Here is a 53,238-nt window from a genome sequence, read left to right as displayed (position 1 = left end):
CCAGAGCGTTCCACAGAGACGAAGGACTACGAAGTAGCCATGGCGGGACAGAAGATCCGCATCCGGCTCAAGGCCTACGACCACGAGGTCATCGACTCCTCGGCGAAGAAGATCGTCGAGACGGTGACCCGCACTGGTGCGTCGGTCGCGGGCCCGGTGCCGCTGCCCACTGAGAAGAACGTGTACTGCGTCATCAAGTCGCCGCACAAGTACAAGGACTCGCGCGAGCACTTCGAGATGCGCACGCACAAGCGCCTGATCGACATCCTCGACCCGACGCCCAAGACCGTTGACTCGCTGATGCGCCTGGACCTTCCGGCCGGCGTTGACATCGAGATCAAGCTCTGAGAGGCGCGGAGAAGATGGCTAAGCAGATCAAGGGCGTCCTGGGCGAGAAGCTCGGCATGACCCAGGTCTGGGACGAGAACAACCGTGTCGTCCCGGTGACCGTCGTCAAGGCCGGGCCCTGTGTCGTCACCCAGGTCCGCACCAACGACATCGACGGCTACGAGTCGGTCCAGATCGCCTTCGGCGAGATCGACCCGCGCAAGGTGAACAAGCCCCTCAAGGGCCACTTCGCCAAGGCCGACGTGACCCCGCGCCGCCACCTGGTGGAGCTCCGTACCTCCGACGCCAGCGAGTACACGCTCGGCCAGGAGATCACGGCCGAGGTGTTCGAGTCCGGCGTCAAGGTTGACGTCACGGGCACGAGCAAGGGCAAGGGCTTCGCCGGTGCCATGAAGCGCCACAACTTCCGTGGTGGCAAGGCGTCGCACGGTGCCCACCGTGTCCACCGCAAGCCGGGTTCGATCGGTGGCTGCGCCACCCCGGGCCGCGTCTTCAAGGGTATGAAGATGGCCGGCCGCATGGGTAACGACCGGGTCACCACCCAGAACCTGACCGTTCACGCCGTTGACGCGGAGAAGGGCCTGCTGCTCATCAAGGGCGCGGTTCCTGGTCCGAACGGCGGCCTCGTCCTGGTCCGCACCGCGGCCAAGGGGGCCTGAGGACTATGAGCACCATTGACATTCTGTCGCCCTCCGGCGACAAGACCGGGACCGTCGAGCTCCCGGCCGAGATCTTCGACGCCAAGGTCAGCGTTCCGCTGATCCACCAGGTCGTCGTCGCGCAGCTGGCCGCCGCCCGTCAGGGTACGCACAAGGTCAAGACGCGTGGCGAGGTCCGTGGTGGTGGCAAGAAGCCCTACCGCCAGAAGGGCACCGGCCGCGCCCGTCAGGGTTCGACCCGTGCGCCGCAGTTCGCCGGCGGTGGCGTCGTGCACGGCCCCGTGCCGCGTGACTACTCGCAGCGGACCCCGAAGAAGATGAAGGCCGCCGCCCTGCGTGGCGCCCTCACCGACCGGGCCCGTCACTCCCGCATCCACGTCGTCTCCGGCGTGGTCGAGGGTGCCGCCTCCACCAAGGCCGCCAAGACGCTGTTCGCCAAGATCTCGGAGCGCAAGAACCTGCTCCTGGTCGTCGAGCGCGCCGACGAGGCCGCGTGGCTGTCCGCCCGCAACCTGCCCCAGGTGCACATCCTGGAGCCGGGCCAGCTGAACACGTACGACGTGCTCGTCTCGGACGACGTGGTCTTCACCCAGGCCGCTCTCGAGTCCTTCGTGTCTGGCCCCAAGGCCGCTGAGACCGAAGGGAACGAGGCCTGATGTCTGAGGCAACGATCACCAGCAAGACCTTCACGGACCCGCGCGACATCCTTGTTCGCCCGGTCGTCTCCGAGAAGAGCTACGCGCTGCTGGACGAGAACAAGTACACGTTCATCGTCGACCCCCGCGCCAACAAGACCCAGATCAAGCAGGCCGTCGAGGCGGTCTTCTCGGTCAAGGTCACCGGGGTGAACACGATCAACCGCCAGGGCAAGCGCAAGCGCACCCGCACCGGTTTCGGTAAGCGCGCCAACACCAAGCGCGCCATCGTCACCCTTGCCGAGGGCGCCCGTATCGACATCTTCGGCGGCCCGGTCTCCTAACGGAGTCCGAGTCGTCCGGAATCGGACGAGGACTGAGAAATGGGTATCCGCAAGTACAAGCCGACGACCCCGGGCCGTCGTGGCTCCAGCGTCGCCGACTTTGTCGAGATCACGCGGTCCACGCCGGAGAAGTCGCTGGTCCGCCCGCTGCACAGCAAGGGCGGCCGTAACAACGCCGGTCGTGTGACCGTTCGCCACCAGGGCGGTGGCCACAAGCGCGCCTACCGCGTGATCGACTTCCGTCGTCACGACAAGGACGGCGTGCCGGCCAAGGTCGCTCACATCGAGTACGACCCGAACCGCACCGCGCGCATCGCTCTCCTGCACTACGCGGACGGCGAGAAGCGCTACATCATCGCTCCGCGCGGCCTGAACCAGGGCGACCGGATCGAGAACGGCCCCGCGGCCGACATCAAGCCCGGTAACAACCTGGCGCTCCGCAACATCCCGGTCGGTACCACGATCCACGCGATCGAGCTCCGTCCCGGTGGCGGTGCCAAGTTCGCCCGTTCCGCGGGTGCCTCCGTGCAGCTGCTGGCGAAGGAAGGTGCCATGGCGCACCTCCGTATGCCGTCCGGTGAGATCCGCCTGGTCGACGTGCGCTGCCGCGCCACGATCGGCGAGGTCGGCAACGCCGAGCAGTCGAACATCAACTGGGGCAAGGCCGGCCGCATGCGCTGGAAGGGCGTCCGCCCGACCGTCCGCGGTGTCGCGATGAACCCGGTTGACCACCCGCACGGTGGTGGTGAGGGCAAGACCTCCGGTGGTCGCCACCCGGTCTCCCCGTGGGGTCAGAAGGAGGGTCGTACTCGTTCGCCGAAGAAGGCTTCGAACAAGTACATCGTCCGCCGCCGCAAGACGAACAAGAAGCGCTAGGAGCGGGTTTAGATGCCGCGCAGTCTCAAGAAGGGGCCCTTCGTCGACGACCACCTCGTAAAGAAGGTGGACGCCCAGAACGAAGCCGGCACCAAGAACGTCATCAAGACCTGGTCCCGTCGCTCGATGATCATCCCCAGCATGCTGGGTCACACGATCGCGGTGCACAACGGCAAGACCCATGTCCCGGTGTTCGTCACCGAGTCCATGGTCGGCCACAAGCTCGGCGAGTTCTCGCCGACTCGCACCTTCCGCGGCCACGTCAAGGACGACCGGAAGTCGAAGCGCCGCTAATCGCGGGGTGGGAACGACTATGACTTACACCGAAGGGACAACCATGGAAGCCAGGGCTCAGGCGCGGTACATCCGTGTCACGCCCATGAAGGCCCGCCGTGTGGTGGACCTCATCCGTGGCATGGACGCCACGGAGGCCCAGGCGGTCCTGCGTTTCGCTCCGCAGGCCGCGTCTGTGCCGGTGGGCAAGGTGCTTGACAGCGCCATCGCCAACGCCGCGCACAACTACAACCACACGGACGCCTCCTCGCTGTTCATCAGCGAGGCGTTTGTTGACGAGGGTCCGACCCTGAAGCGGTTCCGTCCGCGTGCCCAGGGCCGTGCCTACCGGATCCGCAAGCGGACCTCCCACATCACCGTGGTCGTCAGCAGCAAGGAAGGAACCCGGTAATGGGCCAGAAGGTAAACCCGCACGGGTTCCGGCTCGGCATCACCACCGACTTCAAGTCGCGCTGGTACGCCGACAAGCTGTACAAGGACTACGTCAAGGAAGACGTCGCCATCCGTCGGATGATGACGTCCGGCATGGAGCGCGCCGGCATCTCGAAGGTTGAGATCGAGCGCACCCGTGACCGTGTCCGCGTGGACATCCACACCGCCCGTCCGGGCATCGTCATCGGCCGCCGTGGCGCCGAGGCCGACCGCATCCGCGGCGACCTCGAGAAGCTCACCGGCAAGCAGGTCCAGCTGAACATCCTCGAGGTCAAGAACCCCGAGGTCGACGCTCAGCTCGTGGCCCAGGCCGTTGCCGAGCAGCTGTCCTCCCGCGTCTCCTTCCGTCGGGCCATGCGCAAGAGCATGCAGTCCGCCATGAAGGCCGGCGCCAAGGGCATCAAGATCCAGTGTGGCGGCCGTCTCGGCGGCGCCGAGATGTCCCGCTCGGAGTTCTACCGCGAGGGTCGTGTGCCGCTGCACACGCTGCGCGCGAACGTCGAGTACGGCTTCTTCGAGGCCAAGACCACCTTCGGCCGCATCGGCGTGAAGGTCTGGATCTACAAGGGCGACGTCAAGAACATCGCCGAGGTTCGCGCCGAGAACGCTGCGGCCCGCGCGGGCAACCGCCCGGCCCGTGGTGGCGCTGACCGCCCCGCCGGCCGTGGTGGCCGTGGCGGCGAGCGTGGCGGCCGCGGCCGCAAGCCGCAGCAGGCTGCTGCGACCGAGGCCCCCAAGGCCGAGGCCGCTGCCGCCGCTCCGGCTGAGAGCACCGGAACGGAGGCCTGACCGACATGCTGATCCCTCGTAGGGTCAAGCACCGCAAGCAGCACCACCCGAAGCGGGGCGGTGTCTCCAAGGGCGGTACCGAGGTCGCATTCGGCGAGTACGGCATCCAGGCGCTGACCCCGGCCTACGTGACGAACCGCCAGATCGAGGCGGCTCGTATCGCGATGACCCGCCACATCAAGCGTGGCGGCAAGGTCTGGATCAACATCTACCCGGACCGTCCGCTCACGAAGAAGCCCGCCGAGACCCGCATGGGTTCCGGTAAGGGTTCCCCCGAGTGGTGGATCGCGAACGTGCACCCGGGCCGGGTCATGTTCGAGCTGTCCTACCCGAACGAGAAGATTGCGCGTGAGGCTCTGACTCGTGCGGCCCACAAGCTGCCGATGAAGTGCCGGATCGTCAAGCGCGAGGCAGGTGAGTCGTGATGGCGGCCGGTACCAAGGCGTCGGAGCTGCGCGAGCTGGGCAACGAGGAGCTCGTTGCCAAGCTGCGCGAGGCCAAGGAGGAGCTGTTCAAGCTCCGTTTCCAGGCGGCCACGGGTCAGCTGGAGAACAACGGCCGGCTCAAGTCCGTCCGTAAGGACATCGCTCGCATCTACACCCTGATGCACGAGCGTGAGCTCGGTATCGAGACGGTGGAGAACGCCTGATGAGCGAGAACAACGTGACTGAGAAGACCGAGCGCGGCTTCCGGAAGACCCGCGAGGGTCTGGTCGTCAGCGACAAGATGGACAAGACCGTCGTCGTCGCCGTTGAGGACCGCGTCAAGCACGCGCTGTACGGCAAGGTCATCCGCCGTACCAACAAGCTCAAGGCGCACGACGAGGCCAACGCCGCGGGCGTCGGCGACCGCGTCCTCCTCATGGAGACCCGGCCGCTGTCCGCGACGAAGCGCTGGCGCGTCGTCGAGATCCTCGAGAAGGCCAAGTAAGGAACTTCCCGCAAGGGAAGTCCAAAGACACAGCCTGAGGGGTTTCCCTCAGGTCGGTTCCGCCAGGCTCGGCAGGGGCTGAGAGATCAGCCCCTGCCGGGAACCGGCAGACAAACAGGAGATAGACGTGATCCAGCAGGAGTCGCGGCTTCGTGTCGCCGACAACACTGGTGCCAAGGAGATCCTTTGCATCCGTGTTCTCGGTGGCTCCGGCCGCCGCTACGCGGGCATCGGTGACGTCATCGTCGCCACCGTCAAGGACGCGATCCCCGGTGGCAACGTGAAGAAGGGTGACGTCGTCAAGGCGGTCATCGTTCGCACCGTCAAGGAGCGCCGCCGCCAGGACGGCTCGTACATCCGCTTCGACGAGAACGCCGCTGTCATTCTGAAGAACGACGGCGACCCTCGCGGCACCCGCATCTTCGGCCCGGTCGGCCGTGAGCTGCGCGAGAAGAAGTTCATGAAGATCATCTCGCTCGCGCCGGAGGTGCTGTAAGCATGAAGATCAAGAAGGGCGACCTGGTCCAGGTCATCACCGGCAAGGACAAGGGCAAGCAGGGCAAGGTCATCCAGGCCATGCCCGCTGAGAACCGCGTTCTGGTCGAGGGTGTCAACCGGGTCAAGAAGCACACCAAGGCTGGTCCGAACCAGGCCGGCGGCATCGTGATCACCGAGGCCCCCGTCCACGTTTCGAACGTCCAGCTGGTCGTGGAGAAGGACGGCAAGAAGGTCGTCACCCGCGTCGGTTTCCGCTTCGACGACGAGGGCAACAAGATCCGCGTTGCCAAGCGCACGGGTGAGGACATCTGATGGCTACCACTCCGCGTCTGAAGACGAAGTACCGCGAGGAGATCGCGGGCAAGCTGCGTGACGAGTTCAAGTACGAGAACGTCATGCAGATCCCCGGCCTCGTGAAGATCGTGGTCAACATGGGTGTGGGCGACGCCGCCCGCGACTCCAAGCTGATCGAGGGCGCCATCAAGGACCTCACCACGATCACCGGCCAGAAGCCGGCCGTCACCAAGGCCCGCAAGTCCATCGCGCAGTTCAAGCTGCGCGAGGGCCAGCCGATCGGTGCCCACGTCACCCTCCGTGGCGACCGCATGTGGGAGTTCCTGGACCGCACCCTGTCGCTCGCGCTCCCGCGCATCCGCGACTTCCGTGGTCTGTCCCCGAAGCAGTTCGACGGCCGGGGCAACTACACCTTCGGTCTCACGGAGCAGGTCATGTTCCACGAGATCGACCAGGACAAGATCGACCGCGTCCGGGGTATGGACATCACCGTGGTGACCACGGCGACCAACGACGACGAGGGCCGTGCCCTTCTGCGTCACCTCGGCTTCCCGTTCAAGGAGGCGTAAGCGAGATGGCGAAGAAGGCTCTCATCGCGAAGGCTGCCCGCAAGCCCAAGTTCGGCGTGCGCGCGTACACCCGCTGCCAGCGCTGCGGTCGTCCGCACTCCGTCTACCGCAAGTTCGGCCTGTGCCGCGTGTGCCTTCGTGAGATGGCTCACCGTGGCGAGCTGCCGGGCGTGACCAAGAGCTCCTGGTAAATCCCCTTCACCCTTTGGGTGTTGAGGTTTTCCAGACGCTCTCGGTAAGCATCAGGTCGGCGGACCGCCCGTCCCGCATGCCGTAGGCTTGTGGGGTTGGGCGTCCGCCGCCCTACCGACTTACTACGCCGTAGGTCCCCGCGCCGCACCCGTCCCGCCTCTGTGTGGGGAGAGGGATGGCGCATACAGGAAACCCCGGCGAGAGAGGCCGAAGGCCGATTCATGACCATGACTGACCCGATCGCAGACATGCTGACTCGTCTGCGTAACGCAAACTCGGCGTACCACGACCAGGTCGTGATGCCGCACAGCAAGATCAAGTCGCACATCGCGGAAATCCTCAAGCAGGAGGGTTTCATCACCGGCTGGAAGGTCGAGGACGCCGAGGTCGGTAAGAACCTCGTCCTCGAGCTGAAGTTCGGTCCGAACCGCGAGCGCTCGATCGCCGGCATCAAGCGCATCTCGAAGCCGGGTCTGCGCGTGTACGCGAAGTCCACCAACCTGCCGAAGGTCCTCGGCGGCCTGGGCGTGGCGATCATCTCCACGTCCCACGGTCTCCTGACCGGCCAGCAGGCGCAGAAGAAGGGCGTGGGTGGGGAAGTCCTCGCCTACGTCTGGTAGTCGGGAACGGAGGAAAAGCTATGTCTCGTATCGGCAAGCTCCCCATCCCGGTTCCCGCCGGCGTGGACGTCACCATCGAGGGCCGTACGGTCACCGTCAAGGGTTCCAAGGGCACCCTGACGCACACCGTCGCCGCTCCGATCGAGATCGTTAAGGGCGAGGACGGCGTTCTGAACGTCACCCGTCCGAACGACGAGCGTCAGAACAAGGCCCTCCACGGCCTGTCCCGCACGCTGGTGGCCAACATGATCACCGGTGTGACCACGGGATACACCAAGGCGCTCGAGATCAGCGGTGTCGGTTACCGCGTTGCCGCGAAGGGCTCCGACCTGGAGTTCCAGCTCGGCTACAGCCACCCGATCCTGGTGGAGGCGCCCGAGGGCATCTCCTTCAAGGTCGAGTCGCCGACCAAGTTCTCGGTCGAGGGCATCGACAAGCAGAAGGTCGGCGAGGTCGCCGCCAACATCCGCAAGCTGCGGAAGCCCGACCCGTACAAGGCCAAGGGCGTCAAGTACGCGGGCGAGGTCATCCGCCGCAAGGTCGGAAAGGCTGGTAAGTAAAGCCATGGCATACGGTGTGAAGATCGCCAAGGGCGACGCTTACAAGCGGGCTGCCAAGGCCCGCCGCCACATCCGCATCCGCAAGACCATCTCCGGTACGGCCGAGCGTCCGCGCCTGGTCGTCAACCGGAGCAACCGCGGCATCACCGCCCAGGTGATCGACGACATCAAGGGTCACACCCTGGCGTCGGCGTCCCACCTGGACGCGTCGATCCGCGGTGGCGAGGGTGACAAGTCCGCGCAGGCCAAGCAGGTCGGTGCCCTGGTCGCTGAGCGCGCCAAGGCCGCCGGCGTCGAGGCCGTCGTGTTCGACCGTGGTGGCAACAGGTACGCCGGGCGCATTGCCGCTCTGGCTGACGCCGCCCGCGAAGCCGGGCTGAAGTTCTAAGCCCCGGTTCCGGGACTAACGGACGTAACAGAGAGAGGTAATCCAATGGCTGGACCCCAGCGCCGCGGCAGCGGTGCCGGTGGCGGCGAGCGGCGGGACCGGAAGGGTCGCGACGGTGGCGCTGCTGCCGCCGAGAAGACCGCGTACGTTGAGCGCGTAGTCGCGATCAACCGCGTCGCCAAGGTTGTCAAGGGTGGTCGTCGTTTCTCCTTCACCGCGCTGGTCGTGGTGGGTGACGGTGACGGCACCGTGGGTGTCGGTTACGGCAAGGCCAAGGAGGTGCCGGCCGCCATCGCCAAGGGTGTTGAGGAGGCCAAGAAGCACTTCTTCAAGGTCCCGCGTATCCAGGGCACCATCCCCCACCCGATCCAGGGTGAGAAGGCTGCGGGCGTCGTCCTGCTGAAGCCTGCTTCCCCCGGTACCGGTGTTATCGCCGGTGGCCCGGTGCGCGCCGTCCTGGAGTGCGCCGGCGTTCACGACATCCTGTCGAAGTCGCTCGGCTCCGACAACGCGATCAACATCGTGCACGCGACCGTGGAGGCCCTGAAGGGCCTGCAGCGTCCCGAGGAGATCGCGGCTCGCCGTGGTCTGCCGCTCGAGGACGTCGCCCCCGCGGCTCTGCTTCGTGCGCGTGCGGGAGCGGGTGCGTAATGGCTCGCCTCAAGATCACGCAGACGAAGTCGTACATCGGCAGCAAGCAGAACCACCGCGACACCCTGCGTTCGCTCGGGCTCAAGCGCCTGAACGACGTGGTCGTCAAGGAGGACCGCCCCGAGTTCCGCGGCATGGTGCACACCGTCCGCCACCTCGTGACGGTTGAGGAGGTCGACTGATCATGGCGGAGAACAACCCGCTCAAGATCCACAACCTCCGTCCCGCCCCGGGCGCCAAGACCGCCAAGACCCGTGTGGGTCGTGGTGAGGCGTCGAAGGGTAAGACGGCCGGTCGTGGTACCAAGGGCACGAAGGCCCGCTACCAGGTTCCGGAGCGCTTCGAGGGTGGCCAGATGCCGCTCCACATGCGCCTCCCGAAGCTGAAGGGCTTCAAGAACCCGTTCCGCACCGAGTACCAGGTCGTGAACCTGGACAAGCTGGCCGAGCTCTACCCGCAGGGTGGCGAGGTCACGGTGGCCGACCTGGTCGCCAAGGGCGCGGTGCGCAAGAACAGCCTCGTCAAGGTCCTGGGCCAGGGCGAGATCTCCGTGGCGCTGCAGGTGACGGTTGACGCCGTCTCCGGCTCCGCCAAGGAGAAGATTGCCGCCGCCGGCGGCACCGTCACCGAGCTCGTCTGAGCTCTGAGCTGACAGCGAGAGCCCGGTCGGCCCCCTCAGGGGGTGCCGACCGGGCTCTCTCGCGTTCGCGCGCCACCGAGCGGAAACCCGCCATGGGTCCGCCCGGCGTCGCCCGTTGGGGGAACAGATCCGGACGAATGTCCGGGAGGGCGCCGATGACCGGCCGCAAACGGCCTGGACGTGCACCGGCGACGTTTCCGCTCGTGGTGACGGCCGGGTATGGTAAGCGCTGTTAGCTTCCCCGGCAGTCTGCGCTCATCCGCTAGGCTGCCGTGTTCTGTAATCGCTCACTTACAAGCCGTCACCCTCACGCGAAACGCGGGGGTCGCAGGAGGCACCGTGCTCACCGCGTTCGCCCGGGCGTTCAAGACGCCCGACCTGCGCAAGAAGCTGCTCTTCACGCTCGGCATCATCGTGCTGTTCCGGCTTGGGTCACACGTACCCGTACCCGGCGTGGACTACTCAGCTGTCCAGTTCTGTGTGAACCAGGCGGGCAGCAGCAACAGCCTGTTCGGCCTGGTCAACATGTTCAGCGGCGGCGCCCTGCTGCAGATCACGATCTTCGCGCTCGGCATCATGCCGTACATCACGGCGAGCATCATCCTGCAGCTGCTGACCGTGGTCATTCCCCGTCTGGAGAACCTCAAGAAGGAAGGACAGGCGGGCACCGCGAAGATCACCCAGTACACGCGGTACCTGACGGTCGCCCTCGCGATCCTCCAGGGCACGGGCCTCGTGGCCACCGCCCGCAGCGGCGCCCTGTTCTCGGGCTGCGCGCAGGCCAACCAGATCGTTCCTGACCAGTCGATCTTCACCACCGCCGTCATGGTGATCACCATGACGGCCGGCACCTGTGTCGTCATGTGGCTCGGTGAGCTGATCACCGACCGCGGCATCGGCAACGGCATGTCGATCCTGATGTTCATCTCGATCGCCGCCGGCTTCGTCGGCGCCCTCTGGACCATCAAGCTCCAGGGCAAGATCGCGGACGGCTGGGTCGAGTTCGGCGTCGTGATCCTCGTCGGCCTCGCGATGGTGGCCCTCGTGGTCTTCGTCGAGCAGGCCCAGCGCCGCATCCCGGTGCAGTACGCGAAGCGCATGATCGGCCGCCGTGCCTACGGCGGTACGTCGACCTACATCCCGCTCAAGGTGAACCAGGCGGGTGTGATTCCCGTCATCTTCGCCTCGTCGCTGCTCTACATCCCGGCGCTGATCGTTCAGTTCAGCGGATCCCAGGCGGGCTGGGCCACCTGGATCCAGAAGTACTTCGTCAAGGGCGACCACCCGTACTACATCGCCGCCTACTTCCTCCTGATCGTCTTCTTCGCGTTCTTCTACGTGGCGATTTCGTTCAACCCCGAGGAAGTCGCCGACAACATGAAGAAGTATGGTGGCTTCATCCCGGGCATCCGGGCCGGCCGACCTACTGCCGAGTACCTGAGCTACGTGCTCAACCGGATCACCTGGCCGGGGTCGCTGTACCTGGGTCTCATCGCTCTTGTGCCGACGATGGCGTTGGCGGGCTTCGGCGCGAACCAGAACTTCCCGTTCGGCGGGACGAGCATCCTGATCATCGTGGGTGTGGGTCTGGAGACCGTGAAGCAGATCGAGAGCCAGCTCCAGCAGCGTAATTACGAAGGGTTCCTCCGCTGATGCGTATCGTCCTCGTCGGGCCGCCCGGTGCGGGCAAGGGAACGCAGGCCGCGTTCCTTGCCAAGAACCTGTCGATCCCGCACATCTCCACGGGCGACCTCTTCCGGGCCAACATCAGCCAGGGCACCGAGCTCGGCAAGCAGGCGAAGGCGTACATGGACGCCGGCGACCTGGTGCCGGACGAGGTCACCATCGGCATGGCCAAGGCCCGCATGGAGCAGCCGGACGCCGAGCGCGGTTTCCTGCTCGACGGCTTCCCGCGCAACGTCTCCCAGGCCGAGGCCCTCGACGAGATGCTCCAGGCCGAGGGCATGAAGCTCGACGCCGTGCTCGACCTCGAGGTCCCCGAGGACGAGGTCGTCAAGCGCATCGCCGGCCGCCGGATCTGCCGTAACGACTCGGCGCACGTCTTCCACGTGACGTACACCCCGCCGAAGGCCGAGGGCGTCTGCGACGTCTGCGGCGGCGAGCTGTACCAGCGCCCCGACGACACCGAGGCCACGGTCCGCAACCGGCTGGACGTGTACCACACCCAGACCGAGCCGATCATCGACTACTACAAGGCCCAGGGCCTGGTCGTCACGATCTCCGCGCTCGGCGAGGTCCAGGACGTCACGCGACGCGCGATGGACGCCCTGAAGAAGACCGACGAGGTCTGACCCACCCCGCAGTACCCCCGTACGGCCGCGGTGTCCCCTGGACGCCGCGGCCGTACTGTTGAGCAGAGACACCCGAGAACCCGTACACCCGGAAGGCAAGAGGGCATGGTCCAGATCAAGACCCCGGAGCAGATCGCGAAGATGCGCGAGGCGGGGCTGGTCGTCGCCGCCATCCACGCGGCGACCCGTGAGGCGGCCGTGCCCGGCGCCACCACCAAGGATCTGGACGAGGTCGCCCGCAAGGTGATCGCCGACCACGGCGCGAAGTCGAACTTCCTCGGGTACGGCGGCTTCCCCGCCACCATCTGCACCTCGGTCAACGAGGTCGTCGTCCACGGCATCCCGGACGAGAAGACGGTGCTCAAGGACGGCGACATCATCTCCGTCGACGCCGGCGCCATCATCGACGGCTGGCACGGCGACGCGGCCTTCACGTGCTTCGTGGGCACCGGTCACGCGCCGGAGCTGCTGGAGCTCTCCCGGGTGACCGAGGAGTCGATGTGGGCCGGCATCGCCGCGATGAAGCTGGGCAACCGGCTGGTGGACATCTCGAAGGCGATCGAGTCCTACATCAAGCGGCAGCCGCGGCCGGCCGCCGGCGACCACAGCCTCGGCCGGTACGGGATCATCGAGGACTACGGCGGCCACGGCATCGGTTCCGAAATGCACATGGACCCGCACCTGCTGAACTACGTCTCCCGCAAGCGCGGCAAGGGGATCAAGCTGGTCCCGGGCGTCTGCCTCGCGATCGAGCCGATGGTCTCGCTGGGCACGGCCCAGACCGAGGTGCTGGCGGACGACTGGACGGTCATCACCACCGACGGCACCTGGTCCTCCCACTGGGAGCACTCGGTCGCCCTCACGGAGCAGGGCCCGATCGTCCTGACCGCCCCGGACTGCGGCAAGGCCAAGCTGGCCGAGTACGGCATCACGACGGCCCCGGACCCGCTCGGTTAATGATCTACGCTGTAGGGCAGACTTTCCGGATTCGTCTTTCTGGGTGCCCTGACGTAGACTGACTCGTCGGCTCCTTTGCACCCGCATGTCTTCATGCGCGCGAGGAGCTGATCAAGGTAGCCGATTCGAAAGGCGAAGCGTGGCCAAGAAGCAAGGTGCCATCGAAATCGAGGGCACCGTGATCGAGTCCCTCCCGAACGCCATGTTCAAGGTGGAGCTCCAGAACGGTCACAAGGTCCTCGCGCACATCTCCGGCAAGATGCGGATGCACTACATCCGTATCCTCCCGGACGACCGGGTCGTGGTGGAGCTCTCTCCCTACGACCTGACGCGTGGCCGGATCGTCTACCGGTACAAGTAGATCTTGTCGCAGTCCCGCGCGAGCGTCCGCTCCCGCGGGGTGGTGGCACTGACCCGGAGAACCTCACATCCCATGAAGGTCAAGCCGAGCGTCAAGAAGATCTGCGACAAGTGCAAGGTGATCCGCCGTCACGGCCGGGTCATGGTCATCTGCGACAACCTGCGCCACAAGCAGCGCCAGGGCTGACGCACGCCGACCGACCTGCAACTTCGCAGTTCTTCGCGCGACGCAAGCAATACGTACATACGCAGAGCCCGTCCGGCCGTGTTCACGGCTGACGGCACCTCCGGCGGGGGCCGGGGACCCGATTCGTACCTCGTACGGCGGTCGGGATCGGCTCTGCTGAAGACCCCCGAACACACAGGAGCCATTAGTGGCACGCGTTTCCGGTGTTGACATCCCGCGCGAAAAGCGTGTGGAGATCGCACTCACCTACGTCTTCGGTATCGGGCGCACCCGGTCCAAGGAGATCCTCGCCTCCACCGGCGTGAACCCGAACACCCGCGTTCGTGACCTGGCCGAAGAGGACCTCGTCAAGATCCGCGAGTACGTGGACGCCAACCTCCGCACCGAGGGTGACCTCCGCCGCGAGATCCAGGGCGACATCCGCCGCAAGATCGAGATCCAGTGCTACCAGGGCATCCGTCACCGTCGTGGCCTGCCCGTGCACGGTCAGCGCACCAGCACGAACGCCCGTACCCGCAAGGGCCCGCGTCGCGCCATCGCCGGTAAGAAGAAGCCGGGCAAGAAGTAGTCCTCAGCGGACACGCTTTCCAGCGGTCTTGCGCTGTAGGACCGACCACCTCCCTGTAGGAGTAAGAGATGCCCCCCAAGGGTCGTCAGGGCGCTGCCAAGAAGGTGCGCCGCAAGGAAAAGAAGAACGTCGCTCACGGCCACGCGCACATCAAGAGCACGTTCAACAACACGATCGTGTCCATCACGGACCCGACCGGCAACGTGATCTCCTGGGCCTCCGCCGGCCACGTCGGCTTCAAGGGCTCGCGCAAGTCCACCCCCTTCGCCGCGCAGATGGCCGCCGAGTCGGCCGCCCGCCGCGCGCAGGAGCACGGCATGCGCAAGGTCGACGTCTTCGTCAAGGGTCCCGGCTCCGGCCGTGAGACCGCGATCCGCTCCCTCCAGGCCACGGGCCTCGAGGTCGGTTCGATCCAGGACGTCACCCCCACCCCGCACAACGGCTGCCGTCCGCCGAAGCGCCGCCGCGTCTGACCCCGGCCGGGTCACCGCAGCGCGTTTCGACGCACTGAGCTGAGGTTTCGGGCGGTACGTCCCTTCCGGGGGCCGTGCCGCCCGTACCCTTGCTAGTACCGCTGTACCCCGTACAGCACCCGTCGGGCGTCAAATAGTGGGCGTCCACGACTGAAGGAACACAGACATGCTTATCGCTCAGCGTCCTTCGCTGACCGAAGAGGTCGTCGACGAGTACCGCTCGCGGTTCGTGATCGAGCCGCTGGAGCCGGGCTTCGGCTACACCCTCGGCAACTCCCTGCGCCGTACCCTCCTGTCCTCGATCCCGGGTGCCGCTGTCACCAGCATCCGCATCGACGGCGTCCTGCACGAGTTCACCACCGTGCCGGGCGTCAAGGAGGACGTGACCGACCTCATCCTCAACATCAAGCAGCTGGTCGTCTCCTCGGAGCACGACGAGCCGGTCGTGATGTACCTGCGCAAGCAGGGCCCCGGTCTGGTGACCGCCGCCGACATCGCGCCCCCGGCCGGTGTCGAGGTGCACAACCCGGACCTCGTCCTCGCCACGCTGAACGGCAAGGGCAAGCTGGAGATGGAGCTGACGGTCGAGCGCGGCCGCGGTTACGTTTCCGCCGTCCAGAACAAGCAGCTGGGCCAGGAGATCGGCCGCATCCCGGTCGACTCCATCTACAGCCCGGTCCTCAAGGTCACCTACAAGGTCGAGGCGACCCGAGTCGAGCAGCGCACCGACTTCGACAAGCTCATCGTCGACGTCGAGACCAAGCAGGCCATGCGCCCGCGCGACGCCATGGCGTCCGCCGGCAAGACCCTGGTCGAGCTGTTCGGTCTGGCCCGCGAGCTCAACATCGACGCCGAGGGCATCGACATGGGCCCGTCCCCGACGGACGCCGCCCTGGCCGCCGACCTGGCGCTGCCGATCGAGGAGCTGGAGCTCACCGTTCGGTCGTACAACTGCCTCAAGCGCGAGGGCATCCACTCCGTGGGTGAGCTCGTCGCCCGCTCCGAGGCCGACCTGCTCGACATCCGCAACTTCGGTGCGAAGTCGATCGACGAGGTCAAGGCGAAGCTGGCCGGCATGGGCCTGGCCCTCAAGGACAGCCCGCCCGGGTTCGACCCGACCGCCGCGGCCGACGCCTTCGGCGCCGACGACGACGCGGACGCCGGTTTCGTCGAGACCGAGCAGTACTAAGCACCACCCGTAAGGCTCGCGGGGGGCGCAAGCCCCCCGTGCACCCTGCCCGCAAGAGCGGGTGGGGACTGACACCGGTACCTGACACGGCCGGTGCAGCACACAAGGAGAAACACCATGCCGCGTCCCGCCAAGGGTGCCCGTCTGGGCGGCAGCGCCGCGCACGAGAAGCTGCTCCTCGCCAACCTGGCGAAGTCGCTCTTCGAGCACGGCCGCATCACCACGACCGAGGCCAAGGCCCGCCGCCTGCGTCCGGTCGCCGAGCGTCTGATCACCAAGGCGAAGAAGGGCGACATCCACAACCGTCGCCTGGTCCTGCAGACGATCACGGACAAGGGCGTCGTCCACACGCTCTTCACCGAGATCGCTCCGCGGTACGAGAACCGCCCCGGTGGTTACACCCGCATCACCAAGATCGGCAACCGTCGTGGCGACAACGCCCCGATGGCGGTCATCGAGCTGGTCGAGGCCCTGACCGTGGCCCAGCAGGCCACCGGTGAGGCCGAGGCCGCGACCAAGCGTGCGGTGAAGGAGGCCGAGGCCAAGTCCGAGGCCGCCGCCGAGGAGACCACGGAGGCCTGATCCTCGGATCGCCTTCATGGACGGCTCTGAACGGGCCCGCCCCCTCCGGGGCGGGCCCGTTCTGCTTTTGCGAGTTTCTGAGAGGATCTGTCGCGTGAGTGACGAGGTGGAGCCCGGTTTCGTCCGGGTACGGCTGGACCTGTCGTACGACGGCAAGGAGTTCTCCGGCTGGGCGAAGCAGACGGCGCGGCGAACCGTGCAGGGGGAGCTGGAGTCGGCCCTGCAGACGGTGATGCGGCTGGCCGACCCGGTGGACCTGACGGTGGCCGGCCGTACGGACGCGGGCGTCCACGCGCGCGGCCAGGTGGCACACCTCGACCTGCCGGGGGAGGTGTGGGCCGAGCACTCCGACAAGCTGCTGCGGCGGCTCGCCGGGCGGCTGCCGCACGACGTGCGCGTGTGGCGGGTGGCGGAGGCCCCGGCGGGCTTCAACGCCCGCTTCTCGGCCATCTGGCGCCGGTACGCCTACCGGGTCGGCGACCACAAGGGCGGGGTGGACCCGCTGCGCCGCGGGCACGTGCTCTGGCACGACTGGCCGCTGGACGTCGACGCGATGAACGAGGCCGCGCAGGCCCTGCTCGGCGAGCACGACTTCGCCGCGTACTGCAAGAAGCGCGAGGGAGCCACGACGATCCGCACGCTCCAGAAGCTGAGCTGGGAGCGGGACGCGGAGGGCATCGTGACGGCGACCGTGCGGGCGGACGCCTTCTGCCACAACATGGTGCGTTCGCTGGTGGGCGCGCTGCTGCACGTCGGCGACGGGCACCGGCCGGTGGAGTGGCCCGGGAAGGTGCTGGCGGCCGGGGTCCGGGACTCCTCCGTGCACGTCGTCAAGCCCCACGGGCTGACGCTGGAGGAGGTCGGCTACCCGGCGGACGACCAGCTCGCCGCCCGCAGCCGCGAGGCGCGCAACGTACGGACGCTGCCGGGGGCGGCCGGCTGCTGCTGAGGTCCGCAGGCCGTGCGCCCGGCCGCCGGGCGGGGCGTCAGCCCTTCTTCCCGGCGGCCTCCGCCGCGGCCCTGCCGCGGTGCACGATGCGCTGGAAGGTGTACTCGGCCAGGTCGTCGCCGGTGCCGACGACGGTCTGGTCGCCTTCCGAGGCGTCCTTGTTGCCGGTGAGCCCGGTCAGGGTCAGGTACAGGTAGCGGCCGTACGAGTTCGCCGTGCGCCGGCACACGGTGCCGGGCGCGCAGAACGGCTTCGCCGCCGACGCCGGCAGCGCGGTGACCCCGCCGCTGACCCCGGCCTTGGCCGCCGTGGCCTGTGCCGCGGTGGGGAAGACGGCGACGCCCACGGTGACCTGGGCGTCGTCGCGGGAGTAGGCGGCGCGCATGAAGAGCGTGCAGCCCTGCTTGCGGAGCACGGCGCCGAGGGCCGGGTCGACCCGCTTGGTGCAGTCGGGCGTGGTGTCGCCGCCGCTCAGGTCGTACCGGTGGTCGCCGACCTTGACGTCCTTGGTGCCGAAGAGCAGGCCGGCCCGGAGCGGGGCGGTGTCCTTGCGGGCGTCCGAGAGGTACGCGAGCGGGTCCGGCGAGTCCGTGGTGTCGGCGAAGTCGGGCATGGCGTCCGCTGCCGGGTCGTGCTTCTGCGTCGGCGCGGCGCCGGGCCCGCCCTCGGCGTCGGGCGCGTCCCCGGACGTACCTCCGGTGACGACCAGGGTCGCCACCACCGCGGCGACCACGGCGGCCGCGAGGAACCCGCCGCCGCCCCACAGCAGCCGCTTCCTGCGGCGCCGGCCCGCGGCGTGCGCGTCGGCCATCGCGTCCCAGTCCGGACTGGTGGAGACCCGCCCCGGAACCTGCCCCTCCCCAATGCTCATGGCGCGCATCCTAGGGGGTGTCCCGGGGGCCTCCGGATAACGGGTTGGGCACCTGCCCCCGGGCCGGTCAGAATGCGGGCATGGGACATCTGGAAGCCGGGCACCTGGAGTACTACCTGCCGGACGGGCGGGTGCTGCTGTCGGACGCCTCGTTCCGCGTCGGCGAGGGCTCCGTGGTGGCCCTGGTCGGCGCGAACGGCGCGGGCAAGACGACACTGCTGAAGCTGATCTCCGGGGACCTCCAGCCGCACGGCGGTGCCGTGACGGTCAGCGGCGGGCTCGGCGTGATGTCGCAGTTCGTGGGGTCGGTACGGGACGAGACGACGGTGCGGGACCTGCTGGTGTCGGTCGCGCAGCCGCGGATCCGCACGGCGGCGAAGGCCGTGGACGAGGCCGAGCACCTGATCATGACGGTCGACGACGAGGCCGCGCAGATGAAGTACGCGCAGGCCCTCAGCGACTGGGCGGACGTCCAGGGCTACGAGGCGGAGACCCTCTGGGACGTCTGCACGATGGCCGCGCTGGGCGTGCCGTACGACAAGGCGCAGTTCCGCGAGGTGCGCACCCTCTCGGGCGGCGAGCAGAAGCGGCTGGTGCTGGAGGCGCTGCTGCGCGGTCCCGACGAGGTGCTGCTGCTCGACGAGCCGGACAACTACCTCGACGTGCCGGGCAAGCGGTGGCTGGAGGACCAGCTCAAGGCGACCCGCAAGACGGTGCTGTTCGTCTCCCACGACCGGGAGCTGCTGTCCCGGGCCGCGGAGAAGATCATCAGCGTGGAGCCGGGCCTGGACGGCTCGGACGTGTGGGTGCACGGCGCCGGCTTCGACACCTTCCACGAAGCGCGCAAGGAGCGCTTCGCCCGCTTCGAGGAGCTGAAGCGGCGCTGGGAGGAGAAGCACGCGCAGCTGAAGAAGCTGGTGGTCACGCTGCGGCAGGCGGCGGCGGTCTCCCACGAGATGGCCTCGCGGTACGCGGCCGCCCAGACGCGGCTGCGGAAGTTCGAGGAGGCGGGACCGCCGCCCGAGCCGCCGCGCGAGCAGGAGATCACCATGCGGCTCAAGGGCGGGCGTACCGGCGTACGGGCGCTGACCTGCGAGAAGCTGGAGCTGACCGGCCTGATGAAGCCCTTCGACCTGGAGGTCTTCTACGGCGTGCGGGTCGCGGTGCTCGGCTCGAACGGCTCGGGCAAGTCGCACTTCCTGCGCCTGCTGGCCGGCGAGGACGTGGCGCACGAGGGGGCCTGGAAGCTGGGCGCGCGCGTGGTGCCCGGCCACTTCGCGCAGACGCACGCGCACCCGGAGCTGTTCGGGCGCACGCTCGTGGACATCCTGTGGACGGAGCACGCCAAGGACCGGGGCGGCGCGATGTCGGTGCTGCGCCGGTACGAGCTGGAGCGCCAGGGCGACCAGGTCTTCGACCGGCTGTCGGGCGGCCAGCAGGCGCGGTTCCAGATCCTGCTGCTGGAGCTGTCGGGCACGACGGCGCTGCTGCTGGACGAGCCGACGGACAACCTGGACCTGGAGTCCGCCGAGGCGCTCCAGGACGGCCTGGAGGCGTACGAGGGCACGGTGCTGTGCGTGACGCACGACCGCTGGTTCGCCAAGTCCTTCGACCGCTACCTGGTCTTCGGCTCGGACGGGGTGGTCCGGGAGACCACCGAGCCGGTCTGGGACGAGCGCCGCGTCGAGCGCAGGAGGTGATCCCGCGGCGCCCTAGTCTCTGAGCCATGCGCTGGCACAGGAGAGGCGAGGGCGCCTTCGGGGCGTGGCTGCTGGGGCCCGCCCCGTGGATCCTCCGGCTGGCGGCGGCCGGCGTGGTGCTGGCCGTGGCCGCGTCGGTGTCGCTGCGCACCGCCGACGGGGGCATGGACAACGCCTTCGTGGTCCGGGCGGCGGACGCGCTGCTGGACGGCAGGTCCCCGTACGCCGACAAGCGCTTCCTGTACCTGCCGAGCGCGGTGCTGACGGCCGTGCCGGAGGCGCTGCTGCCGGTGGGCGTCCGGCGGGTCCTGGTTCCGCTGGGGACGGCGGTGCTGCCGGCCGTCGGCTGGTGGGCGGCGCTGCGGATCTTCTCGGTGCCGCCGCGGAGCCGGTACGCGGTGCTGGGCTTCGCCGTACTGGCCCTGGCCTACCGGCCGTACGCCAACCTCGTGCAGCTGGGGAACTGGACCTGCCTCTCCGCCGCGGCCCTGCCGCCGGCCCTGCTGGCCGCGCACCGGGGCCGCTGGGTGCGGGCCGGGCTGATCGTGGGCGCGGCGATCGCGGCGAAGCCGATGCTGGTGCCGGTGGCGCTGCTCTTCGTCTTCGCCCGGCGGTGGCGCGGGCTGGCCGCGGTGGTGCTGGTGCCGCTGGGGGCCTCGCTGCTGGGCGCCGCCCTGATGCCGCGGCCCTCGCTGTTCTTCACCAGGACGCTGCCCTTCCTGCTCCGGGGCCAGGACTCCTTCGCGCTGCCCTGGGACGCCTCGCCGGTCGCGGTCCTGCCCCGGGTCGGCGTGCCCCAGCCGGTGGCGGTGGCCGTCGCCGGGCTGCTGGCGGCCGCGGGGCTCTGGTGCGCGTGGCGGCGGTGGCGGCGTGGCGACGAGGGGCCCGAGCGGCTGGTGGAGACGGCCTGCATGGTGATGCTCGCCGCATTCCTGGTCTCGCGGCCGTCCTTCGACCACTACCTGCTGGTGGTGCTCCCGCTGCTGCTGGCTACGGGGGTCCGGGAGGGCTCGATGCCGCGTTCCCCCTGGTTCTGGCTGGCCCTGGTGCCCCAGACCGCGGGCCTTCCGTGGCCCTCGGAGTTCGGGAACAAGAAGCGGGCATTCCGGGACATGGCGACCCTCTGCTCGCTCGCCGGTCTGCTGGCGGGTCGTGCGCTGCGCCCGCGTCGGGTTACCCTGGAGCCCGTAACAACTGCGGGGTCCCCACCCAGGACCGAACCGGAGTGCGCCGCGACGCCAGTTCCACCGGCATCGCGGACCGCGTTTTGACCCGTATGGGTCCTCATGGGTATCCTGCTGGTTTGTTATGCGTATGGGCTGTCTCATTCTCACGTGATAGGTCCTTACGCCGGTCCACCGGACCGATGACCAGCAGTTCAAACCGTTCGTACGGGTTGCGTCCCCGATGCGAACGAGGGCTGTCGTGATCGTCCGTGGTGACCCTGTCAGGACCCGTCCCGCGGGGCTAGCGCCCCTGGGGACGACCCACCACTGAAGAAGCGAAGGCATACGCGTGCGTACGTTCAGCCCCAAGCCCGGCGACATCTCGCGCCAGTGGCTCGTCATCGACGCCCAGGACGTCGTCCTCGGCCGTCTGGCGACCCAGGCCGCCGCCCTCCTGCGCGGCAAGCACAAGCCGACCTATGCGCCTCACATGGACATGGGCGACTTCGTCATCATCGTCAACGCCGACAAGGTCCACCTGTCCGGCAACAAGGCCGCGCAGAAGATGGCGTACCGCCACTCCGGCTACCCGGGCGGTCTCCGCAGCGTCCGCTACGACGACCTGCTCGCGAACAACCCGGAGAAGGCCGTCGAGAAGGCCGTCAAGGGCATGCTCCCGAAGAACTCCCTGGGCCGTCAGATGCTCTCGAAGCTGAAGGTCTACTCGGGCGACCAGCACCCCCACGCTGCCCAGCAGCCGGTGCCGTTCGAGATCACCCAGGTCGCGCAGTAGTTCCGGCCACCCCCTAAGACGTAGAGAATTCTGAGGAGAATCGTGGCCGAGACCACCGTCGAGACCCCGCTTGAGGGCGACGAGACCTACGACGCTGTTACCACCTTCGAGTCCGAGGTTCCGGAGGGTGACTACACCTCCGAGTCCCTGGCCTCGCGCTTCGGCGACCCGCAGCCGGCTGCCGGCCTGGGCCGCCGCAAGAACGCCATCGCCCGCGTCCGGATCGTCCCGGGCACCGGCAAGTGGAAGATCAACGGTCGCACCCTTGAGGACTACTTCCCCAACAAGGTGCACCAGCAGGAAGTCAACGAGCCCTTCAAGGTGCTCGAGCTCGACGGCCGCTACGACGTCATCGCCCGCATCGCGGGTGGCGGCGTCTCCGGCCAGGCCGGCGCCCTGCGCCTCGGTGTCGCCCGTGCCCTGAACGAGGCCGACGTCGAGAACAACCGCGGCCCGCTGAAGAAGGCCGGCTTCCTCTCCCGCGACGACCGTGCGGTCGAGCGCAAGAAGGCCGGTCTCAAGAAGGCCCGTAAGGCCCCGCAGTACAGCAAGCGCTAATCTCCGCCTGCTGCTCTGCACGATTCCGCCCCGGCGGCACACGACCTGTGCTGCCGGGGCGGTTCGTTTACCGCCACAAGCGACGTATATCTGATAACAAGCGGACCTTTCAGCGCGATCTCGGAGGACACAGTGGGACGACTCTTCGGTACGGACGGCGTACGTGGTGTCGCCAACGCGGATCTGACGGCTGAGCTCGCGCTCGGCCTCTCCGTGGCGGCCGCCCACGTGCTCGGCGAAGCGGGCACGTTCGAGGGCCACCGGCCGACGGCCGTGGTCGGCCGCGACCCGCGGGCGTCCGGAGAGTTCCTGGAGGCCGCCGTCGTGGCGGGCCTCGCGAGCGCGGGCGTGGACGTCCTGCGCGTCGGTGTGCTGCCCACCCCGGCGGTGGCGTATCTCACCGGTGCGCTGGGTGCCGACCTCGGCGTGATGCTCTCCGCCAGTCACAACGCCATGCCCGACAACGGGATCAAGTTCTTCGCCCGCGGCGGCCACAAGCTCGCCGACGAGCTGGAGGACCGGATCGAGTCCGTGTACGAGGAGCACCGCACCGGTGCCCCGTGGGAGCGGCCCACCGGTGCGGGCGTCGGCCGCGTCACCGACTACGACGAGGGCTTCGACAAGTACGTCGCCCACCTGATCGGCGTGCTGCCCAACCGCCTCGACGGTCTGAAGGTGGTCCTGGACGAGGCGCACGGCGCCGCCGCCCGCGTGTCGCCCGAGGCCTTCACCCGGGCCGGCGCCGAGATCGTCACGATCGGCGCGGAGCCGGACGGCCTGAACATCAACGACGGCTGCGGCTCCACCCACCTGGACCTGCTCAAGCGCGCCGTCGTCGAGCACGGCGCCGACCTCGGCATCGCGCACGACGGCGACGCCGACCGCTGCCTGGCCGTGGACGGCGAGGGCAACGAGGTCGACGGCGACCAGATCCTCGCCGTGCTGGCCCTGGCCATGCGCGAGGCCGGCGGGCTGCGCCAGAACACCGTGGTCGCCACCGTCATGTCCAACCTCGGCTTCAAGCTGGCGATGGAGCGCGAGGGCATCCAGTTCGTGGAGACCGGTGTCGGCGACCGCTACGTGCTGGAGTCGATGAAGGAGCACGGCTACGCGCTGGGCGGCGAGCAGTCCGGCCACGTGATCATCCTCGACCACGCCACCACCGGCGACGGCACCCTGACCGGCCTCATGCTGGCCGCCCGGGTCGCCGCGACCGGCAAGTCCCTCGCGGAGCTGGCCGGGGTCATGAACCGGCTGCCGCAGGTGCTGATCAACGTCAAGGACGTCGACAAGTCCAAGGTGTCGACCTCCGCGGAGCTGGCCACCGCCGTGGGCGAGGCCGAGCGCGAGCTGGGCTCCACCGGACGGGTGCTGCTGCGCCCGTCCGGCACCGAGCCGCTCGTACGGGTGATGGTCGAGGCCGCCGACCTGGAGCAGGCCCGCTCCGTGGCCGGCCGCCTCGCGGACGCCGTGAAGTCGGCGCTCGGCTAGCGGACAGCGGCGACCGGGCGGTCCCGACGGGCCGTCCGGCGCAGGTCACTTGCTCTGGCGCACCCAGCGTCCCCGCTGGGTGCGCCAGAGCAGTTTCTGGGCGTACAGGGTCAGCAGGCCGGCCAGCACGATGCCGCCCAGGTTCAGCGCCAGCTGCACGCCCGAGCCCCACATCTGGCCGAAGTCGCCGTAGCTGAGCGCGACGGCCGCGTTGGCGGCCGCCGGGACGGTGGTCACGGAGATGGCCACGCCGACCAGGGCCCCGGACTTGGCGGAGGTCAGGGAGAGCACCCCGGCGGTGCCGGCGAGCAGGGCCACGACGAACGAGAACGGGTCCGGCTGCCAGATGAAGCTGGTGTTCGGCCTCGGGTTCTCCAGCATGCCCTCGTTGAACAGGCCGAGCGCGTTCATGACCAGGCTGAAGACGGTGGTCGCCACGATCGCCGAGGTGAAGCCGACCACGAGGGCCATCAGCGAGCGGCCGGCCGCCCGCGGCACGCGCTGCACGATGCCGGTGCAGATCCCGGCCAGCGGGCCGAACTCCGGGCCGACCGCCATCGCGCCCACGATCAGCACCGCGTTGTCGAGCACCACACCACAGGCCGCGATCATGGTCGCGAGGATCATGAAGGCCGCGTAGGTGATGGTGAGGGTGGACTCCTCGTGGGTGGCCTCGGTCAGCTCCTCCCACAGCACCGCGTCCGCGGCCTCGCCCGGCGCCTCCTCCTCCGCGGCGTCGGCCCGGGTGGACAGCGAGATGTCGATGTTCTCCACCGCGATCGAGCCGTCCTCGTGGATGCCGAGCTCGCGCAGACCGTGCAGCAGCTCGTCACCCGCCTCGCGGGCCACGTCGCAGAGCACCAGGTCGCCCTGCGGGTCGCGGGCGGCTCCGGGCACGACCACCACGTGGGTGGTGCCCACGGTCCGCTCGACGACGGCGACCACGGCCTCGGTCCGGTCCGGCGGGGTGATCATCCTCAGGTGCAGCATGGCCGCACCCTACGGGCTGACCTACAGCTTGCGCAGGCTCAGCCGCTGCACCTTGTGGTCCGGGCCCTTGCGGATGATCAGGTTCGCGCGGCCGCGGGTGGGGGCCACGTTCTCCAGCAGGTTGGGCCGGTTGATGGTGCGCCACATCGTGCGCGCGTAGTCCATCGCCTCCTCCTCCGAGACCTGCGTGTACTTCCGGAAGTAGGAGAAGGGGTTCTGGAAGGCGGTCTCGCGGAGCTTGCGGAAGCGGTTGAGGTACCAGCGCTCGATGTCCTCGGGGCGCGCGTCCACGTACACGCTGAAGTCGAAGAAGTCGGCGAGGCCGACCCGGGTCCTGCCGTCCTTGCCGGGCAGGGCCGGCTGGAGCACGTTCAGGCCCTCGACGATCAGGATGTCCGGGCGGCGGACCACCAGGCGCTCGCCCGGCACGATGTCGTAGATCAGGTGCGAGTAGACGGGCGCCGTGACCTCTTCCTTGCCCGCCTTGATGTCGGCGACGAAACGCGTCAGGGCCCGCCGGTCGTACGACTCCGGGAAGCCCTTGCGCGAGGTCAGGCCGCGCTCCTGGAGCTCCTTCATCGGGTACAGGAAGCCGTCGGTGGTGACCAGCTCGACGCGCGGGTGCTCCGGCCAGCGGGCCAGCAGGGCCTGGAGCAGACGGGCCACGGTGGACTTGCCGACCGCGACCGAGCCCGCGACGCCTATCACGAACGGGGTGCCCTGCTGGGCGCCGTGGCCGTTGCCCGCGTCGCCCAGGAAGGTGTTCAGCGCGCCGCGCAGGTTGCTGGTGGCGCCCACGTACAGGTTGAGCAGGCGGGAGAGCGGCAGGTAGACGTCCCGCACCTCGTCGAGGTCGATGACGTCCCCGAGGCCCCGCAGCCGCTCCACCTCGTCCGCGGTCAGGGGGAGGGGGGTGCGCTCGCGCAGGGCGCTCCACTCGTCGCGGGTGAGGTCGACGTAGGGCGAGCCCTCGGCCCGGCGGGGCGTGCTTCGTGGCGGCGAAGTGATCACACCCTCATTGTCTGCGCTGCGGGGCCCTCGTGGGTGGTGGGCTCGGTCACTGGGCCTGGAGGGTTGTACGACGGGATGTACCGATCGTGCGGACGTGCTGTGACGCGATGGTCACGATTGCGGGGAGTCGCCGCAATCCGGGAGCGGGGGGCCTGCGGATCGAAGATCATCGTTCGGTCCGCGTGGGACGCGATGAACACCGCGCGGGGGGGATTCTTCAGACTTCATGAGAGATGGGTTCATGCGCACCGTCATCCGCCGTACCGCCGTAGCCGCCACCGCCGCCTCCCTGGCCCTGCTCGTGACCGCCTGCGGTTCCGACAAGCCGGACGCCGGGAAGGAGACGCCGGCCGGCGACAAGGGGGCGCGGAGCAGCGCCCCGGCCGCCGAGGCACTGACCACCGCCGAGCTGGAGAAGCTGCTCGTCGAGCAGGCCGACGCGCCGGACTACACGGTGAAGGCCGACGCCAAGGCCGCCAAGCCGGTCGTCGCCGCCGGCTCGGCCAAGGCCGACAAGGCCGCCTGTCAGCCGCTGGCCGACGCGATCGGCGGCACCATCGGCACGCCCGCCGGACAGGCCGTCCGCACGGCCGTGCTCACCCCGAAGGACTCCGGCAAGAAGCAGACCCCGGAGGAGAAGGCGCTCGCCGGGCTGAACGCCCTCAAGTCGCCCGCCACCCGGGTCCTGCTCGCCTCGTACGAGGGCGACGGCGCGTCCGAGACCCTGAACACCGTCAAGAACTCGGGCGGCGAGTGCTCCGGCGGCTTCTCCGTCACCCAGGACGGCGAGAGCAGCAAGTTCACCGCCGTCACCCCGCTCACCCTGGACGCCGCCGAAGGGGCCACCGCCTGGAAGCTGACCATGGACGTGGACGGCGACCCGGTCTCCTTCAACGTGGCCCTCATCCGCCAGGGCTCCACGGTCGCCAGCTTCTACACCTTCAGCCTGGGCGGCTCGGTCGAGGAGCTGCCGCTGAAGCTGGTCGACGCCCAGGAGAAGAAGCTCGCCTGAGCCGCGCTCCGCGCGACGCGGTGACGGCCGGCTCGCCGAGTGCCCGCCGGGCGGCTTCCGAGTGCCTGCGGAGCGGCTTCCCGAGCGCTCCGCCGGGCGGCTCGCCGGGCCGCTCCCGCGTCAACCCGCCCCGCCCGGGCCGTCGCCCGGGCGGGGTTTCGCTTCTTCGGCAGCCCGCCGCGAGCGCATAGGCTGCGGCGCATGTGCGGAATCGTCGGTTACGTAGGAGCGCAGTCCGCGCTCGAAGTCGTCATCGCAGGACTCAAGCGGCTCGAATACCGGGGTTACGACTCGGCCGGGGTCGCCGTGCTCGCCGACGGCGGCCTGGCCGCCGCCAAGAAGGCGGGCAAGCTCGTCAACCTGGAGAAGGAACTGGTCAGCAGGCCGCTGCCGACCGGGTCCACCGGCATCGGACACACCCGCTGGGCCACCCACGGCGGCCCCACGGACACCAACGCCCACCCCCACCTCGACAATTCGGGGCGCGTGGCCGTCGTACACAACGGCATCATCGAGAACTTCGCCGCGCTGCGCGACGAGCTGGCCGAGCGCGGCCACAAGCTCACCTCCGAGACCGACACCGAGGTGGTCTCCCACCTGCTCGCCGAGCAGTTCTCCTCCACCGGGGACCTCGCCGAGGCCATGCGGCAGGTCTGCCGGCGCCTGGAGGGGGCCTTCACCCTCGTCGCCGTGCACGCCGACGAGCCGGACGTGGTGGTCGGGGCACGGCGCAACTCCCCCCTGGTGGTGGGCATCGGCGAGGGCGAGTCCTTCCTCGCCTCGGACGTCGCCGCCTTCATCGCCCACACCCGGTCCGCCATCGAACTCGGCCAGGACCAGGTCGTCGAGCTGCGCCGCGAGGGCGTGACGGTCACCGGCTTCGACGGCGCGCCCGCCGAGGTCCGCGCGTACCACGTGGACTGGGACGCCTCCGCCGCCGAGAAGGGCGGCTACGACTACTTCATGCTCAAGGAGATCGCCGAGCAGCCCAAGGCCGTCGCGGACACCCTGCTCGGGCGGATCGACGCCAGCGGCACCCTCTCCCTCGACGAGGTGCGGATCCCCGACTCCGAGCTGCGCGAGGTCGACAAGGTCGTCATCGTCGCCTGCGGCACGGCCTACCACGCGGGCATGATCGCCAAGCTGGCCATCGAGCACTGGACGCGGATCCCCTGCGAAACGGAGCTGGCCAGCGAGTTCCGCTACCGCGACCCGATCCTCGACCAGCGCACGCTGGTCATCGCCATCTCGCAGTCCGGCGAGACCATGGACACCCTGATGGCCCTGCGCCACGCCCGCGAGCAGGGCGCCAAGGTGCTGGCCATCTGCAACACCAACGGCTCCACCATCCCGCGGGAGTCGGACGCCGTCCTCTACACCCACGCCGGGCCCGAGGTGGCCGTCGCCTCCACCAAGGCGTTCCTGACCCAGGTCGTGGCCTGCTACCTGGTGGCGCTGTACCTGGGACAGGTGCGCGGCACCAAGTGGGGCGACGAGATCCAGGCCGTCATCCGCGAACTGTCCGCCATCTCGGGGGCCGTGGAGCAGGTGCTGGAGACGATGGAGCCGGTACGGGAGCTCGCGCGCTCCCTCGCCGACAAGAACACCGTCCTCTTCCTGGGCCGGCACGTCGGCTACCCGGTGGCCCTGGAGGGCGCGCTCAAGCTCAAGGAACTCGCGTACATGCACGCCGAGGGCTTCGCGGCGGGCGAGCTCAAGCACGGGCCCATCGCGCTGATCGAGGAGGACCTGCCGGTGGTCGTGGTGGTGCCCTCGCCGCGCGGCCGCTCGGTGCTGCACGACAAGATCGTCTCCAACATCCAGGAGATCCGGGCCCGCGGGGCGCGCACCATCGTGATCGCCGAGGTGGGGGACGAGGCGGTGGTCCCGTACGCCGACCACCTCGTGCGCATCCCGGCCACGCCGACGCTGCTCCAGCCGCTGGTGGCGACGGTCCCGTTGCAGGTCTTCGCCTGCGAGCTGGCCACCGCCCGGGGCAACGAGGTGGACCAGCCGCGGAACCTGGCGAAGTCGGTGACGGTGGAGTGAGGTCGGGTTCGTGATCATCGGGGTGGGGATCGACGTCGCCGAGATCGACCGGTTCGAGGAGGCGCTGGCGCGTACGCCCGCCATGGCCGAGCGCCTCTTCATCGAGCGGGAGCTGCTGCTGCCCAGCGGCGAGCGGCGCGGCATCGCCTCGCTCGCCGCGCGGTTCGCGGCGAAGGAGGCACTGGCCAAGGCCCTCGGCGCGCCGCCGGGACTGCTGTGGACCGATGCCGAGGTGTACGTCGAGGACAGCGGCCGGCCGAGGCTGCGGGTGTCCGGCACCGTCGCGGCCCGTGCGGCGGCGCTCGGGGTGCGGTCCTGGCACATCTCGCTCAGCCACGACGCGGGCGTGGCCTCCGCGGTGGTGATCGCGGAGGGGTAGGGGTGCGGGGGGCTTTCGCCGTGGTGACCGGGGAGGGGCGGCAGGGTGGGCCGGCGTGCCAAGCTGGCGGGCATGCGTACCGCTTACAGCGTGGAGACCGTACGGGCCGCCGAGCGCGAGCTGATGGACCGGCTGCCGGAGGGTGCCCTGATGCAGCGCGCGGCGGCCGGGCTGGCCGCCGCGTGTGCCGGGCTGCTGGGACGGGTGTACGGGGCGCGGGTCGCCCTGCTGGTCGGGCCCGGCGACAACGGGGGCGACGCCCTCTACGCCGGTGCGCGGCTGGCCCGCCGCGGGGCCGGGGTCGTGGCGGTGCCGATGGATCCGGAGCGCGTGCACGAGGGCGGGCTGGCGGCGCTGCGGGCCGCGGGCGGCCGGCTTGCCGGGCGCCTTGAGGGACGGGTCGACCTGGTGGTCGACGGGCTGCTCGGGATCGGCGGCCGGGGTGGTCTGCGGCCCGCCGCCGCCGAACTGGCCCGGCAGGCGGCCGCGGCGCGGGAGGCGGGGGCGCTGGTCGTCGCCGTCGACCTGCCGAGCGGCGTGGACGCGGACACCGGGGAGGTGGCCGGAGACGCGGTCACCGCGGATGCCACGGTCACCTTCGGGGCCTGGAAGCCCGGGCTGCTGGTGGACCCGGGGGCCGGCCGCGCGGGTGCGGTCCGGCTGGTGCCGATCGGGCTGGAGCCCGGGGAGCCGCCGGTGCTGGAGGCGCTGCAGTACGCGGACGTGGCCGGGCGGCTGCCCGTGCCGGGTGCCGCGAGCGACAAGTACCGGCGGGGCGTCGTGGGCGTCGTCGCCGGGTCCGCGCGCTACCCCGGGGCGGCCGTGCTGGCGGTCGCGGGGGCGCTGCGCGGAGGTGCGGGCGCGGTCCGGTACGTGGGTCCCGCGGGCGACGAGGTGCTGGCCCGGTATCCCGAGACGCTGGTCCACGACGGGGCTCCGGGCAAGGCCGGGCGGGTGCAGTCCTGGGTCGTGGGCCCGGGCCTCGGGGACGACCGTTCGGCCGTGGGCGAGGTGCTGGCCTCCGACGTGCCGGTGCTGGTGGACGCGGACGGGCTGCGGGGCCTCGATCCGGATGCGGTGCGCGCGCGCCCCGCGCCGACGCTGCTGACCCCGCACGCGGGGGAGGCCGCGGCGCTGCTGGGCGTTTCCCGGGACGAGGTCGAGTCCGGCCGGCTGGCCGCGGTGCGCGAGCTGGCGGGGCGGTACGGCGCGGTGGTGCTGCTGAAGGGGTCCACGACGCTGGTGGCGGGGCCGGCCGGGGGCCCGGTGCGGGTCAACCCGACCGGTACGCCGTGGCTGGCCACCGCCGGGAGCGGTGACGTGCTGTCCGGGCTGGCGGGCTCGCTGCTGGCCGCGGGGCTGACGGCACCGGACGCCGCATCCGTCGCCGCCCACCTCCACGGCCTGGCGGCCCGCCTCGCGTCCTCGGGCGGGCCGGTGCTGGCGCACGAGGTGGCGGAGGCGCTGCCGCGGGCCTGGCGGGAGGCGGGGCGGTCGTAGGGCGGGGGACCCGGGTGGTGCCCCGGCCGCGGGGCCGGGTGCGGGCCCGCACCACCCCGCGCGCCACCCCCTACGGGACACGCGGCGCCCGGGCGGAGGGTGGCGGGGGGTTCTGAGAGACTGGGCGGGATGAACGAGACACCGCCGCGCGTCCGCGCCGAGATCGACCTGGCCGCCGTACGGGGAAACGTGCGCGCGCTGCGCGACCGGGCGCCCCGGGCCGAGCTGATGGCCGTCGTGAAGGCGGACGCCTACGGGCACGGGGCCGTGCCCTGCGCCCGCGCGGCGCTCGACGCCGGGGCCGGGTGGCTCGGGACCGCCACCCCGCAGGAGGCGCTGGCCCTGCGGGAGGCCGGGATCACCGCGCGGACGCTCTGCTGGCTGTGGACCCCCGGGGGGCCCTGGCGCGAGGCGATCGAGGCGGACGTCGACGTGGCCGTCAGCGGCATGTGGGCGCTGCGGGAGGCCGTGGCCGCCGCCCGCGCGGCCGGGCGTACCGCGCGCGTGCAGCTCAAGGCCGACACCGGGCTCGGCCGCAACGGCTGCCAGCCCGCCGACTGGGCCGAGCTGGTCGGCGCGGCGCTCGCCGCCCAGAGCGAGGGGACCATCCGGGTCACCGGTCTGTGGTCCCACTTCGCCTGTGCCGACGAGCCCGGCCACCCGTCCATCGCCGCTCAGCTCGCCCTCTTCCGCGACATGGTCGAGTACGCGGAGAAGGAGGGGCTGGAGCCGGAGGTGAGGCACATCGCCAATTCCCCCGCGACGCTGACCCTCCCCGAGACCCACTTCGACCTGGTGCGCACCGGCCTCGCCGTGTACGGCGTGTCGCCCGCTCCCGAGCTGGGCACCCCCCGCCAGCTGGGCCTGCGCCCGGCCATGTCGCTCAAGGCGTCGGTCGCCCTGGTCAAGGCCGTCCCCGCGGGCCACGGCGTGAGCTACGGACACCACTACGTCACCGGGCACGAGACCAACCTGGGGCTCATCCCGGCCGGGTACGCCGACGGCATCCCGCGGCACGCCTCGGGCCGGGGCCCGGTCCTCGTCGGAGGAAAGGTGCGGACGGCCGCCGGCCGGGTGGCCATGGACCAGTTCGTGGTCGACCTGGGCACCGACACGGTGGGCCCGGGCGACGAGGCGGTCCTGTTCGGCCCCGGCGACGGGGGCGAGCCCACGGCCGAGGACTGGGCGCAGGCCGCCGGCACCATCGCGTACGAGATCGTGACGAGGATCGGGGCGCGGGTCCCGAGGGTCTACCTGAACCCCTGAGCAGAGGTGAGGTGCCGTGAGCGAGAACTGGCGCAAGGCCGGCGTGGCCGGCGCCGCGATCGGCGTCATAGCCGCCGGGGCGGCGGCCGGGGTGGCCGTGGAGCGGCTGACCGTCGGCCGCGGCATGCGCAAGAAGGCCCGACTCGCCCTGGACGCCTCGGGCCCGTACGGATCCCTGCGCGGCACGCCCGGCAAGGTGCGCGCCGACGACGGCACCGAGCTGTACTACGAGGTGGACGAGGCCCCGGAGGCCAAGCGCTCCCGCTTCCGCCGCAAGGCGGCGCCGACGGTGGTCTTCTGCCACGGCTACTGCCTGAACCAGGACTCCTGGCACTTCCAGCGCGCCGACCTGCGCGGGCTGGTGCGCACGGTCCACTGGGACCAGCGCAGCCACGGCCGCTCCGACCGGGGGCTGGCGCAGGCCGACGGCAGCCCGCTGACGATCGAGCAGCTGGGCCGGGACCTCAAGACGGTGATCGACGCGGCCGCGCCGGCAGGCCCGCTGGTGCTGGTCGGCCACTCCATGGGCGGGATGACGATCATGGCGCTCGGGGAGCTGTTCCCCGAGCTGGTGCGGGACCGCGTGGTCGGCGTGGCCTTCGTGGGCACCTCCAGCGGCCGGCTGTCGGAGGTGACGTACGGGCTTCCGGCGGCCGGTGTCGGCGTGGTGCGCCGCGTGCTGCCGGGGGTGCTGCGCGCCCTGGGCGCGGAGGTGGAGCTGGTCGAGCGCGGCCGGCGGGCGACGGCCGACCTCTTCGCCGGGATGATCAAGCGGTACTCGTTCGGTTCGAAGGACGTCGACCCGGCGGTGTCCCGCTTCGCGGAGCGGATGATCGAGAACACCCCGATCGACGTGGTCGCGGAGTTCTACCCGGCCTTCCAGGAGCACGACAAGACGGCCGCCCTGGCGAACTTCGGCCACGTGCCGGTGCTCGTGCTGGCCGGCGACAAGGACCTGATCACCCCCTCCGGGCACAGCGAGATCATCGCCGAGCACCTGGCGGACCCGGAGCTGGTGGTCGTACCGGACGCGGGGCACCTGGTGATGCTGGAGCACCCGGAGACCGTCACGGGGCGGCTCAGGGAACTGCTGGCACGGGCCGGCGCCCTTCCGGCAGCGGCTAACGTGGGCGCTTATGGAAGCACCGCACATCCGGCCCGCTGAGGCCGAGCCCCGGCCGGCCACCCGGGTCACCGTCGACTCTCCCGAGCGGATGCAGGAACTGGGCCGGCGGATCGCCGGGCTGCTGCGCCCGGGCGACCTCGTGCTGCTCACCGGCGAGCTGGGCGCCGGCAAGACCACCCTGACGCGCGGCCTGGGCGAGGGCCTGGGCGTGCGCGGGGCCGTGACCTCCCCGACCTTCGTGATCGCGCGGGTGCACCCGTCGCTGGTCGACGGTCCGCCGCTGGTGCACGTGGACGCGTACCGGCTGGGCGGCGGTCTGGACGAGATGGAGGACCTGGACCTCGACGTCTCGCTACCGGACTCCGTGGTGGTCGTGGAGTGGGGCGACGGCAAGGTCGAGGAGCTGTCCGACGACCGGCTGCACGTGGTGATCGCCCGGGCGGTCGGCCACGAGGAGGTCCTGGACGACGTGCGCGAGGTGTCGGTGACCGGCATCGGCGCGCGCTGGGCCGACGGCCGGCTGGCGGAGCTGGCGGAGGTCTGATCCCGTCCCGCGTGGCGGGCTCGGGGTCAGGCGGCTTCCGGGGGTGCCGGGGCCGTCTCCTCGGCTGCGTCCGGGGCGGGTGCGGGCCGGCGCGGCGGTGTGGAGACGGCGGTCGCCGCGGCCAAGGACGCCAGCAGGTCCCGTACCGACGGGCCGTCCAGGGGCGCGGCGCGGCGCGGCGTGCGGTCGCCGTGGGATTCTTCGCGCTCTGCGGGCATGGCTGCCTCCTGGCCGATGCCGAAGTTAGGGTGCCCTAACCAGGTCTCGCTACCATGTCACCACGCGCGCCCGTACCCGCGCAATATCTTGCCGACGACTTGTCGGAAACGATGCGGGGACGACGGAAGGGCCCGGGCGCGCGCGCCCGGGCCTGTCGTCCGTTCGAGTGGAGTCGGGTGATCTCCGCCGGGGCCCCTACGGGACCACGACCACCTTCGAGCCGATCGTCGCGAAGGTCCACATCGCGTCGCCGTCGGCGCGGCTCATCCGGATGCCGCCGGTCTTCCGGGACGGGTCGGGCTCCGGCAGCCTGCCGTCCACGCGCGCGCTGAAGCCGATCGCGACGCCGGCGGAGCTGGCGAACCGTACGACGTGCTCGATCGGCACACCGTCGGAGCCCGTCACCTGACCCGAGCGGGAGGTGACGGTGTACGAGCCCGGCGCGGGGTGGACGGTCGAGGGCACCACGGTGAACGTCTTCGGCTTGCGGCCGGCCTCGCCGACCAGCCAGACCCGCTTCGTGCCGACCGCGTACACGACCCGTACGCCCGTGCCGGAGTTCGCGGGCAGCGCGAACTCCTGCTGCTTGCCCTGGGAATTGCCGGTGCCCTTGTCGGGCGTCACCGTGCCCGGCTGCTGCGGTGCCACGGCGCGCATGGCGGGTGCGCTCGCCGACGCCTGGTAGGCGAGGAAACCGACGGCGGCCACCGCCGCGGCCGTGAGCCCGGCCACGATTCCCGAGCTGCTGCGTGCCACCCTGTCCCACCTTCGCGCCGCACACCGTCAATGCCTGTGGTGACGGTAGCAGCCGGGGTCCCCGGGAACGGGCCCGCCATCGCCCGGTCCCCGGAGTCGTAGGCTGTTCGCGTGCTCTTGCTCGCTGTGGATACCGCTACTCCCGCCGTCACCGTCGCCCTGCACGACGGCCGGTCCGTCGTCGCCGAGGCCCACCAGGTCGACGCCCGCCGTCACGGGGAGCTGTTGCTCCCGTCCGTCGACCGGGTGCTCGCCGAGGCGGGGCTGAAGCTCGACGCCGTCACCGGCGTCGTGGTCGGCGTCGGCCCCGGCCCGTACACCGGCCTGCGCGTCGGCCTGGTCACGGCCGCGACCTTCGCCTCCGTGCTCGGCGTGCCGGTGCACGGCCTGTGCACGCTCGACGGCCTCGCGTACGCCGCGGGGCGGGCGGGCGTCGAGGGCCCCTTCGTCGTGGCGACCGACGCGCGGCGCAAGGAGGTCTACTGGGCCCGTTACGAGGACCCGCGCACCCGGACCGGCGGCCCCGCCGTGGACCGCCCGGCCGAGATCGCCGAGCAGGTCGCCGGCCTGCCCGCGGTCGGCGCCGGCGCCCTGCTCTACCCCGAGGTCTTCCCGGACGTCCGCGGGCCCGAGCACCAGTCGGCCGCGGCCCTGGCCTCGCTCGCGGCGGAGAAGCTCGCCGCGGGGGAGGAGTTCCTGCCGGCGCAGCCGCTCTACCTGCGCCGTCCCGACGCCCAGGTCCCGAAGAACTACAAGGTGGTCACCCCCAAGTGACCGCGGGCACTGCCGTACTGCGCGAGATGCGCTGGTGGGACATCGAGCCGGTGCTGGAGCTGGAGCACGAGCTGTTCCCCGAGGACGCCTGGTCCGCCGGGATGTTCTGGTCCGAACTCGCCCACGCCCGCGGCCCGCAGGCCACCCGCCGCTACGTCGTGGCGGAGGAGCCCGCGGCGGACGGGGGCGGCCGGATCGTCGGGTACGCCGGCCTGGCCGCCGCCGGCGACCTGGCCGACGTACAGACCATCGCCGCCGCCCGCGACCAGTGGGGCACCGGGCTCGGCGCCCGCCTGCTGACCGACCTGCTGCGCGCCGCCACCGCCTTCGAGTGCGCCGAGGTGCTGCTGGAGGTGCGGGTGGACAACACCCGCGCCCAGCGGCTGTACGAGCGCTTCGGCTTCGAGCCCATCGGCTTCCGGCGCGGCTACTACCAGCCCGGCAACGTCGACGCGCTGGTGATGCGACTCTCCGACCCTGCTACTTCCGTACGAGATGAGAACCATGGCTGACGAACCGCTCGTCCTCGGCATCGAGACCTCCTGCGACGAGACCGGCGTCGGCATCGTCCGCGGCCACACCCTGCTCGCCGACGCCGTCGCCTCCAGCGTCGACGAGCACGCCCGCTTCGGCGGTGTCGTCCCCGAGGTCGCCTCCCGCGCGCACCTGGAGGCGATGGTCCCCACGATCGAGCGCGCGCTGAAGGAGGCCGGGGTCTCCGCCCGCGACCTCGACGGCATCGCGGTCACCGCGGGGCCCGGCCTCGCGGGCGCGCTGCTGGTCGGCGTGTCGGCGGCGAAGGCGTACGCGTACGCCCTCGGCAAGCCGCTGTACGGCGTGAACCACCTGGCCTCCCACATCTGCGTGGACCAGCTGGAGCACGGCGCGCTGCCCGAGCCGACGATGGCGCTGCTGGTCTCCGGCGGCCACTCCTCGCTGCTGCTGGCCCCCGACATCACCTCGGACGTCCGGCCGCTCGGCGCGACCATCGACGACGCGGCGGGCGAGGCCTTCGACAAGATCGCCCGCGTGCTGGACCTCGGCTTCCCGGGCGGCCCGGTGATCGACCGGCTCGCCAGGGAGGGCGACCCGAACGCGATCGCCTTCCCGCGGGGCCTGACCGGTCCGCGCGACGCGGCGTACGACTTCTCCTTCTCCGGCCTCAAGACGGCCGTGGCCCGCTGGATCGAGGCCAAGCGGAACGCCGGCGAGGAGGTGCCGGTGCGCGACGTGGCCGCGTCCTTCCAGGAGGCGGTGGTCGACGTGCTGACCCGCAAGGCGATCCGCGCGTGCAAGGACGAGGGCGTGGACCACCTGATGATCGGCGGCGGGGTGGCGGCCAACTCCCGGCTGCGTTCGCTGGCGCAGGAGCGGTGCGACGACGCGGGGATCATCCTGCGCGTGCCGCGCCCGAAGCTGTGCACGGACAACGGCGCGATGGTCGCGGCGCTGGGTGCCGAGATGGTCGCGCGCGGGCGGGCGGCCTCGGACTGGGACCTGTCGGCGGACTCCTCGCTGCCGGTGACGGACCCGCACGTGCCGGGGGAGTCGCACGGGCACGGTCACGGGCACGGTCACGACCACGACCACGTGCACGAGCTCAGCAAGGACAACCTGTACTCATGAGCACCGTCGCGCTGATGTGGGAGGCCCGCGCCGTCGAGGGGCGCGGTGCCGAACTCCTGGAGTGGGCCCGGGCGCAGGCCCAGGTGCTGGCCGGGGAGCCGCTGCGGCACGAGGTGTTCCGCGCGCCGCAGGACCGGGTGCTCGTGATCACCTGGTGGGCGGCGGAGCTCGGGGACGGGCTGCCCGAACTGCCGGAGCCGGCGGCGGACCTGATCACGCGTCCGGTGCACCGGTGGCGGTTCGAGTCGGTCGACGGGGGCTGACGGCCGCGGCGGTGCCCGCGGGGCCGGCCGGCCCCGCGGGCCGGCGGGGCCTGCGGCGGTGGTCCGGCGGGGGCCGAGAGTCGACGGTGGGCGGCGGAGGGCCGTTAAGGTCGGCGCATGCGCCGTCGTGATCTTCCTCCGCCGCCGCCCGCGCTCATATCGCCCTGGCCGGACGCGACCGCGGCCCGGGCCGAACGCGGCCGGATCCTCGGGGAGCTCGTACGGCACAGCCTGGGGCTCTGGACCCTGCTGGCCCTGTGGACGGTGGCCGGGGTCTGCGCCCTCGGCTGGTCGTTCGTCGGGATGGCGCTGATGTCCTTCGAGCGCGGCGGCGGGGAGAACCTGCTCGGGCTGCTGTTCCTGGTGCTCGGTACGGGCGTGCTCGTGCCGGGCGGCCTCCTGCTGGCCGCCGGGGCGCGCCGGGACCGCCGGGTGCGGCTGCTGCTGGGGGCGTGGGCCGCGTCCGGGCACGATCCCGTGACCGACCCGGGGCACCGGGCGGCCGGCCGGAGCCTGGGCTGGCTGCTGGCCTCCTTCGGGGTGTGCGCGCTCGGCCTGTGGGTGACCTTCGGGGTGGCCATGGGCGCGGCTCCGGGTGGGGCCGGTTCGGGGAGGGTCGCGTACTGCATGGGCCTGGGCCTGATCCTGTGGATCACCGGGCTGCTGGGCGTGGCCAAGGCGGCCGTGCACTACCGGTGGGCGGTACGGGCCTTCGCGCGGCCGGGAGCCCGGTCGGCGGGCGCTGCCGCCGGCTTCGGGGGCGCCGCCCCGGCGGGGCCCGGTACCGCCCCGGCGGCGGGCGGACCGAGCGGCACCGCGCCGGCCGGGCCGACGGGCACCGCGCCGGCCGGGCCGGATCCGGTCACGGGCGGGACTGTGCCGGAGCGCCGATCAGCACCGTCGGAGCCCCCGCCACGCGGGTGAGGAAGACGGTGGCGGAGTTCCGGCCCTGCGGCTTGACCTTCCTGCGCAGTTCCTCGGGCTCGACCGCGGAGCCGCGCTTCTTGACCGTGAGGATGCCGACCTCGCGCTCGCGCAGCAGCGCCTTGAGCTTCTTCAGGTTGAAGGGCATCACGTCGGTGATCTCGTACGCCGTGGCGTAGGGCGTGGGCCGCAGCTCGTCCGCGGTGACGTAGGCGATGGTCGGGTCGATCAGCCGGCCGTCCAGCTCGGCGGCGACCTCGGCGACGAGGTGGGCGCGGATGACGGCGCCGTCCGGCTCGTACAGGTAGCGGCCCACGGGACCGGGCTGCGGGTCCGGCAGCGGGTCGGCGGTCCGCAGGGAGGTGCCGCCGGGGAGCAGCGTGGCGCGTACGGAGCCGGGTCCGGTGCCGAACCAGAGCACGGCCTCCTTCACGTCCCCGCCGTCGGAGATCCACTCGGCCTCCGCCTCGGCGGGCACGGCCTCGTGGGGGATGCCGGGAGCGATCTTGACGGCCGCGTGGCGCGCCGTACGGGCGGCGGTCACGGCCCAGGAGAGCGGCGGGGAGTAGGCCTCGGGGTCGAAGGTGCGGCCGCGGCCGCCGCGCCGCGCGGGGTCCAGGAAGACCGCGTCGTACCCGGCCGTGTCCACCTCCGTCACGTCCGCCTCGCGCACCTCGATCAGCTCCGACAGGCCCAGCGCCGCGGCGTTGGCCCGGGCGACCGCGCAGGTCAGCGGGTCCCGGTCGACGGCGAGTACGCGGATCCCGGCGCGGGCCAGGGCCAGGGCGTCGCCGCCGATCCCGCAGCACAGGTCGGCGAGGCTGCGTACGCCGAGGGCGGCGAAGCGCTCCGCGCGGTAGGCGGCGACGGTGGCGCGGGTGGCCATCTCGACGCCGCCGGGGGTGAAGTACATCCGGTACGCGTCCTCGGCGCCGAACTTGGCGACGGCGCGCTGGCGCAGCCGGGCCTGGCCGAGGGCGGCGGAGACCAGCTCGGCGGGGTGGTCGCGGCGCAGCCGGGTGGCGGTGGCCAGCTCCTTCGCGGGGTCGTGGTCCCGCAGCGAGTCGAGCAGGGCGCGGCCCTCGTCGGTGAGCAGGGCGGCGAAGGAGTCGAGGTCGTTCACCGGCCCATTGTCGGCCAGTCGGTGGAAGGTGCGCTCCCGCCCGAGGTGTCGTGGGGGTGTGGCGGCTGTCGGATGACAGGATCCGGCGCCATGCAGCTAGTAGGAAAAAAGGAACAAAAGTCACGCATGGGCGTGCGTGTGGCGGCCGCGGACGCGGCTCCGAACCGGGTACGCGCGGGTGCGCGCGGACGGTACGGCGTCGCACTGGCCGCCCTCCTGGTCGCGGCCCTCGGCACCGCCTGCGGCACGTCGTCGTCCGGCACGGACGCCGCCCGGCAGGAGAAGACGAAGGCCACGTCCCTCGCCGGCCCCGCCGGCGCCGAGAACCGCGCCAGCCGGCTCCGGCAGGCCGAACTGGCCCGGATCGCGGCGGCGAAGAAGTGGGGACTGGACCGGACCCCGTTGCTGCCGCCCGCCCCGCCGGCCGAGAAGCCGGAGATCACCACGCGCAAGGGCTTCGAGGTCGACGGCGGCGAGGACCTGCCGCCGGTCTTCACCACCGTCCCCACCGACCAGAAGGTCGTCTTCCTGACGATCGACGACGGCGCCGAGAAGGACCCCGAGTTCCTCCGGATGATGGACGAGCTGAAGATCCCGTACACGGCCTTCCTCAGCGACTACCTCGTCCGCGAGGACTACGGGTACTTCAGGAAGATGCAGGACCTCGGCGTCAGCCTGAACAACCACACCCTAAACCACCGCTACATGCCCGCCCTCTCGTACGAGAAGCAGCGGCAGGAGATCTGCGGCCAGCAGGACACCATCCAGAAGCAGTTCGGCAAGCGGCCCAGGCTCTTCCGCCCGCCGTACGGCAACTACAACGAGGACACCCTGCGCGCCGCCAAGTCCTGCGGCGTCACCGCGGTCCCGCTGTGGAACGCCGAGGCCTTCACCGACCGGATGGACTGGCGCGAATGGGACCGCGACCTGCACCCCGGCGACATCATCCTCACGCACTTCCGGGGGCGGGAGGACTGGAAGGGCACGATGCCTGACATGATCCGTCAGGTCATGAAGACCGTCACGGCCAAGGGGTACGCCGTGGCAAAACTGGAGGACTACCTGTGACCAAGGCGCGCCGGCTGGTGGCCGGGACGGTGGCGGCCGGTGCGCTGGCGCTCTCCCTCGCGGGGTGTGCGCAGAGTGTGGACCCGATCGAGCGGCTGGGGCGGAAGGCGACCGAGGGGGTGCAGGGCGGCCAGAGCACGCGGCAGCCCAAGGCGCCGGCCTCCGCCTCCGCCGCGCCCTCCGGGGGGACGGGCCACGTCGCCGCGGACGCCCACCGCAGGTGGGGGCTCGCGAAGCCGCTGGAGTTCGCGCCCCGGCCCGCCCACCGGCCCGCGCTGCCGCGGGCCGGGGCCGGCCGGGTGCCGGTGGTGGACCGAATACCCGTACCGGCGGGGGAGAGGACCGTCTTCCTGACGTACGACGACGGCGCCGAGCGGGACCCCGAGTTCCTGCGCATGGTCGCCGACCTGCACCTGCCGGTCAGCATGTTCCTGACGGACAGTGTGGCGTCCGCCGGCTACGGGCACTTCGAGCAGCTGCGGAAGGCCGGCCCGGGCAGCGCGATAAACAACCACACGCTCACCCACCCGAACCTGCGCACCCTCTCGTACGAGCGCCAGCGCGCCGAGATATGCGGCCAGCAGGAGCGCCTGCAGAAGCGCTTCGGCACCAAGCCCCGCCTCTTCAGGCCCCCGTTCGGCAACTACAACGACGACACGCTCCGCGCCGCGAAGGACTGCGGCGCCGAGGCGCTCGTGCTGTGGCGGGCCTCGATGCAGATACACGACATCCGGTACGCGGAGGGCAGCGGCCTGCGGCCCGGCGAGATCGTACTGGCGCACTTCCGGGGCCCGGACGAGCTGAAGGGCACCACGCTCACCCAGATGACGACGCGCATGCTCCGGAAGATCCAGGAGCAGGGCTACCGCATCGGCCGCCTGGAGGACTACCTCTGACGGTTCCTCAGCGGACCGCCGGAGCGCCCCCGGTCACCCGGGGTCCGGTCCGTGTCGGCGGCAACTCCTAGGATGTACGTCCGAACACGCGCACGGGGGCGGACGGACGGGGGCCCGGGATGGACAGAGCTCACCTCGACGTGTCGGAGGACGGGCTGACCAAGCTCGCCGACGACATGGACGCGATGCAGGCGTACCTGGAACAGCAGACGCGGCGCATGGACGCCGTCGTCGACGGCATCGAGAGCGGCTGGGCGGGCCCGACGGCCACGGCGTACCGCAGCCTGCACCAGGGCGTCGCCGAGGACGCCGTACGCATCCGGCAGGTGCTCGTCCTGCTCGAACAGGCCACCCGGCTCTCGCGCGACGGCTTCACCGAGCAGGAGCTCGACACGCTGGGCCGGCTCAAGAAGATGCAGGACACCGAGAACGTCCCGGAGGCCGCCCGCGAGATGGCGGACGGGAACCGGGCGCCGGTACCGGAGCGTCCGCAGAGCCGGATCCTGGACATATGAATCACGGGGGGACGCGTACCACCATGGCCGGCGACGACCGCATCACCGTCGACTTCGCGACGCTCCGCCGCCTCTCCGGGGAGCTGGAGGACATCCTCCGCACCCTCACGACGCGGCTGGACGCGCTGTACGACCGCGCCGAGAAGACCGTGCTGAGCTGGGAGGGCGAGGCGCGCGACGCCTTCATCGACGAGCTCGACAAGTGGGACCGCTCGGCCCAGGACCTCAAGGCCGCCCAGGCCTGGCTCCACGAGGTGGTGGTCAAGGGCCACCTGAACTACGACGCGGCCAACCGCTCCGTCCTCCAGGGCTGGGGAGGCGGCGCCTGATGGCGGGGCCCACGACCCCGGCCCCGGCCCAGCCGCCGGGCGGCAACGGCACGATCGACGTCAAGCCGAGCGACCTGTGGCGGGTCTCCGGGAACATCGCGGCGCAGCAGGGCATGTTCGACAAGGGCGCCAAGGACCTGCTGTCCGGCCTCCAGAAGTACCCGGACGCGGGCGGCAACGGCGACGCGGCCCGGAAGTTCGCCACGTCGTACATGAAGGTCGGCAACCGCTGGCTGGAGGTCTGGGCGAAGGGCGTCTCCGGCGTCGGCGGTGTCGCGGTGGGCTTCACCGAGACGGCGAACGCGTACACGAAGGCGGACGCGGCGGCGCACCCGAAGCAGGGGCAGTCGGCGGAGCAGCGTACGCCGCCCGCGGTGATCGAGAAGATACCGTCCTACGGCAAGGTCCCGGACCTGAAGTGGGGCGACGACGACGGCGGGGACGACTTCATACGGTCGGTCCTGGAGGCCATACCGGAGGTGGTGCGGGGCGTCCTGGCCGAGGTCATCCGCACCGCGTTCCGGGCGGGCCGGCTGGTCGAGGTCTACCCGTACCCCCAGCAGCACTACCTCAACTCGCTCTCCCAGACCTGGGCCGACACCACGATCTGCCTGAGCACGGTGTCCGGCTCGCTGATGGGCGAGGTCAGCACCATCACGAACCCGCAGGAAGCGGACTGGCACAAGGCCATGACCGTGTTCTGCAGCGCGTTGTGGGGCGGGACCGACTGGGGTCAGTCGCGTCACGGGCTCCAGTGGGGGCACACGACCCCGCACGCCCCGGGCACGCAGCGGGTTCCCACCGGCAGCCAGCCGGTGATGACGGTCCTGATGGACACGGCGAAGAAGATCAGCGACATCCTCCGCGAGTACGCCGAGGCCGCCGTCGAGCTGAACGGTGACATCTGGGACGAGTACGTGGAGGCCGCGAAGGAAGCGGCCAAGGAGGTCATCAAGGACGTCAACCTCAAGGACGGGGTGGACGTCAAGGACGCCTGGGGGCTCATCAAGGGCATCGGCAAGTCGGCCAAGAACCTGCTGCTGGAGTGGGAGGTCAACGTCGTCCTGAAGCTGGACACGGCGGAGATCAACCGGATCGTCCAGCGGTACATAGACAAGCTCAACGCCCTCACGGCCCGGTTCGACGCTCTGATGGAGCCGCTGGACGAGGCCTACCTGAGCGCCCCGAAGTACGAGGCGGGCGTCGCTCGGGCCCAGGGGTACGGCGCCCGGGCGCTGGACGAGTTCAAGAACCCGCAGCGCTGGATCTCGCAGGATCCGGGCAGTGGCGCGTACACCCTGGACCTGGCCAGCAACGAGTGGTTCAACAACGGCCACACGCTGGACAAGCACGTGGGCAAGACGGACGAGCAACTGCTCCAACGCCTGCGTGACCAACAGCGGCCGAACGCGGACCCGAACCTCTGGCCGGAGGGCAAGCCCATTCCCAGTGCCTCCTCCTCGTTCAAGAACTATGCGGAAGCACAGCGGCTCACCCAGTACAACCTCAACCGGCACAAGGCGGAGATAGAGAAGTGGCTTGCCGGTCCGCCGGACCCGGCCACCACCCCGATGCCGCCCTTGGTGTCCCCGTCGCCAAACGGCGAGGTCACCGGCCGCAGCGTGCAGCGCAACGCGGACCCGAACGACGCGGAGAAGGGCTGGCAGTACAACGGCATGAACGCCAAGGTCGAGGACGTGAACCGGATCCAGACGATGATCCGTTACAGCCCGAACACCGACCCGAAGTTCACCGTCGTCACGTCGATGCCGACGAAGTAGGCGAAGCCGCGCGTGTCCGTCATGGCCACGGGTCCGTCGTCGTCTCCGACACGGATACCGGCGTGTACTGGACCTTTGACGACTGACCCACTCCGCACCAACAGAGGATCCGTGAGCATGCCCGTCGACCAGGCCACCTGGGAAGCCGCCGTCCGCAAGCTGTACGGCGGGACCTTCGCGTACGTCGCCACCGCGCCCCGTAGGCACGAGGACTGGCGGCTCGACGTGCTGGACGTGATGCGGCGCGCGGTGGACGATCCGCGTGGCTGGACGGGGCTGGACGACTGCCCCGAGGGGTACTCCGAGGACGGGGAGGAGGGGCCGTCGTACCCCTTCGAGGAGCTCACGGCCGACGTGCTCGGCGCGCGGCTCTACGAGGTCGAGCCCGAGGCGGCCGCCGAGCAGCTGGTCGCCATGGCCGCACCCGGATGCAGGCTGTCGAACGCCCTGCCCCTCTTCGCGGAGGGGCTGGACGAGCTCCTCGGCCTCGCGCGCAGCCTCGTCTCCCGGCACGGCGAGGCCCCGGCGTTCTTCACCAACGTCGCCCAGGCCTACGACGACCGGCACCCCGACTACGACGCCACGTTCCGCACCTGGCACGGCCTGACGGTGTACGTGCAGGACATCGGGCTCGTCGCGGTGTCCGACTCCGAGGTCGGCGTGTACTGGACCTTCGCCCCCGAATACTGACCCCGCCCGCCCGCTCACCGTACGAGAGAATTCGAGCATGCTGACCCGATCCGCCACTTATCCCGACCGGGAGACCGCGCAGTGGGCCACCCAGATGGTGGTGACCGCCAACGAGCAGGCGGTGCACCGCTGGCTCGCCCAGGGCACGCGGCCGCGGCTGACCATCGAGGCCGCGTGGCCCTCCCGTGAGGAACCGGTCGGCCGGGTGCTGCTGGAGGCGATGATGCTGGCCGGCCGCGAGCCCGTCGACGTACGGGCCGCCCGCGTCGTGCTGCGCCGCGAGCCCCGCAGCCCGCACGGCTTCGTCGTCCAGACCACCCTCCCGATCTACCTGTAGAGGCGCCGCGACCGTGCCCATGAAGCCCCTCGACCACGACCGCCGCTACGGCGAGCTCGACCAGGTCATGCGCGCCTACCTCGGCCAGGCGGCCGACGACACGCCGGAGAGGCGCAGCACCGCGCTCGACGCCTATCTGCGCCACACCTGGCACACCCGTCCCTGGGCCATCGCCGAGGCGGAGCGTCAGCTGCGCGAGTACGGCCGGAACCCCCCGGGCCGGCTGCGGATCAACCTCGGCGAGTTCTACTCCGTCCCCGACACCGGGCTGCCCGAGTCCGCGATCGGCGACTGGCTGCTCGTCCTCGCCGACCACCTCAAGCAGAGCATCGAGAGCGGCGACGTGCCCGCGCCCGCCAGCCCGCAGACGCACTGGGAGTGGCACGCCCGCTTCCCGGAGACGGCGCAGCTGCTGGGCGGGTGGTTCTCGCAGGACATCGTGGACGAGTTCGCCGACCACGAGGCGGCCGTACGGGACTACGCCGAGGGCACCGACCCGCAGCTGGTCGCGCGGCTCGTCGGGGAGCTGCACGAGCTGATCGCCCTGCCGCTGGACGAGCCCGACTACGCCCTGGCGGCGGCGGAGCTGGGCATGGAGGTCGGGCCGCCGGAGCCCTTCTCGTACGTGGTCTGGTTCCGGGCCGTCGCCGAGCAGCTCGCCGCTCCCCGCGGGGAGTGAGCGGAGGGGCGGGGGAGTTCCCCCGCCCCTGCGGTCAGCTCCCCGCCGGCGCCGCGACCACCGGGGTGATCGTCGTATCCACCGGGCCCCGGGCGTCCGCCTCGCGCTGGCGCTCCGCGCTGTCGGAGATCCGCAGCAGCAGCGCCACCATGATCCAGTTGGCCACCAGGGAAGAGCCGCCCTTGGCCAGGAACGGCAGTGCCTTCCCGGTCAGCGGGATCAGGCCCGTGACCCCGCCCGCGACCACGAAGACCTGGAGCGCCAGCGCCGCCGCCAGGCCCACGGCCAGCAGCTTGCCGAACGGGTCGCGCGCCCCCAGCGCCATCCGCAGCCCCCGCTGCGCCAGCAGCGCGTACAGCAGCAGGACGACCATGACCCCGGCCAGGCCGAGCTCCTCGCCGATCGTGGTGAGGATGAAGTCGCTGCGGCCGGCGAAGCCCACCAGCTCCGGGTGGCCCTGGCCGAGGCCGGTGCCGGTGATGCCGCCGCTGCCGAAGCTGAACAGGGCCTGGGCCGACTGCTCGGAGACGATGCCCGGCGGCCGCTGGTCCTCCGGCAGGTAGATCGCCAGCGGGTCCAGCCAGGCGGCCACGCGCCCCTTCACGTGGGGTTCGGTCGAGCCGACCACGAAGGCGCCCAGCGCGGCCATCAGCAGGCCGCAGACGATCCAGCTGGTGCGCTCGGTGGCGACGTACAGCATCACCACGAAGACGCCGAAGAAGATCAGCGAGGTGCCGAGGTCGCGCTCGAAGACCAGCACCAGCAGCGAGACGATCCAGACGGTGATGATCGGGCCGAGCTGGCGCATCGGCGGCAGCCGCACGCCCAGGACCTTCCGCCCGGTCAGGGAGAGCGAGTCGCGGTGGGTGACCAGGTAGCCGGCGAAGAAGACCGCGATCATGATCTTCACGAACTCGCCCGGCTGGAGCGACTGCCCGCCGATGACGATCCACCGCTTGGCGCCGTACATGTCCGCGCCGAAGAACATCGGGGCCATCAGCAGCACCAGCGCGACCAGCATGGTGATGTAGATGAACCGCCGGAGGTGGCGGTGGTCGCGCAGCACCATCAGCACGGCGATGCAGATGGCGGCGCCCACCACGGTCCACATCAGCTGGTTCGGCGCGGTCGCCCCCGACTTCGGCCACTTGGCCAGGTACGTCGTGTCCAGGCGGGCCAGCAGCACCAGGCCGATGCCCGACAGCAGCAGCGTGACCGGGAGGATCAGCGGGTCGGCGTACGCGGCGAAGCGGCGCACGGCCAGGTGCCCGACCAGGGCCAGCAGGGTCATGCTGATCGCGAAGTCGGCGAGGTTGTCCGGCAGCGCGCCGGTCATCGACAGGCCGACGCTCGCGTGCCCGCCGACCGTGATCAGTACGACGAAGGCCAGCAGCAGCGCCTCGGTGCGCCGTTTGGCGCCCGCCACCGTCAGGGGGGTCAGTCCGCGCACGGGATGCCGTCGCCGTCGATCGCGCCGGGGGCGTCAGGGCCGGCAGCGGCCTGACGCCCGATCTGCTCGGCTATGAGGCGCTTTATCTTCATGTCCTCAACGACGTTGACGTCCCCGCCGTGGTTCCTCGCGAACCCTTTGATGGGAAAGGTCACAAACGCGAGGTCCCTGCCGTTCCGGCCCCGGGGGGCGGCCCGCAGCGGGTGCCGGGGGCGGCTCCGCGCAGGTGCTTCCGGTGGCCGGTGCGGGTGGAATCCGGGGTGCGGCGCGCAGTGGATTGGCACTCCGCTTGACCGAGTGCTAATCGCCGGAATAGTCTCGGCCCTGGCACTCGCCCCCGGTGAGTGCCAACACAGCGACGGGCAGGTCCGGCACCCGCGACGACGGATCGACCTGGTCGCCACCTCAGACAGTTAACCCCGTGAGATCTCCGAAGGGGGAGGTCGGATCGTGACGACCGCCAGCTCCAAGGTTGCCATCAAGCCGCTCGAGGACCGCATCGTGGTCCAGCCGCTGGACGCCGAGCAGACCACGGCCTCTGGCCTGGTCATCCCGGACACCGCGAAGGAGAAGCCCCAGGAGGGCGTCGTCCTCGCCGTGGGCCCGGGCCGCTTCGAGGACGGCCAGCGCCTGCCGCTCGACGTCTCCGTCGGCGACATCGTGCTGTACAGCAAGTACGGCGGCACCGAGGTGAAGTACAGCGGCGAGGAGTACCTCGTCCTCTCGGCTCGCGACGTGCTCGCGATCGTCGAGAAGTAGTTCACCCAAGCACCGCACTGAAGCAGATGCTTTGACCTGCGCCCCGGGCCCCAGACCTCCATATCAGGGTGCCCGGGGCGCAGTTCGTCTCACCGAAGAGGACTGAAACGCTCCCATGGCGAAGATTCTGAAGTTCGACGAGGACGCCCGTCGCGCCCTCGAGCGCGGCGTCAACAAGCTTGCCGACACCGTCAAGGTGACCATCGGCCCCAAGGGCCGCAACGTCGTCATCGACAAGAAGTTCGGTGCCCCGACCATCACCAACGACGGCGTCACCATCGCCCGTGAGGTCGAGATCGAGGACCCGTACGAGAACCTCGGCGCCCAGCTCGTGAAGGAGGTGGCGACCAAGACCAACGACATCGCGGGTGACGGCACCACCACCGCCACGGTCCTGGCCCAGGCCCTGGTCCGCGAGGGCCTGCGCAACGTCGCCGCCGGCGCCTCCCCGGCCGCCCTGAAGAAGGGCATCGACGCCGCGGTCAAGGCGATCTCCGAGGACCTCCTCGCGACCGCCCGTCCGATCGAGGACAAGTCCGACATCGCCGCCGTGGCCGCGCTCTCCGCGCAGGACCAGCAGGTCGGCGAGCTCATCGCCGAGGCGATGGACAAGGTCGGCAAGGACGGCGTCATCACCGTCGAGGAGTCCAACACCTTCGGTCTCGAGCTCGAGTTCACCGAGGGCATGGCCTTCGACAAGGGCTACCTGTCCCCGTACTTCGTGACGGACCAGGAGCGCATGGAGGCGGTCCTGGAGGACCCCTACATCCTGATCAACCAGGGCAAGATCTCCTCCATCCAGGACCTCCTGCCGCTGCTGGAGAAGGTCATCCAGGCGGGTGGCTCCAAGCCGCTGCTGATCATCGCCGAGGACGTCGAGGGCGAGGCCCTGTCGACCCTGGTCGTGAACAAGATCCGCGGCACCTTCAACGCCGTCGCCGTCAAGGCGCCCGGCTTCGGCGACCGCCGCAAGGCGATGCTCCAGGACATGGCCACCCTCACCGGTGCCACCGTCATCGCCGAGGAGGTCGGCCTCAAGCTCGACCAGGCCGGTCTGGACGTGCTGGGCTCCGCCCGCCGCGTGACCGTCACCAAGGACGACACCACGATCGTGGACGGCGCCGGCTCCTCCGAGGACGTCCTCGGCCGCGTCAACCAGATCAAGGCCGAGATCGAGTCCACGGACTCCGACTGGGACCGCGAGAAGCTCCAGGAGCGCCTCGCGAAGCTGGCCGGCGGCGTGTGCGTGATCAAGGTCGGCGCCGCCACCGAGGTGGAGCTGAAGGAGAAGAAGCACCGTCTGGAGGACGCCATCTCCGCGACCCGCGCCGCGGTCGAGGAGGGCATCGTCTCCGGTGGTGGCTCCGCTCTGGTCCACGCCGCCAAGGTCCTCGCCGACAACCTGGGCAAGGACGGCGACGAGGCGACCGGTGTCGCCGTCGTCCGCCGCGCCGTGGTCGAGCCGCTGCGCTGGATCGCCGAGAACGCCGGCCTCGAGGGCTACGTCATCACCTCGAAGGTCTCCGAGCTCGAGAAGGGCCAGGGCTTCAACGCCGCCACCGGCGAGTACGGCGACCTGGTCAAGGCCGGCGTCATCGACCCGGTCAAGGTCACCCGCTCCGCCCTGGAGAACGCCGCCTCCATCGCCTCGCTGCTGCTCACGACCGAGACCCTGGTCGTCGAGAAGCCGGCCGAGGAGGAGGACAACGGCCACGGTCACGGCCACGGTCACGGCCACAGCCACTGACCCCGCGCTGACGCGCAGGCCCCCGTCGCATCCGTGCGGCGGGGGCCTTCCCGTGTCCCGTTGCGCGCTCCGGCGCTCGTACCGCGGGGGCGTGCCCAGGCGCTCGTGCCCGGCCGGCGGGGCCGGGCCGCGGTGATGCGGCGTCAGCGGGCCGCGCCCATCCCCTTGTCCGCGCTCATGCTCATGTCCATGCCCATCTCGCGCATGAGGCGCATGAGGTCGTAGTGCCACCAGCCCTCGGCGATCATGCCGTCCCGGCAGCGGAAGGTGGTGGTGCCGGTGGTCTCGTAGGTCTTCCCGGTGGGGGCCATCCCCATGAAGTCGCCCGTGTGCTTGCCGCGCCAGGTCCACACGGTGGTGACGAGGTCGTCCTGCGCCAGCTGGGCGTCGACGGCGAAGGACATCTCGAAGCCGCCGCGCCACATCCGGACGTCCTTCATCATCTCGTCGCGCCCGACGACCGTCTGCTCCGCCTTGCTGATGTCGTGGTCGATGTAGTTCGAGGCGAAACACTCCTCCATCACGGCCATGTTGCCGTTGAGCATGACCTCCTCGAACACCCGGTTGACCAGCATGGTGTTGAGGTGTTCGTCGCGGACCACGTCCAGGTTGGTGAACTTCGGCATGCCGTCGCACAGCGCGACCATCTCGTGGAACATGCGGTCCGTCTCGGGGAGGTTCGAGTTCCTCATGGCCTCCTCGTACGAAGGGAACTCCACGACGTCGACGTAGTGGTCGTTCATGTCGCGGTCCTTGCCCACGATGCTGTGGGTCAGCGTGCGCTTGCCGTGGCTCTGGGCGACGTACTTGTCGAGCAGGTCGTTCATGGCCTCGGGCTGGTGCGTCTTGTAATCGACCAGTTGTACGAATGTCATGGCGGTCTCCCGGGCTGGAAGGAACAGTCCCAATTTTAGTGAAGAACCACCCGTTCGGCTGGTTTAGTGCCTTTTCAACCGCTTCGCGGCCGCCTTCCTCACTGGGGTCCGTACTTCCGCCCGGTCCGCGAGGAGACCCCGCCCAGCAGCCCGCGCGGCGTCAGCTTCACGACGCCCATCAGGGCCTTGTACCGCGGGTCGGGGATCGAGACGGTACGGCCCCTGGCCAGGTCGGCCAGGGCCGCCGTGACCAGCTTGTCGGCGTCCAGCCACATCCAGTTCGGGATGTTGTCCGTGCCCATGCCGGCCCGCTCGTGGAACTCCGTACGCACGAAGCCGGGGCACAGGGCCATCAGCCGCACCCCGGACCCCGCCAGGTCCCGCGCCGCGCCCTGGGTGAACTGCACGACCCACGCCTTGCTCGCGCCGTAGGTGCCGCGCGGTACGAAGGCGGCCACGGACGCCACGTTGACGATCCCGCCCCGGCCGCGCTCCCGCATGCTCGCGGACGCCGCCGAGGTCAGCCGCAGCACCGCCTCGACGTGCACCTTCAGCATCGTCAGCTCGTCGGCCATCGAGACTTCGAGGTAGCGCCCCTTGTTGCCGAACCCGGCGTTGTTGACCAGCAGGTCGACCGGGTCGCGGCGGTCGCCGAGCCGCTGCTCGACCGCCGCGATGCCCTCCTCCGTCGACAGGTCGGCGGTCAGCACCTCGGCCTCGATCCCGTGCCGGTCGTGCAGTTCGGTGGCCTGCTCGCGCAGCCGCCCGGTGTCCCGGGCCACCAGCACCAGGTTGTTCCCCTGGGCGGCCAGCTTGCGCGCGAAGGCGGCGCCGATGCCCGCCGTGGAACCCGTAATCAGAGCAGTCGTCATGTGCGCAACCTAGCCGCCGCAGGTTTCAGCCCGTCGCCCCGCCGTGCTTGGCCAGGTACGCGTGGACCTTTTCCCGCGCCTCCGGCTCCATGGCGTCACCGGCGGCGAGCGTCCGCGGCAGCAGGTCCCGCTCGGTGGTGAACGCACGGAACCAGAAGGCGACCGTGACCTCGTGGTCCGGGCGGTGCACGACCTCGACGGCGTCGCCGGGCGAGACCTCGCCCTCCTGGACCACCCGGAGGTACGCGCCGGGCAGCGCGGCCTGCGTGAAGCGCTTCACCCAGCCGCCCTCGTCCAGGTGCCCCGCGAAGGTGCGGCACGGGATGCGGGCCGAGGCCACCTCCAGGACCAGGTCCCGGCCGACCCGCCAGCGCTCGCCGATCCGCGCGCCGTTCACGTCGACGCCCGCGGTGGTGAGGTTCTCGCCGAAGATCCCGCCGGGCAGCTCGCGGCCCAGCTCCCGCTCCCAGTGGTCGAGGTCCTCGCGGGCGTAGGCGTAGACGGCCTGGTGGTCGCCCCCGTGGTGGCGCAGGTCGCAGACCGCGTCACCGGCCAGGCCGCTGCCGCCGACCCCCCTGGGCCCGGGGGCGAAGACGTGTACGGGGCCGGGCACGGGCGCCTTGCCGATGCCCGTGACGCCCACGGACGGATCGGTGTGGTCCACGGCGACGGCGCGGCCCAGGTTCACGGAGAGCAGATGCATGGCCGAACGCTAACCGAGGGTGCCCCAAAGCAGCACGCCAATATGCGCCACGGCGTCAAAGGGGGGCTTATGCTCGAAGGGTGATCGAGGCACGTCATCTCCGAGTCCTGCGCGCCGTCGCGGCCACGGGCTCCTTCTCCGCCGCCGCCCGCGAGCTGGGCTGCACGCAGCCCGCCGTCTCCCAGCAGATGAAGGCGCTGGAACAGTCCGCCGGTACCCCGCTGCTCATCAGGACCGGCCGCGAGATGCGGCTGACGCAGGCCGGCGAGGCGCTGGTGCGCCACGCCGCCGGCATCCTCGCCGGACTGACCGCCGCCGAGGAGGAGGTCGCGGCCATCGCGGGCCTGCGCGCCGGGCGGGTGCGCCTGGTGTCCTTCCCCAGCGGCAGTTCGACCCTGGTGCCGAAGGCGCTGGCGGCGATGCGCGCCGAGAACCCCGGCACGCGCGTCTCGCTCGTGGAGGCCGAGCCGCCGCGGTCGGTGGAGATGCTGCGCGAGGGCGACTGCGACGTCGCCCTCGCGTTCCGGTACACCGGGGCCGCGGGGACCGGCCCCGCCGAGTGGGAGGACCTCGTGGTCCGGCCGCTGCTCACGGACCGGCTGGTGGGCCTGGTGCCCGAGGATCACCCACTGGCCGGCGCGGAGCGCGTGGGGATGGCCGAGCTGGCCGGTGAGCCGTGGATCGCCGGCTGTCCGCGCTGCCGCCGCCACCTGGTGGAGGTGTGCGAGGGCGTGGGCTTCACCCCGCGCATCGACTTCGCCACCGACGACTACCCCGCGGTGGTGGGGCTGGTCGGCGCGGGGCTCGGCGTGGCCGTGCTGCCGGAGCTGGCCGTGGAGTCCGTACGGACCGGGGCGGCCAGGACCGTGACGGTGGAGCCCGCCGTGGAGCGCGAGGTCGTCGCCCTCACGCTGCCCGACCTCGCGCGGGTGCCCGCCGTCGCGGCCATGTTGGACCGGCTGGAGCACGCCGCGGCGCGGTGAGGTGTCGCGGGGGCGGGGCCCGGGGGGGCCCCCCCCCCCCCCCCCCCCCCGGGGGGCGGGGGGGCCCCCCCCCCCCGCCGGGTGTGCGGGATGGGTACCTCAGCGCCGTTAGAACAC

68 protein-coding genes and 1 pseudogene are annotated in these 53,238 nt (G+C 70.7%); 59 read left to right on the top strand and 10 right to left on the bottom strand.

From position 1 onward, the window contains the following. Positions 1-39: 39 nt before the first annotated feature. From rpsJ to truA, 31 genes are all read left to right on the top strand, one after another. A complete protein-coding gene (gene rpsJ, locus ACIQUR_RS14420; protein WP_003948644.1) occupies positions 40-348 on the top strand; it encodes a 30S ribosomal protein S10 in 309 nt (102 codons plus the stop codon). Positions 349-362: 14 nt separating this feature from the next. Then, entirely contained in the window at positions 363-1,007 is a 645-nt protein-coding gene (gene rplC / locus ACIQUR_RS14415; RefSeq protein WP_365042074.1) for a 50S ribosomal protein L3, read from the top strand. Positions 1,008-1,012: 5 nt separating this feature from the next. Further along, positions 1,013-1,663, top strand: coding sequence for a 50S ribosomal protein L4 (gene rplD / locus ACIQUR_RS14410; RefSeq protein ID WP_403663487.1), 651 nt, complete (start codon positions 1,013-1,015; stop codon positions 1,661-1,663). Next, positions 1,663-1,986, top strand: coding sequence for a 50S ribosomal protein L23 (gene rplW, locus ACIQUR_RS14405; RefSeq protein WP_030201581.1), 324 nt, complete (start codon positions 1,663-1,665; stop codon positions 1,984-1,986). The genes rplD and rplW overlap by 1 nt, the downstream gene beginning before the upstream one ends. 39 nt (positions 1,987-2,025) lie before the next feature. Further along, the gene (gene rplB / locus ACIQUR_RS14400; protein WP_399946022.1) at positions 2,026-2,862 is read left to right on the top strand and encodes a 50S ribosomal protein L2; all 837 of its coding nucleotides are present in this window, start codon (positions 2,026-2,028) and stop codon (positions 2,860-2,862) included. A gap of 12 nt (positions 2,863-2,874) precedes the next feature. Then, a complete protein-coding gene (gene rpsS, locus ACIQUR_RS14395) occupies positions 2,875-3,156 on the top strand; it encodes a 30S ribosomal protein S19 (RefSeq protein WP_007265903.1) in 282 nt (93 codons plus the stop codon). 43 nt (positions 3,157-3,199) lie between these two features. After that, positions 3,200-3,547 (top strand): 50S ribosomal protein L22, encoded by a 348-nt coding sequence (gene rplV, locus ACIQUR_RS14390; protein ID WP_030201575.1) that lies wholly within the window; start codon positions 3,200-3,202, stop codon positions 3,545-3,547. Next, positions 3,547-4,377, top strand: coding sequence for a 30S ribosomal protein S3 (gene rpsC / locus ACIQUR_RS14385; protein WP_399946025.1), 831 nt, complete (start codon positions 3,547-3,549; stop codon positions 4,375-4,377). Before rplV ends, rpsC begins: the two co-directional genes overlap by 1 nt. A 5-nt stretch (positions 4,378-4,382) precedes the next feature. Beyond that, positions 4,383-4,802 (top strand): 50S ribosomal protein L16, encoded by a 420-nt coding sequence (gene rplP / locus ACIQUR_RS14380; protein ID WP_125540843.1) that lies wholly within the window; start codon positions 4,383-4,385, stop codon positions 4,800-4,802. Continuing rightward, a complete protein-coding gene (rpmC, locus tag ACIQUR_RS14375; protein ID WP_114053741.1) occupies positions 4,802-5,026 on the top strand; it encodes a 50S ribosomal protein L29 in 225 nt (74 codons plus the stop codon). Before rplP ends, rpmC begins: the two co-directional genes overlap by 1 nt. After that, complete coding sequence (gene rpsQ / locus ACIQUR_RS14370) at positions 5,026-5,307, top strand: 30S ribosomal protein S17 (protein ID WP_399946030.1); 282 nt, start codon at positions 5,026-5,028, stop codon at positions 5,305-5,307. Before rpmC ends, rpsQ begins: the two co-directional genes overlap by 1 nt. 127 nt (positions 5,308-5,434) lie before the next feature. Next, a complete protein-coding gene (gene rplN / locus ACIQUR_RS14365; RefSeq protein WP_003956455.1) occupies positions 5,435-5,803 on the top strand; it encodes a 50S ribosomal protein L14 in 369 nt (122 codons plus the stop codon). A gap of 2 nt (positions 5,804-5,805) precedes the next feature. Then, positions 5,806-6,117, top strand: a complete 312-nt coding sequence (rplX, locus tag ACIQUR_RS14360) for a 50S ribosomal protein L24 (RefSeq protein ID WP_352193893.1) — start codon at positions 5,806-5,808, stop codon at positions 6,115-6,117. Beyond that, positions 6,117-6,668, top strand: coding sequence for a 50S ribosomal protein L5 (gene rplE, locus ACIQUR_RS14355; protein WP_399946033.1), 552 nt, complete (start codon positions 6,117-6,119; stop codon positions 6,666-6,668). Before rplX ends, rplE begins: the two co-directional genes overlap by 1 nt. 5 nt (positions 6,669-6,673) lie before the next feature. After that, the gene (locus ACIQUR_RS14350; RefSeq protein ID WP_003956452.1) at positions 6,674-6,859 is read left to right on the top strand and encodes a type Z 30S ribosomal protein S14; all 186 of its coding nucleotides are present in this window, start codon (positions 6,674-6,676) and stop codon (positions 6,857-6,859) included. Between the two features lie 222 nt (positions 6,860-7,081). After that, positions 7,082-7,480, top strand: coding sequence for a 30S ribosomal protein S8 (gene rpsH / locus ACIQUR_RS14345; RefSeq protein WP_079429302.1), 399 nt, complete (start codon positions 7,082-7,084; stop codon positions 7,478-7,480). Between the two features lie 20 nt (positions 7,481-7,500). Continuing rightward, the gene (gene rplF, locus ACIQUR_RS14340; protein ID WP_399946036.1) at positions 7,501-8,040 is read left to right on the top strand and encodes a 50S ribosomal protein L6; all 540 of its coding nucleotides are present in this window, start codon (positions 7,501-7,503) and stop codon (positions 8,038-8,040) included. A 4-nt stretch (positions 8,041-8,044) separates the two neighbouring features. Beyond that, entirely contained in the window at positions 8,045-8,428 is a 384-nt protein-coding gene (rplR, locus tag ACIQUR_RS14335) for a 50S ribosomal protein L18 (protein WP_399946039.1), read from the top strand. Positions 8,429-8,473: 45 nt separating this feature from the next. After that, positions 8,474-9,079, top strand: coding sequence for a 30S ribosomal protein S5 (rpsE, locus tag ACIQUR_RS14330; RefSeq protein WP_030201551.1), 606 nt, complete (start codon positions 8,474-8,476; stop codon positions 9,077-9,079). Next, positions 9,079-9,261, top strand: a complete 183-nt coding sequence (gene rpmD, locus ACIQUR_RS14325; RefSeq protein ID WP_005313525.1) for a 50S ribosomal protein L30 — start codon at positions 9,079-9,081, stop codon at positions 9,259-9,261. The genes rpsE and rpmD overlap by 1 nt, the downstream gene beginning before the upstream one ends. A 2-nt stretch (positions 9,262-9,263) precedes the next feature. Then, on the top strand, positions 9,264-9,719 hold the full coding sequence (gene rplO / locus ACIQUR_RS14320; protein WP_399946043.1) for a 50S ribosomal protein L15: 456 nt from the start codon (positions 9,264-9,266) through the stop codon (positions 9,717-9,719). A gap of 339 nt (positions 9,720-10,058) precedes the next feature. Beyond that, entirely contained in the window at positions 10,059-11,372 is a 1,314-nt protein-coding gene (gene secY, locus ACIQUR_RS14315) for a preprotein translocase subunit SecY (protein WP_403663474.1), read from the top strand. Further along, the gene (locus ACIQUR_RS14310) at positions 11,372-12,031 is read left to right on the top strand and encodes an adenylate kinase (RefSeq protein WP_403663471.1); all 660 of its coding nucleotides are present in this window, start codon (positions 11,372-11,374) and stop codon (positions 12,029-12,031) included. Before secY ends, ACIQUR_RS14310 begins: the two co-directional genes overlap by 1 nt. 105 nt (positions 12,032-12,136) lie before the next feature. Beyond that, positions 12,137-12,988 (top strand): type I methionyl aminopeptidase, encoded by an 852-nt coding sequence (gene map / locus ACIQUR_RS14305; protein WP_403663468.1) that lies wholly within the window; start codon positions 12,137-12,139, stop codon positions 12,986-12,988. Positions 12,989-13,127: 139 nt separating this feature from the next. Next, the gene (gene infA / locus ACIQUR_RS14300) at positions 13,128-13,349 is read left to right on the top strand and encodes a translation initiation factor IF-1 (protein WP_003956442.1); all 222 of its coding nucleotides are present in this window, start codon (positions 13,128-13,130) and stop codon (positions 13,347-13,349) included. Positions 13,350-13,421: 72 nt separating this feature from the next. Beyond that, positions 13,422-13,535, top strand: a complete 114-nt coding sequence (gene rpmJ, locus ACIQUR_RS14295; protein WP_003956441.1) for a 50S ribosomal protein L36 — start codon at positions 13,422-13,424, stop codon at positions 13,533-13,535. A gap of 187 nt (positions 13,536-13,722) precedes the next feature. Next, on the top strand, positions 13,723-14,103 hold the full coding sequence (gene rpsM / locus ACIQUR_RS14290; RefSeq protein WP_007265919.1) for a 30S ribosomal protein S13: 381 nt from the start codon (positions 13,723-13,725) through the stop codon (positions 14,101-14,103). A gap of 68 nt (positions 14,104-14,171) precedes the next feature. After that, positions 14,172-14,576 carry a 30S ribosomal protein S11 gene (gene rpsK, locus ACIQUR_RS14285; RefSeq protein WP_003948617.1) on the top strand — a complete coding sequence of 135 codons (405 nt, stop codon included), beginning with the start codon at positions 14,172-14,174 and terminating at the stop codon, positions 14,574-14,576. Between the two features lie 166 nt (positions 14,577-14,742). After that, positions 14,743-15,765: a DNA-directed RNA polymerase subunit alpha gene (locus ACIQUR_RS14280; protein ID WP_010473911.1), complete on the top strand. Its 1,023-nt coding sequence runs from the start codon at positions 14,743-14,745 to the stop codon at positions 15,763-15,765. A gap of 117 nt (positions 15,766-15,882) precedes the next feature. Further along, positions 15,883-16,347, top strand: coding sequence for a 50S ribosomal protein L17 (gene rplQ, locus ACIQUR_RS14275; RefSeq protein WP_399946055.1), 465 nt, complete (start codon positions 15,883-15,885; stop codon positions 16,345-16,347). Positions 16,348-16,441: 94 nt separating this feature from the next. Then, entirely contained in the window at positions 16,442-17,296 is an 855-nt protein-coding gene (gene truA / locus ACIQUR_RS14270; protein ID WP_403663463.1) for a tRNA pseudouridine(38-40) synthase TruA, read from the top strand. Between the two features lie 37 nt (positions 17,297-17,333). Here the strand turns inward: truA and ACIQUR_RS14265 are convergent, their stop codons facing one another. Next, positions 17,334-18,167, bottom strand: a complete 834-nt coding sequence (locus tag ACIQUR_RS14265; RefSeq protein ID WP_403663460.1) for a hypothetical protein — start codon at positions 18,165-18,167, stop codon at positions 17,334-17,336. A gap of 80 nt (positions 18,168-18,247) precedes the next feature. On the opposite strand from ACIQUR_RS14265, the gene ACIQUR_RS14260 reads away from it, so the two are divergent. The 5 genes from ACIQUR_RS14260 (at position 18,248) to glmM (ending at position 23,875) form a co-directional block, all read left to right on the top strand. Further along, positions 18,248-19,867, top strand: coding sequence for an ABC-F family ATP-binding cassette domain-containing protein (locus ACIQUR_RS14260; RefSeq protein WP_403663457.1), 1,620 nt, complete (start codon positions 18,248-18,250; stop codon positions 19,865-19,867). Between the two features lie 26 nt (positions 19,868-19,893). Next, on the top strand, positions 19,894-21,138 hold the full coding sequence (locus ACIQUR_RS14255; RefSeq protein WP_403663455.1) for a glycosyltransferase family 87 protein: 1,245 nt from the start codon (positions 19,894-19,896) through the stop codon (positions 21,136-21,138). 244 nt (positions 21,139-21,382) lie between these two features. Then, entirely contained in the window at positions 21,383-21,826 is a 444-nt protein-coding gene (gene rplM / locus ACIQUR_RS14250; RefSeq protein ID WP_399946068.1) for a 50S ribosomal protein L13, read from the top strand. Positions 21,827-21,868: 42 nt separating this feature from the next. Next, positions 21,869-22,384 carry a 30S ribosomal protein S9 gene (gene rpsI / locus ACIQUR_RS14245; RefSeq protein WP_403663451.1) on the top strand — a complete coding sequence of 172 codons (516 nt, stop codon included), beginning with the start codon at positions 21,869-21,871 and terminating at the stop codon, positions 22,382-22,384. Positions 22,385-22,516: 132 nt separating this feature from the next. Next, complete coding sequence (glmM, locus tag ACIQUR_RS14240; protein ID WP_399946074.1) at positions 22,517-23,875, top strand: phosphoglucosamine mutase; 1,359 nt, start codon at positions 22,517-22,519, stop codon at positions 23,873-23,875. 45 nt (positions 23,876-23,920) lie between these two features. Here glmM and ACIQUR_RS14235 read toward each other — a convergent pair whose 3' ends face one another. Both ACIQUR_RS14235 and coaA read right to left on the bottom strand, forming a co-directional pair. Further along, positions 23,921-24,865, bottom strand: coding sequence for a DUF389 domain-containing protein (locus tag ACIQUR_RS14235; protein WP_403663447.1), 945 nt, complete (start codon positions 24,863-24,865; stop codon positions 23,921-23,923). Between the two features lie 21 nt (positions 24,866-24,886). Beyond that, complete coding sequence (gene coaA / locus ACIQUR_RS14230) at positions 24,887-25,876, bottom strand: type I pantothenate kinase (RefSeq protein WP_399946080.1); 990 nt, start codon at positions 25,874-25,876, stop codon at positions 24,887-24,889. A gap of 241 nt (positions 25,877-26,117) precedes the next feature. Here coaA and ACIQUR_RS14225 point away from each other — a divergent pair, with 241 nt between their 5' ends. The 7 genes from ACIQUR_RS14225 (at position 26,118) to tsaE (ending at position 33,752) form a co-directional block, all read left to right on the top strand. Further along, positions 26,118-26,888 carry a hypothetical protein gene (locus ACIQUR_RS14225; protein WP_403663444.1) on the top strand — a complete coding sequence of 257 codons (771 nt, stop codon included), beginning with the start codon at positions 26,118-26,120 and terminating at the stop codon, positions 26,886-26,888. Between the two features lie 201 nt (positions 26,889-27,089). Continuing rightward, complete coding sequence (gene glmS, locus ACIQUR_RS14220; RefSeq protein WP_403663441.1) at positions 27,090-28,937, top strand: glutamine--fructose-6-phosphate transaminase (isomerizing); 1,848 nt, start codon at positions 27,090-27,092, stop codon at positions 28,935-28,937. A gap of 10 nt (positions 28,938-28,947) precedes the next feature. Beyond that, on the top strand, positions 28,948-29,316 hold the full coding sequence (locus tag ACIQUR_RS14215) for a holo-ACP synthase (protein WP_403663438.1): 369 nt from the start codon (positions 28,948-28,950) through the stop codon (positions 29,314-29,316). Positions 29,317-29,388: 72 nt separating this feature from the next. Then, positions 29,389-30,816 carry an NAD(P)H-hydrate dehydratase gene (locus ACIQUR_RS14210; RefSeq protein WP_403663435.1) on the top strand — a complete coding sequence of 476 codons (1,428 nt, stop codon included), beginning with the start codon at positions 29,389-29,391 and terminating at the stop codon, positions 30,814-30,816. A gap of 129 nt (positions 30,817-30,945) precedes the next feature. Continuing rightward, positions 30,946-32,082, top strand: a complete 1,137-nt coding sequence (gene alr, locus ACIQUR_RS14205; protein ID WP_403663432.1) for an alanine racemase — start codon at positions 30,946-30,948, stop codon at positions 32,080-32,082. Between the two features lie 16 nt (positions 32,083-32,098). Further along, positions 32,099-33,247 carry an alpha/beta fold hydrolase gene (locus ACIQUR_RS14200; protein WP_403663429.1) on the top strand — a complete coding sequence of 383 codons (1,149 nt, stop codon included), beginning with the start codon at positions 32,099-32,101 and terminating at the stop codon, positions 33,245-33,247. After that, positions 33,219-33,752 carry a tRNA (adenosine(37)-N6)-threonylcarbamoyltransferase complex ATPase subunit type 1 TsaE gene (gene tsaE, locus ACIQUR_RS14195; RefSeq protein ID WP_403663426.1) on the top strand — a complete coding sequence of 178 codons (534 nt, stop codon included), beginning with the start codon at positions 33,219-33,221 and terminating at the stop codon, positions 33,750-33,752. Before ACIQUR_RS14200 ends, tsaE begins: the two co-directional genes overlap by 29 nt. Before the next feature lie 26 nt (positions 33,753-33,778). Here tsaE and ACIQUR_RS14190 read toward each other — a convergent pair whose 3' ends face one another. Then, entirely contained in the window at positions 33,779-33,970 is a 192-nt protein-coding gene (locus tag ACIQUR_RS14190; RefSeq protein WP_403663423.1) for a hypothetical protein, read from the bottom strand. Positions 33,971-34,166: 196 nt separating this feature from the next. Beyond that, positions 34,167-34,727, bottom strand: a complete 561-nt coding sequence (locus ACIQUR_RS14185; RefSeq protein ID WP_403663420.1) for a hypothetical protein — start codon at positions 34,725-34,727, stop codon at positions 34,167-34,169. 111 nt (positions 34,728-34,838) lie between these two features. Here ACIQUR_RS14185 and tsaB point away from each other — a divergent pair, with 111 nt between their 5' ends. The 5 genes from tsaB (at position 34,839) to ACIQUR_RS14160 (ending at position 38,314) form a co-directional block, all read left to right on the top strand. Then, positions 34,839-35,501 carry a tRNA (adenosine(37)-N6)-threonylcarbamoyltransferase complex dimerization subunit type 1 TsaB gene (tsaB, locus tag ACIQUR_RS14180; protein WP_403663417.1) on the top strand — a complete coding sequence of 221 codons (663 nt, stop codon included), beginning with the start codon at positions 34,839-34,841 and terminating at the stop codon, positions 35,499-35,501. Continuing rightward, complete coding sequence (rimI, locus tag ACIQUR_RS14175; protein ID WP_403663414.1) at positions 35,498-36,013, top strand: ribosomal protein S18-alanine N-acetyltransferase; 516 nt, start codon at positions 35,498-35,500, stop codon at positions 36,011-36,013. Before tsaB ends, rimI begins: the two co-directional genes overlap by 4 nt. Next, positions 35,997-37,127, top strand: a complete 1,131-nt coding sequence (gene tsaD, locus ACIQUR_RS14170; protein WP_403663411.1) for a tRNA (adenosine(37)-N6)-threonylcarbamoyltransferase complex transferase subunit TsaD — start codon at positions 35,997-35,999, stop codon at positions 37,125-37,127. The genes rimI and tsaD overlap by 17 nt, the downstream gene beginning before the upstream one ends. Next, entirely contained in the window at positions 37,124-37,390 is a 267-nt protein-coding gene (locus tag ACIQUR_RS14165) for a hypothetical protein (protein ID WP_403663408.1), read from the top strand. The genes tsaD and ACIQUR_RS14165 overlap by 4 nt, the downstream gene beginning before the upstream one ends. A gap of 117 nt (positions 37,391-37,507) precedes the next feature. Next, positions 37,508-38,314, top strand: a complete 807-nt coding sequence (locus tag ACIQUR_RS14160) for a hypothetical protein (protein ID WP_403663405.1) — start codon at positions 37,508-37,510, stop codon at positions 38,312-38,314. On the opposite strand, the gene ACIQUR_RS14155 is transcribed toward ACIQUR_RS14160, so the two are convergent. Continuing rightward, a complete protein-coding gene (locus ACIQUR_RS14155) occupies positions 38,253-39,533 on the bottom strand; it encodes a methyltransferase domain-containing protein (protein WP_403663936.1) in 1,281 nt (426 codons plus the stop codon). The two genes, ACIQUR_RS14160 and ACIQUR_RS14155, sit on opposite strands and share 62 nt — an antisense overlap. Before the next feature lie 30 nt (positions 39,534-39,563). Here ACIQUR_RS14155 and ACIQUR_RS14150 point away from each other — a divergent pair, with 30 nt between their 5' ends. The 8 genes and pseudogenes from ACIQUR_RS14150 to ACIQUR_RS14115 all read left to right on the top strand — a co-directional run bounded on the left by ACIQUR_RS14150 (position 39,564) and on the right by ACIQUR_RS14115 (position 45,732). Further along, positions 39,564-40,505 carry a polysaccharide deacetylase family protein gene (locus ACIQUR_RS14150; protein ID WP_403663403.1) on the top strand — a complete coding sequence of 314 codons (942 nt, stop codon included), beginning with the start codon at positions 39,564-39,566 and terminating at the stop codon, positions 40,503-40,505. Continuing rightward, positions 40,502-41,401, top strand: coding sequence for a polysaccharide deacetylase family protein (locus tag ACIQUR_RS14145; protein WP_403663400.1), 900 nt, complete (start codon positions 40,502-40,504; stop codon positions 41,399-41,401). The genes ACIQUR_RS14150 and ACIQUR_RS14145 overlap by 4 nt, the downstream gene beginning before the upstream one ends. A 119-nt stretch (positions 41,402-41,520) precedes the next feature. Further along, positions 41,521-41,916: a WXG100 family type VII secretion target gene (locus tag ACIQUR_RS14140; RefSeq protein ID WP_403663397.1), complete on the top strand. Its 396-nt coding sequence runs from the start codon at positions 41,521-41,523 to the stop codon at positions 41,914-41,916. Between the two features lie 23 nt (positions 41,917-41,939). After that, positions 41,940-42,245, top strand: a complete 306-nt coding sequence (locus ACIQUR_RS14135) for a WXG100 family type VII secretion target (protein ID WP_403663933.1) — start codon at positions 41,940-41,942, stop codon at positions 42,243-42,245. Next, positions 42,245-44,026 (top strand): RNase A-like domain-containing protein, encoded by a 1,782-nt coding sequence (locus ACIQUR_RS14130; protein WP_403663394.1) that lies wholly within the window; start codon positions 42,245-42,247, stop codon positions 44,024-44,026. The genes ACIQUR_RS14135 and ACIQUR_RS14130 overlap by 1 nt, the downstream gene beginning before the upstream one ends. Before the next feature lie 117 nt (positions 44,027-44,143). Then, positions 44,144-44,716 carry a hypothetical protein gene (locus ACIQUR_RS14125; RefSeq protein WP_403663391.1) on the top strand — a complete coding sequence of 191 codons (573 nt, stop codon included), beginning with the start codon at positions 44,144-44,146 and terminating at the stop codon, positions 44,714-44,716. 31 nt (positions 44,717-44,747) lie between these two features. Continuing rightward, positions 44,748-45,053: pseudogene (locus ACIQUR_RS14120) on the top strand (RNase A-like domain-containing protein); the annotation flags it as partial. A 13-nt stretch (positions 45,054-45,066) separates the two neighbouring features. Beyond that, on the top strand, positions 45,067-45,732 hold the full coding sequence (locus tag ACIQUR_RS14115) for a contact-dependent growth inhibition system immunity protein (protein ID WP_403663388.1): 666 nt from the start codon (positions 45,067-45,069) through the stop codon (positions 45,730-45,732). Between the two features lie 34 nt (positions 45,733-45,766). Here ACIQUR_RS14115 and ACIQUR_RS14110 read toward each other — a convergent pair whose 3' ends face one another. Further along, positions 45,767-47,182, bottom strand: a complete 1,416-nt coding sequence (locus ACIQUR_RS14110; protein ID WP_403663385.1) for an FtsW/RodA/SpoVE family cell cycle protein — start codon at positions 47,180-47,182, stop codon at positions 45,767-45,769. 450 nt (positions 47,183-47,632) lie between these two features. Between ACIQUR_RS14110 and groES the strand changes: the two genes are divergently transcribed. Together groES and groL are read left to right on the top strand one after the other, a co-directional pair. Then, entirely contained in the window at positions 47,633-47,941 is a 309-nt protein-coding gene (gene groES / locus ACIQUR_RS14105; protein WP_030230757.1) for a co-chaperone GroES, read from the top strand. Between the two features lie 115 nt (positions 47,942-48,056). Then, positions 48,057-49,688 carry a chaperonin GroEL gene (gene groL, locus ACIQUR_RS14100; protein WP_399946145.1) on the top strand — a complete coding sequence of 544 codons (1,632 nt, stop codon included), beginning with the start codon at positions 48,057-48,059 and terminating at the stop codon, positions 49,686-49,688. A 143-nt stretch (positions 49,689-49,831) separates the two neighbouring features. Here the strand turns inward: groL and ACIQUR_RS14095 are convergent, their stop codons facing one another. The 3 genes from ACIQUR_RS14095 to ACIQUR_RS14085 form a co-directional block, all read right to left on the bottom strand. Next, the gene (locus ACIQUR_RS14095; protein ID WP_403663381.1) at positions 49,832-50,563 is read right to left on the bottom strand and encodes an ester cyclase; all 732 of its coding nucleotides are present in this window, start codon (positions 50,561-50,563) and stop codon (positions 49,832-49,834) included. Between the two features lie 98 nt (positions 50,564-50,661). Further along, on the bottom strand, positions 50,662-51,435 hold the full coding sequence (locus ACIQUR_RS14090; RefSeq protein ID WP_403663378.1) for an SDR family NAD(P)-dependent oxidoreductase: 774 nt from the start codon (positions 51,433-51,435) through the stop codon (positions 50,662-50,664). A gap of 25 nt (positions 51,436-51,460) precedes the next feature. Further along, positions 51,461-52,138: an MOSC domain-containing protein gene (locus ACIQUR_RS14085; RefSeq protein WP_403663375.1), complete on the bottom strand. Its 678-nt coding sequence runs from the start codon at positions 52,136-52,138 to the stop codon at positions 51,461-51,463. An 80-nt stretch (positions 52,139-52,218) separates the two neighbouring features. Here ACIQUR_RS14085 and ACIQUR_RS14080 point away from each other — a divergent pair, with 80 nt between their 5' ends. Further along, on the top strand, positions 52,219-53,121 hold the full coding sequence (locus ACIQUR_RS14080; protein ID WP_403663372.1) for a LysR family transcriptional regulator: 903 nt from the start codon (positions 52,219-52,221) through the stop codon (positions 53,119-53,121). Positions 53,122-53,238 lie beyond the last annotated feature (117 nt).

The organism is Streptomyces sp. NPDC101132, from assembly GCF_044759225.1.
In the GTDB taxonomy this organism is placed as follows: Bacteria; Actinomycetota; Actinomycetes; order Streptomycetales; family Streptomycetaceae; genus Streptomyces.
This window is presented reverse-complemented; position numbering and strand designations above follow the sequence as displayed.

Bases quoted from the DNA above. Each gene is read 5' to 3' on its own strand.
- rplR (WP_399946039.1), top strand. From the start codon at position 8,045: ATGGCATACGGTGTGAAGATCGCCAAGGGCGACGCTTACAAGCGGGCT.
- rpsS (WP_007265903.1), top strand. From the start codon at position 2,875: ATGCCGCGCAGTCTCAAGAAGGGGCCCTTCGTCGACGACCACCTCGTA.
- rpsQ (WP_399946030.1), top strand. From the start codon at position 5,026: ATGAGCGAGAACAACGTGACTGAGAAGACCGAGCGCGGCTTCCGGAAG.
- rplW (WP_030201581.1), top strand. From the start codon at position 1,663: ATGTCTGAGGCAACGATCACCAGCAAGACCTTCACGGACCCGCGCGAC.
- map (WP_403663468.1), top strand. From the start codon at position 12,137: ATGGTCCAGATCAAGACCCCGGAGCAGATCGCGAAGATGCGCGAGGCG.
- rpsJ (WP_003948644.1), top strand. From the start codon at position 40: ATGGCGGGACAGAAGATCCGCATCCGGCTCAAGGCCTACGACCACGAG.
- ACIQUR_RS14310 (WP_403663471.1), top strand. From the start codon at position 11,372: ATGCGTATCGTCCTCGTCGGGCCGCCCGGTGCGGGCAAGGGAACGCAG.
- rplV (WP_030201575.1), top strand. From the start codon at position 3,200: ATGGAAGCCAGGGCTCAGGCGCGGTACATCCGTGTCACGCCCATGAAG.
- rplC (WP_365042074.1), top strand. From the start codon at position 363: ATGGCTAAGCAGATCAAGGGCGTCCTGGGCGAGAAGCTCGGCATGACC.
- ACIQUR_RS14350 (WP_003956452.1), top strand. From the start codon at position 6,674: ATGGCGAAGAAGGCTCTCATCGCGAAGGCTGCCCGCAAGCCCAAGTTC.
- ACIQUR_RS14135 (WP_403663933.1), top strand. From the start codon at position 41,940: ATGGCCGGCGACGACCGCATCACCGTCGACTTCGCGACGCTCCGCCGC.
- ACIQUR_RS14130 (WP_403663394.1), top strand. From the start codon at position 42,245: ATGGCGGGGCCCACGACCCCGGCCCCGGCCCAGCCGCCGGGCGGCAAC.
- rpsH (WP_079429302.1), top strand. From the start codon at position 7,082: ATGACCATGACTGACCCGATCGCAGACATGCTGACTCGTCTGCGTAAC.
- groL (WP_399946145.1), top strand. From the start codon at position 48,057: ATGGCGAAGATTCTGAAGTTCGACGAGGACGCCCGTCGCGCCCTCGAG.
- rpmD (WP_005313525.1), top strand. From the start codon at position 9,079: ATGGCTCGCCTCAAGATCACGCAGACGAAGTCGTACATCGGCAGCAAG.
- ACIQUR_RS14095 (WP_403663381.1), bottom strand. From the start codon at position 50,563: ATGACATTCGTACAACTGGTCGATTACAAGACGCACCAGCCCGAGGCC.
- glmS (WP_403663441.1), top strand. From the start codon at position 27,090: ATGTGCGGAATCGTCGGTTACGTAGGAGCGCAGTCCGCGCTCGAAGTC.
- ACIQUR_RS14235 (WP_403663447.1), bottom strand. From the start codon at position 24,865: ATGCTGCACCTGAGGATGATCACCCCGCCGGACCGGACCGAGGCCGTG.
- ACIQUR_RS14125 (WP_403663391.1), top strand. From the start codon at position 44,144: ATGCCCGTCGACCAGGCCACCTGGGAAGCCGCCGTCCGCAAGCTGTAC.
- tsaE (WP_403663426.1), top strand. From the start codon at position 33,219: ATGGAAGCACCGCACATCCGGCCCGCTGAGGCCGAGCCCCGGCCGGCC.
- ACIQUR_RS14160 (WP_403663405.1), top strand. From the start codon at position 37,508: ATGCGCCGTCGTGATCTTCCTCCGCCGCCGCCCGCGCTCATATCGCCC.
- rpsE (WP_030201551.1), top strand. From the start codon at position 8,474: ATGGCTGGACCCCAGCGCCGCGGCAGCGGTGCCGGTGGCGGCGAGCGG.
- rplB (WP_399946022.1), top strand. From the start codon at position 2,026: ATGGGTATCCGCAAGTACAAGCCGACGACCCCGGGCCGTCGTGGCTCC.
- tsaD (WP_403663411.1), top strand. From the start codon at position 35,997: ATGAGAACCATGGCTGACGAACCGCTCGTCCTCGGCATCGAGACCTCC.
- ACIQUR_RS14265 (WP_403663460.1), bottom strand. From the start codon at position 18,167: ATGAGCATTGGGGAGGGGCAGGTTCCGGGGCGGGTCTCCACCAGTCCG.
- ACIQUR_RS14280 (WP_010473911.1), top strand. From the start codon at position 14,743: ATGCTTATCGCTCAGCGTCCTTCGCTGACCGAAGAGGTCGTCGACGAG.
- ACIQUR_RS14165 (WP_403663408.1), top strand. From the start codon at position 37,124: ATGAGCACCGTCGCGCTGATGTGGGAGGCCCGCGCCGTCGAGGGGCGC.
- ACIQUR_RS14255 (WP_403663455.1), top strand. From the start codon at position 19,894: ATGCGCTGGCACAGGAGAGGCGAGGGCGCCTTCGGGGCGTGGCTGCTG.
- ACIQUR_RS14140 (WP_403663397.1), top strand. From the start codon at position 41,521: ATGGACAGAGCTCACCTCGACGTGTCGGAGGACGGGCTGACCAAGCTC.
- ACIQUR_RS14090 (WP_403663378.1), bottom strand. From the start codon at position 51,435: ATGACGACTGCTCTGATTACGGGTTCCACGGCGGGCATCGGCGCCGCC.
- ACIQUR_RS14085 (WP_403663375.1), bottom strand. From the start codon at position 52,138: ATGCATCTGCTCTCCGTGAACCTGGGCCGCGCCGTCGCCGTGGACCAC.
- ACIQUR_RS14260 (WP_403663457.1), top strand. From the start codon at position 18,248: ATGGGACATCTGGAAGCCGGGCACCTGGAGTACTACCTGCCGGACGGG.
- ACIQUR_RS14190 (WP_403663423.1), bottom strand. From the start codon at position 33,970: ATGCCCGCAGAGCGCGAAGAATCCCACGGCGACCGCACGCCGCGCCGC.
- rplP (WP_125540843.1), top strand. From the start codon at position 4,383: ATGCTGATCCCTCGTAGGGTCAAGCACCGCAAGCAGCACCACCCGAAG.
- ACIQUR_RS14225 (WP_403663444.1), top strand. From the start codon at position 26,118: ATGCGCACCGTCATCCGCCGTACCGCCGTAGCCGCCACCGCCGCCTCC.
- alr (WP_403663432.1), top strand. From the start codon at position 30,946: ATGAACGAGACACCGCCGCGCGTCCGCGCCGAGATCGACCTGGCCGCC.
- rplQ (WP_399946055.1), top strand. From the start codon at position 15,883: ATGCCGCGTCCCGCCAAGGGTGCCCGTCTGGGCGGCAGCGCCGCGCAC.
- rpsK (WP_003948617.1), top strand. From the start codon at position 14,172: ATGCCCCCCAAGGGTCGTCAGGGCGCTGCCAAGAAGGTGCGCCGCAAG.
- rplF (WP_399946036.1), top strand. From the start codon at position 7,501: ATGTCTCGTATCGGCAAGCTCCCCATCCCGGTTCCCGCCGGCGTGGAC.
- rpmC (WP_114053741.1), top strand. From the start codon at position 4,802: ATGGCGGCCGGTACCAAGGCGTCGGAGCTGCGCGAGCTGGGCAACGAG.
- ACIQUR_RS14150 (WP_403663403.1), top strand. From the start codon at position 39,564: ATGGGCGTGCGTGTGGCGGCCGCGGACGCGGCTCCGAACCGGGTACGC.
- rplO (WP_399946043.1), top strand. From the start codon at position 9,264: ATGGCGGAGAACAACCCGCTCAAGATCCACAACCTCCGTCCCGCCCCG.
- rplD (WP_403663487.1), top strand. From the start codon at position 1,013: ATGAGCACCATTGACATTCTGTCGCCCTCCGGCGACAAGACCGGGACC.
- rplX (WP_352193893.1), top strand. From the start codon at position 5,806: ATGAAGATCAAGAAGGGCGACCTGGTCCAGGTCATCACCGGCAAGGAC.
- rpmJ (WP_003956441.1), top strand. From the start codon at position 13,422: ATGAAGGTCAAGCCGAGCGTCAAGAAGATCTGCGACAAGTGCAAGGTG.
- rpsC (WP_399946025.1), top strand. From the start codon at position 3,547: ATGGGCCAGAAGGTAAACCCGCACGGGTTCCGGCTCGGCATCACCACC.
- rplE (WP_399946033.1), top strand. From the start codon at position 6,117: ATGGCTACCACTCCGCGTCTGAAGACGAAGTACCGCGAGGAGATCGCG.
- ACIQUR_RS14210 (WP_403663435.1), top strand. From the start codon at position 29,389: ATGCGTACCGCTTACAGCGTGGAGACCGTACGGGCCGCCGAGCGCGAG.